General features: G+C 73.7%; 52 protein-coding genes and 3 pseudogenes (1 of these 55 cut by a window edge). 29 read left to right on the plus strand and 26 right to left on the minus strand.

Annotated elements, in window-relative coordinates:
* Positions 1–34: 34 nt before the first annotated feature.
* Positions 35–256: pseudogene (locus tag AC5L34_RS26680) on the plus strand (hypothetical protein); the annotation flags it as partial.
* 49 nt (positions 257–305) lie between these two features.
* Entirely contained in the window at positions 306–1,214 is a 909-nt protein-coding gene (locus AC5L34_RS26685) for a hypothetical protein (RefSeq protein WP_494827598.1), read from the plus strand.
* A gap of 71 nt (positions 1,215–1,285) precedes the next feature.
* Here the strand turns inward: AC5L34_RS26685 and AC5L34_RS26690 are convergent, their stop codons facing one another.
* The 3 genes from AC5L34_RS26690 to AC5L34_RS26700 all read right to left on the minus strand — a co-directional run bounded on the left by AC5L34_RS26690 (position 1,286) and on the right by AC5L34_RS26700 (position 4,651).
* Entirely contained in the window at positions 1,286–1,609 is a 324-nt protein-coding gene (locus AC5L34_RS26690; RefSeq protein ID WP_494827501.1) for a hypothetical protein, read from the minus strand.
* Positions 1,606–3,855 (minus strand): EAL domain-containing protein, encoded by a 2,250-nt coding sequence (locus tag AC5L34_RS26695; protein WP_494827502.1) that lies wholly within the window; start codon positions 3,853–3,855, stop codon positions 1,606–1,608. Before AC5L34_RS26695 ends, AC5L34_RS26690 begins: the two co-directional genes overlap by 4 nt.
* 217 nt (positions 3,856–4,072) lie before the next feature.
* Positions 4,073–4,651: a DUF6642 family protein gene (locus AC5L34_RS26700; protein ID WP_494827504.1), complete on the minus strand. Its 579-nt coding sequence runs from the start codon at positions 4,649–4,651 to the stop codon at positions 4,073–4,075.
* A 201-nt stretch (positions 4,652–4,852) separates the two neighbouring features.
* Between AC5L34_RS26700 and AC5L34_RS26705 the strand changes: the two genes are divergently transcribed.
* From AC5L34_RS26705 to AC5L34_RS26720, 4 genes are all read left to right on the plus strand, one after another.
* The gene (locus AC5L34_RS26705) at positions 4,853–5,104 is read left to right on the plus strand and encodes a DUF7662 domain-containing protein (RefSeq protein WP_441176694.1); all 252 of its coding nucleotides are present in this window, start codon (positions 4,853–4,855) and stop codon (positions 5,102–5,104) included.
* 45 nt (positions 5,105–5,149) lie between these two features.
* Positions 5,150–5,794, plus strand: a complete 645-nt coding sequence (locus tag AC5L34_RS26710; RefSeq protein ID WP_494827506.1) for an 8-oxoguanine DNA glycosylase OGG fold protein — start codon at positions 5,150–5,152, stop codon at positions 5,792–5,794.
* A 174-nt stretch (positions 5,795–5,968) separates the two neighbouring features.
* Positions 5,969–6,643, plus strand: a complete 675-nt coding sequence (locus AC5L34_RS26715) for a hypothetical protein (RefSeq protein ID WP_357720539.1) — start codon at positions 5,969–5,971, stop codon at positions 6,641–6,643.
* A 157-nt stretch (positions 6,644–6,800) separates the two neighbouring features.
* On the plus strand, positions 6,801–7,655 hold the full coding sequence (locus AC5L34_RS26720; protein ID WP_494827508.1) for a hypothetical protein: 855 nt from the start codon (positions 6,801–6,803) through the stop codon (positions 7,653–7,655).
* Positions 7,656–7,661: 6 nt separating this feature from the next.
* On the opposite strand, the gene AC5L34_RS26725 is transcribed toward AC5L34_RS26720, so the two are convergent.
* Positions 7,662–8,669: a hypothetical protein gene (locus AC5L34_RS26725; RefSeq protein ID WP_441177922.1), complete on the minus strand. Its 1,008-nt coding sequence runs from the start codon at positions 8,667–8,669 to the stop codon at positions 7,662–7,664.
* A 339-nt stretch (positions 8,670–9,008) separates the two neighbouring features.
* Positions 9,009–9,248, minus strand: coding sequence for a winged helix-turn-helix domain-containing protein (locus tag AC5L34_RS26730; RefSeq protein WP_357565614.1), 240 nt, complete (start codon positions 9,246–9,248; stop codon positions 9,009–9,011).
* A gap of 315 nt (positions 9,249–9,563) precedes the next feature.
* Here AC5L34_RS26730 and AC5L34_RS26735 point away from each other — a divergent pair, with 315 nt between their 5' ends.
* Positions 9,564–9,857 (plus strand): DivIVA domain-containing protein, encoded by a 294-nt coding sequence (locus tag AC5L34_RS26735; RefSeq protein ID WP_494827510.1) that lies wholly within the window; start codon positions 9,564–9,566, stop codon positions 9,855–9,857.
* A gap of 247 nt (positions 9,858–10,104) precedes the next feature.
* On the opposite strand, the gene AC5L34_RS26740 is transcribed toward AC5L34_RS26735, so the two are convergent.
* Positions 10,105–10,686, minus strand: coding sequence for a hypothetical protein (locus tag AC5L34_RS26740; protein WP_494827512.1), 582 nt, complete (start codon positions 10,684–10,686; stop codon positions 10,105–10,107).
* A 171-nt stretch (positions 10,687–10,857) separates the two neighbouring features.
* Here AC5L34_RS26740 and AC5L34_RS26745 point away from each other — a divergent pair, with 171 nt between their 5' ends.
* Complete coding sequence (locus AC5L34_RS26745) at positions 10,858–11,319, plus strand: hypothetical protein (RefSeq protein ID WP_441177931.1); 462 nt, start codon at positions 10,858–10,860, stop codon at positions 11,317–11,319.
* A 12-nt stretch (positions 11,320–11,331) separates the two neighbouring features.
* On the opposite strand, the gene AC5L34_RS26750 is transcribed toward AC5L34_RS26745, so the two are convergent.
* Complete coding sequence (locus tag AC5L34_RS26750; RefSeq protein WP_494827513.1) at positions 11,332–12,957, minus strand: ABC transporter permease; 1,626 nt, start codon at positions 12,955–12,957, stop codon at positions 11,332–11,334.
* A complete protein-coding gene (locus tag AC5L34_RS26755; protein WP_494827514.1) occupies positions 12,954–13,922 on the minus strand; it encodes an ABC transporter ATP-binding protein in 969 nt (322 codons plus the stop codon). Before AC5L34_RS26755 ends, AC5L34_RS26750 begins: the two co-directional genes overlap by 4 nt.
* A gap of 107 nt (positions 13,923–14,029) precedes the next feature.
* On the opposite strand from AC5L34_RS26755, the gene AC5L34_RS26760 reads away from it, so the two are divergent.
* A complete protein-coding gene (locus AC5L34_RS26760) occupies positions 14,030–14,863 on the plus strand; it encodes a TetR family transcriptional regulator (protein WP_441177916.1) in 834 nt (277 codons plus the stop codon).
* A 45-nt stretch (positions 14,864–14,908) separates the two neighbouring features.
* Here the strand turns inward: AC5L34_RS26760 and AC5L34_RS26765 are convergent, their stop codons facing one another.
* Positions 14,909–16,627, minus strand: coding sequence for an ABC transporter ATP-binding protein (locus tag AC5L34_RS26765; protein ID WP_494827589.1), 1,719 nt, complete (start codon positions 16,625–16,627; stop codon positions 14,909–14,911).
* 153 nt (positions 16,628–16,780) lie between these two features.
* Between AC5L34_RS26765 and AC5L34_RS26770 the strand changes: the two genes are divergently transcribed.
* Together AC5L34_RS26770 and AC5L34_RS26775 are read left to right on the plus strand one after the other, a co-directional pair.
* Entirely contained in the window at positions 16,781–17,218 is a 438-nt protein-coding gene (locus tag AC5L34_RS26770; RefSeq protein ID WP_441177915.1) for a MarR family winged helix-turn-helix transcriptional regulator, read from the plus strand.
* A 198-nt stretch (positions 17,219–17,416) separates the two neighbouring features.
* Entirely contained in the window at positions 17,417–19,201 is a 1,785-nt protein-coding gene (locus AC5L34_RS26775) for an N-acetylglutaminylglutamine amidotransferase (RefSeq protein ID WP_441177914.1), read from the plus strand.
* Positions 19,202–19,238: 37 nt separating this feature from the next.
* On the opposite strand, the gene AC5L34_RS26780 is transcribed toward AC5L34_RS26775, so the two are convergent.
* The 7 genes and pseudogenes from AC5L34_RS26780 to AC5L34_RS26810 all read right to left on the minus strand — a co-directional run bounded on the left by AC5L34_RS26780 (position 19,239) and on the right by AC5L34_RS26810 (position 28,057).
* Positions 19,239–20,372 carry a carboxylate-amine ligase gene (locus tag AC5L34_RS26780; protein WP_441177913.1) on the minus strand — a complete coding sequence of 378 codons (1,134 nt, stop codon included), beginning with the start codon at positions 20,370–20,372 and terminating at the stop codon, positions 19,239–19,241.
* Positions 20,373–20,639: 267 nt separating this feature from the next.
* Positions 20,640–23,492, minus strand: coding sequence for a DUF5682 family protein (locus AC5L34_RS26785; RefSeq protein ID WP_494827516.1), 2,853 nt, complete (start codon positions 23,490–23,492; stop codon positions 20,640–20,642).
* Positions 23,489–24,601, minus strand: a complete 1,113-nt coding sequence (locus AC5L34_RS26790; RefSeq protein WP_101410573.1) for an ATP-binding protein — start codon at positions 24,599–24,601, stop codon at positions 23,489–23,491. Before AC5L34_RS26790 ends, AC5L34_RS26785 begins: the two co-directional genes overlap by 4 nt.
* A 14-nt stretch (positions 24,602–24,615) precedes the next feature.
* Positions 24,616–25,854, minus strand: a complete 1,239-nt coding sequence (locus AC5L34_RS26795; RefSeq protein WP_494827591.1) for a VWA domain-containing protein — start codon at positions 25,852–25,854, stop codon at positions 24,616–24,618.
* Between the two features lie 24 nt (positions 25,855–25,878).
* A pseudogene (locus tag AC5L34_RS26800) lies at positions 25,879–26,148 on the minus strand (VWA containing CoxE family protein); the annotation flags it as partial.
* Complete coding sequence (locus AC5L34_RS26805) at positions 26,145–27,551, minus strand: hypothetical protein (protein ID WP_441177910.1); 1,407 nt, start codon at positions 27,549–27,551, stop codon at positions 26,145–26,147. The pseudogene AC5L34_RS26800 and the gene AC5L34_RS26805, both read right to left, overlap by 4 nt.
* On the minus strand, positions 27,551–28,057 hold the full coding sequence (locus AC5L34_RS26810) for a hypothetical protein (protein WP_441177909.1): 507 nt from the start codon (positions 28,055–28,057) through the stop codon (positions 27,551–27,553). Before AC5L34_RS26810 ends, AC5L34_RS26805 begins: the two co-directional genes overlap by 1 nt.
* A 449-nt stretch (positions 28,058–28,506) precedes the next feature.
* Between AC5L34_RS26810 and fxsA the strand changes: the two genes are divergently transcribed.
* The 3 genes from fxsA to AC5L34_RS26825 are packed head-to-tail and all read left to right on the plus strand — an operon-like array spanning position 28,507 to position 31,727.
* Positions 28,507–28,698 (plus strand): FxSxx-COOH cyclophane-containing RiPP peptide, encoded by a 192-nt coding sequence (fxsA, locus tag AC5L34_RS26815; protein ID WP_158241992.1) that lies wholly within the window; start codon positions 28,507–28,509, stop codon positions 28,696–28,698.
* 1 nt (position 28,699) lies between these two features.
* Positions 28,700–29,953: an FxsB family cyclophane-forming radical SAM/SPASM peptide maturase gene (locus AC5L34_RS26820; RefSeq protein WP_441177908.1), complete on the plus strand. Its 1,254-nt coding sequence runs from the start codon at positions 28,700–28,702 to the stop codon at positions 29,951–29,953.
* Positions 29,954–29,957: 4 nt separating this feature from the next.
* Complete coding sequence (locus AC5L34_RS26825) at positions 29,958–31,727, plus strand: aKG-HExxH-type peptide beta-hydroxylase (protein WP_494827519.1); 1,770 nt, start codon at positions 29,958–29,960, stop codon at positions 31,725–31,727.
* A gap of 138 nt (positions 31,728–31,865) precedes the next feature.
* On the opposite strand, the gene fxsT is transcribed toward AC5L34_RS26825, so the two are convergent.
* Positions 31,866–35,777, minus strand: coding sequence for an FxSxx-COOH system tetratricopeptide repeat protein (fxsT, locus tag AC5L34_RS26830; protein ID WP_494827520.1), 3,912 nt, complete (start codon positions 35,775–35,777; stop codon positions 31,866–31,868).
* A gap of 16 nt (positions 35,778–35,793) precedes the next feature.
* The gene (locus AC5L34_RS26835; protein ID WP_441177905.1) at positions 35,794–37,026 is read right to left on the minus strand and encodes a TIR-like protein FxsC; all 1,233 of its coding nucleotides are present in this window, start codon (positions 37,024–37,026) and stop codon (positions 35,794–35,796) included.
* A gap of 188 nt (positions 37,027–37,214) precedes the next feature.
* Here AC5L34_RS26835 and AC5L34_RS26840 point away from each other — a divergent pair, with 188 nt between their 5' ends.
* The 4 genes from AC5L34_RS26840 to AC5L34_RS26855 all read left to right on the plus strand — a co-directional run bounded on the left by AC5L34_RS26840 (position 37,215) and on the right by AC5L34_RS26855 (position 39,508).
* Positions 37,215–37,595, plus strand: coding sequence for an ArsR/SmtB family transcription factor (locus AC5L34_RS26840; protein WP_088999901.1), 381 nt, complete (start codon positions 37,215–37,217; stop codon positions 37,593–37,595).
* Entirely contained in the window at positions 37,592–38,233 is a 642-nt protein-coding gene (locus AC5L34_RS26845) for an SRPBCC family protein (RefSeq protein WP_494827522.1), read from the plus strand. The genes AC5L34_RS26840 and AC5L34_RS26845 overlap by 4 nt, the downstream gene beginning before the upstream one ends.
* 67 nt (positions 38,234–38,300) lie before the next feature.
* Positions 38,301–38,861: a riboflavin biosynthesis intermediates N-glycosidase gene (gene ybiA, locus AC5L34_RS26850; RefSeq protein ID WP_441177903.1), complete on the plus strand. Its 561-nt coding sequence runs from the start codon at positions 38,301–38,303 to the stop codon at positions 38,859–38,861.
* Between the two features lie 134 nt (positions 38,862–38,995).
* Positions 38,996–39,508, plus strand: a complete 513-nt coding sequence (locus tag AC5L34_RS26855) for an NUDIX domain-containing protein (protein WP_441177902.1) — start codon at positions 38,996–38,998, stop codon at positions 39,506–39,508.
* Positions 39,509–39,517: 9 nt separating this feature from the next.
* Here the strand turns inward: AC5L34_RS26855 and AC5L34_RS26860 are convergent, their stop codons facing one another.
* A complete protein-coding gene (locus tag AC5L34_RS26860; protein ID WP_441177901.1) occupies positions 39,518–40,057 on the minus strand; it encodes an RNA 2'-phosphotransferase in 540 nt (179 codons plus the stop codon).
* A 161-nt stretch (positions 40,058–40,218) separates the two neighbouring features.
* Between AC5L34_RS26860 and smpB the strand changes: the two genes are divergently transcribed.
* Together smpB and AC5L34_RS26870 are read left to right on the plus strand one after the other, a co-directional pair.
* Positions 40,219–40,713 (plus strand): SsrA-binding protein SmpB, encoded by a 495-nt coding sequence (gene smpB / locus AC5L34_RS26865; RefSeq protein WP_088999896.1) that lies wholly within the window; start codon positions 40,219–40,221, stop codon positions 40,711–40,713.
* A gap of 99 nt (positions 40,714–40,812) precedes the next feature.
* A pseudogene (locus AC5L34_RS26870) lies at positions 40,813–40,998 on the plus strand (SCO5389 family protein); the annotation flags it as partial.
* A gap of 16 nt (positions 40,999–41,014) precedes the next feature.
* On the opposite strand, the gene AC5L34_RS26875 reads toward AC5L34_RS26870, so the two are convergent.
* Positions 41,015–42,151, minus strand: a complete 1,137-nt coding sequence (locus AC5L34_RS26875; RefSeq protein WP_441177900.1) for a hypothetical protein — start codon at positions 42,149–42,151, stop codon at positions 41,015–41,017.
* Positions 42,043–43,164, minus strand: a complete 1,122-nt coding sequence (locus AC5L34_RS26880) for a transporter substrate-binding domain-containing protein (protein WP_441177899.1) — start codon at positions 43,162–43,164, stop codon at positions 42,043–42,045. Before AC5L34_RS26880 ends, AC5L34_RS26875 begins: the two co-directional genes overlap by 109 nt.
* A gap of 201 nt (positions 43,165–43,365) precedes the next feature.
* Between AC5L34_RS26880 and AC5L34_RS26885 the strand changes: the two genes are divergently transcribed.
* The 4 genes from AC5L34_RS26885 to AC5L34_RS26900 are packed head-to-tail and all read left to right on the plus strand — an operon-like array spanning position 43,366 to position 46,437.
* Positions 43,366–43,791 carry a TOBE domain-containing protein gene (locus AC5L34_RS26885; protein WP_441177898.1) on the plus strand — a complete coding sequence of 142 codons (426 nt, stop codon included), beginning with the start codon at positions 43,366–43,368 and terminating at the stop codon, positions 43,789–43,791.
* Positions 43,788–44,564, plus strand: a complete 777-nt coding sequence (gene modA / locus AC5L34_RS26890) for a molybdate ABC transporter substrate-binding protein (protein WP_494827525.1) — start codon at positions 43,788–43,790, stop codon at positions 44,562–44,564. Before AC5L34_RS26885 ends, modA begins: the two co-directional genes overlap by 4 nt.
* Positions 44,561–45,376: an ABC transporter permease gene (locus AC5L34_RS26895; protein ID WP_441177896.1), complete on the plus strand. Its 816-nt coding sequence runs from the start codon at positions 44,561–44,563 to the stop codon at positions 45,374–45,376. Before modA ends, AC5L34_RS26895 begins: the two co-directional genes overlap by 4 nt.
* Complete coding sequence (locus tag AC5L34_RS26900) at positions 45,373–46,437, plus strand: ABC transporter ATP-binding protein (RefSeq protein ID WP_494827527.1); 1,065 nt, start codon at positions 45,373–45,375, stop codon at positions 46,435–46,437. Before AC5L34_RS26895 ends, AC5L34_RS26900 begins: the two co-directional genes overlap by 4 nt.
* Before the next feature lie 110 nt (positions 46,438–46,547).
* Here the strand turns inward: AC5L34_RS26900 and AC5L34_RS26905 are convergent, their stop codons facing one another.
* Positions 46,548–46,973, minus strand: coding sequence for a type II toxin-antitoxin system Phd/YefM family antitoxin (locus tag AC5L34_RS26905; protein WP_357879109.1), 426 nt, complete (start codon positions 46,971–46,973; stop codon positions 46,548–46,550).
* A 166-nt stretch (positions 46,974–47,139) separates the two neighbouring features.
* On the opposite strand from AC5L34_RS26905, the gene AC5L34_RS26910 reads away from it, so the two are divergent.
* Both AC5L34_RS26910 and AC5L34_RS26915 read left to right on the plus strand, forming a co-directional pair.
* Positions 47,140–47,925: an RNA ligase family protein gene (locus tag AC5L34_RS26910; protein ID WP_494827529.1), complete on the plus strand. Its 786-nt coding sequence runs from the start codon at positions 47,140–47,142 to the stop codon at positions 47,923–47,925.
* A 214-nt stretch (positions 47,926–48,139) separates the two neighbouring features.
* A complete protein-coding gene (locus tag AC5L34_RS26915) occupies positions 48,140–49,678 on the plus strand; it encodes a chitinase (protein WP_494827593.1) in 1,539 nt (512 codons plus the stop codon).
* A gap of 84 nt (positions 49,679–49,762) precedes the next feature.
* Here the strand turns inward: AC5L34_RS26915 and AC5L34_RS26920 are convergent, their stop codons facing one another.
* On the minus strand, positions 49,763–50,338 hold the full coding sequence (locus AC5L34_RS26920) for a GNAT family N-acetyltransferase (protein WP_494827531.1): 576 nt from the start codon (positions 50,336–50,338) through the stop codon (positions 49,763–49,765).
* Between the two features lie 81 nt (positions 50,339–50,419).
* Here AC5L34_RS26920 and AC5L34_RS26925 point away from each other — a divergent pair, with 81 nt between their 5' ends.
* From AC5L34_RS26925 to AC5L34_RS26935, 3 genes are read left to right on the plus strand one after another with little or no spacing between them, the layout of a single operon-like run.
* The gene (locus AC5L34_RS26925; RefSeq protein ID WP_088999887.1) at positions 50,420–50,944 is read left to right on the plus strand and encodes a PadR family transcriptional regulator; all 525 of its coding nucleotides are present in this window, start codon (positions 50,420–50,422) and stop codon (positions 50,942–50,944) included.
* Positions 50,941–51,621 carry an ABC transporter ATP-binding protein gene (locus tag AC5L34_RS26930; protein ID WP_441177892.1) on the plus strand — a complete coding sequence of 227 codons (681 nt, stop codon included), beginning with the start codon at positions 50,941–50,943 and terminating at the stop codon, positions 51,619–51,621. The genes AC5L34_RS26925 and AC5L34_RS26930 overlap by 4 nt, the downstream gene beginning before the upstream one ends.
* Positions 51,618–53,891 (plus strand): FtsX-like permease family protein, encoded by a 2,274-nt coding sequence (locus tag AC5L34_RS26935; RefSeq protein WP_494827533.1) that lies wholly within the window; start codon positions 51,618–51,620, stop codon positions 53,889–53,891. Before AC5L34_RS26930 ends, AC5L34_RS26935 begins: the two co-directional genes overlap by 4 nt.
* Before the next feature lie 27 nt (positions 53,892–53,918).
* Here AC5L34_RS26935 and AC5L34_RS26940 read toward each other — a convergent pair whose 3' ends face one another.
* The 3 genes from AC5L34_RS26940 to AC5L34_RS26950 form a co-directional block, all read right to left on the minus strand.
* Positions 53,919–55,100 (minus strand): (Fe-S)-binding protein, encoded by a 1,182-nt coding sequence (locus AC5L34_RS26940; RefSeq protein WP_494827535.1) that lies wholly within the window; start codon positions 55,098–55,100, stop codon positions 53,919–53,921.
* Positions 55,097–56,482, minus strand: coding sequence for an FAD-binding oxidoreductase (locus tag AC5L34_RS26945; RefSeq protein ID WP_441177889.1), 1,386 nt, complete (start codon positions 56,480–56,482; stop codon positions 55,097–55,099). The genes AC5L34_RS26940 and AC5L34_RS26945 overlap by 4 nt, the downstream gene beginning before the upstream one ends.
* Positions 56,483–56,609: 127 nt before the next feature.
* A protein-coding gene (locus AC5L34_RS26950) for a hypothetical protein (RefSeq protein ID WP_441177888.1) crosses the window boundary here: on the minus strand, positions 56,610–56,959 show its 3' portion. 94 nt of this gene lie beyond the right edge of the window; 350 of the gene's 444 nt are visible here — the last part of the coding sequence; its start codon lies off the right edge, out of view; it ends in the stop codon at positions 56,610–56,612.

Here is a 56,959-nt window from a genome sequence, read left to right on the forward strand (position 1 = left end):
GGAGACCTCTTCAGTTATCGATCACCGCCACGCCGTGACCCCACCCGACCAACACCCACTTACGAAACGCGCCCTAGCCCTCGACAAGAGTCTCATCGCGGTCGGCTGGTCGGCTGCGGGAGATCTAAACGAAACCGCGTCCGCCACGGAGATCCGCGAGCGCGTCCGGGCCGCCTACCCGGATGTCGAGCGGCGCACGGTGGAGAACTACGCCATCCAACTGGTCGCGTTTCGAACGAAGATGTCCGAGGGTGACATCGTGCTCTTCCCTCCGACGGGCCAGCCCCGACGTCGCTGTCGGCCGGGTGACCGGGCCCTACGAGTACCGGACCGACCTTCCCTCGGGAATCCGCCACGCGCGGGCCGTGCGGTGGTCCCGCACCGACATTCCTCGGGCGTCGGTGGAACGGGAAGTGCTCGCTCTACCGTCGCTGACCACCGTCTACCGGATCAACCAGGCCGACAGCGTCGCCCGACTCGAGCGGCTTCTGGGGTTCGACGCACCGGCGACGGTGCTCGCCGACGAGCCTGTCACCACCGCCCCACTCGGCCACGACGACGACTCCGCACCGTTCAAGAACCTGCGGCGGAACCTGGACTACGCACGTAGCCTCGCCACCGCAGGCCAACACCTGGACCAGCTCAAGGTGGGGGCGTTCGAGGTCTCGGACGTGTTCCGGGCAGCCTGGGTGCAGAGCGTCGCCGCACTGGACCACTGGGTCCGACAGGAGATCAGGGCACGGATGCTGGAGTTGGTCGCGCAGCCCACGGCCCAGAAGCCCAGAGCGTTCTTGGCCTTCCAGATCTCGCTCGGCCTGGTCGAGCAGGTCCAGCTCGGCACGAAGACGCTCGTGGAGGCCCTCGACCAGCAGTTGCGCGATCAGGGCCACCTCGTCTACCAGAACCCGGACAAGATCCGCGAAGGCTTCGGTCTCGTCCACGACGTCAAGGGCTTCTGGGACCGGGTGGCGCGGGTGCTCACCGAACAGAGCGGTGACGGCGTCACCTGCACCGGCAAGGACGTGCAGGAGCAGCTCCGGCAGATCGTGCAGCGCCGCCACAAGATCGCCCACGAGTACGACGAGGATCCTGAGGGTCCCAATCAGAAGCGCCCGATCGACGGGGCCGGCGCCACGCAGACGATCGACTACATCGAGCAGGTCGCCGCTGCGATACTGGAGGTCCTCAACACGCCCGAGCCTGCCGCTGGGTGAGGCGCACCATTGTCAAGCGCTGCCGGGTCTGCCGGCCTTCGCCACGCCGCTCCGAACGCCTCGGGCTGTGGTCAGTCCTCGCCGTCGAGAAGCGGGCGAAGCTGATCGAGCAGGTTTGCCCGGCTGACATTGCGTGGCAGGTCGATCTTCAGGTCGATGTCCGGTCCCTTGACTGTCAGGACGACCGAGGGCCGAGAATCCCGCAATCGCCAGTTGCGGATCGCGGCGGCCAGGGCTCCCAAATGCGGCTGAAGCGCCGCGAGGGTAGCGAGGTTCGCCAGTACGGCGACGCCCTCGATGGCGAGGGTCACCGCCGACACGTCCCGGACGCCCTCGTAGGGCAGGTCGAGTTCGTCGAAGACCTCGGCCGGCAACAACATTCTGATGCTCGTCACTTCTCACCTCTCACCAGACTGGCGATCTGCTCACGGATTGGCTCCTCCAAGTCGTGCAGCGACGTTGACGCCGAGTTCCCGCAGAAGAAACCCTGCACATGGTGGATTCCCAGGTCGTAGATCTGCTTGAGGCTGATCGGCGCCGCGTCGTCGTAGCCCTCGACGATGACGGGCCGTGGGGTGTGCGCGTGCCCGAGGTCGGTAGCGTGCCGGGCCACCCGCGCCACCAGCGCGAGTTCCTCCATGGCCAAGGGATGGTGGAGCACCGCGCGGTCGACTTTGATCTGGGTCAGCGGCAGCTCCGCCATCCGGGCCAGCGAGGCGTACCCGACGCCGAAGTCGTCGACGGCGAAGGTGATCCGGAGGTCCCGCGCCAGGGTGGTCAGCCGACGGTGGAAGTAGGCAAGCGGTTCCTGCAGCCACCGCTCACCCGGCCCGGGCTCGATGGCATCCTGTTCGGAAATCTCCAGCGTGAGGGTCCGCGGGTTCATGTCGGCCTCGATGAGGGCCTTGCTCACCTGGGCCAGGTATGCGTCGCTGAGCAGCGAGCGGACGGCGACGTTGACCGATAACGGCTTCGTGCCCTGGTACGAGGCGGCGGCGTCCGCGGCGTCGTAGGAGTGGATCGCCTTGGTGAGCAGAAGGGCGTCCCGTTCGATGATGAAGCGGTCGCCCCAGGCGTACGCCATCTGCAGGGCGCTGAGCGGAGCGCGGGTCTCGTGGTCCCCGCGGCGCGCAAGTGCCTCGAAGCTCTGGATGCTCACGCCCGTCCGCCGCAGGGCCAGCTCGACGACGGGCTGGAACACCATGAACATGGAGCCGACCAGCTTCTGATAGAGGCTGAAGGCGTACTCGTAGAGGTTCAGCGGCAGCCGGCCGAAGGCGGTCCGTAGCGCGGTCATCACCCGCATCTCGGCGTGGATCGGGTCGCCGAGGAAGTTGGCGTCGCACATCGCCCGCAGCATCACGGCGAGCGGCTCCCCCATGTCGAGCAGCGCAGGAGCTGGATCGACCACGGTCAACGCCAGGACCTTGTCGTCCTCGTGGAGGAGCGGGACGCAGAGAATCCGACGACCCGCGTCGTTCGAGACGATGTGGCCGGGCATCCCAGTCCGATACTTGATGGCATCGGCGGAGCTGAGCTCCAACAACGGCCGCAGCTCCTCCTTGTCAAAGCGCGGAGTCGCGTTGACCACACGAATGGCGGTGCCGGAGAACTCCACCACCGCTACCGACTCGGCCCCCAGGGCGTACCGCATGATCTCCACCCGGTCGGCGTATCCGGTCTGCTGCGGCGACTGCACCGGGCGGGTCTCCGACCGGAACACCCGGCCGAGAAGCTGCAGGATGGAGCTGGACTGGTCTTCGAGCGGGCTCTTGCAGGGCCGCGTGGTGCCCGGGTTGGCCGGTGAACTGAGCGACTGGCGGTCGTGTCGGGATACCGGCGGCTGCGCCAGCACGGTGGTCGGACCCCACATTTGCACGAGCTGGACCGGCGGCGGTTCGATCCCCTGCTCGGCCACGAATGTCGCCATCTGCCCGAACGACACGCGCCCGCCGTCGTCAGCGGCCTCACCGCGCAGCGCGCGCAGCAGATGGTGGGTCAGGACCCCGTGGCCGTACTCCTCGCTCTCCCTGGCGGCGGAGCCGCTCCGGCAGGCGAGCAGGGCGCTGTGCCGGTCGATCTGGGTGCGGTAGGTCTGCATCGCCTCCGCGTGGCGAAGGTCTGCGTCGAGGTAGACCCCCGCCTGGCAGCAGTCGAGAATGAGGAAGGACGCGCCGGCGAAGGTCTCGAAGACGTCCCGTTTGAGGTAGGTCATCCGCAGGCCGTTGTCCGGCTCGCGTCGGAGGCCGTCCGGGTCGAGGTCCGCCGTGACGAGGTATGCGTCGAGCTGGTTGCTCCACTCGGGCACCAGTGCGTGACCGGCGAAGTACACCAGCAGCACGTCGGAGGGACCCGAGTCCAGCGCCAGTTCGCGAAGCTTGGTCTTGATGCCGTGCCAGTCGGCGTCTGCGCCGATGTACATGGTGACGTCGCCGTCGTCGAAGGTCCCGATCGTCTCGTCGAGCAGCATGCCCCGGATCGCCTGGGCGTCGGCCTCCGCGTAGCGCAGCGCCGGCAGGTGTACGTCGCGCCCGCCCTGGTTCACCCCGATCAGGACCGCCCGCCGTCTGCTCGGTGCCATCCGTAACCCCCATACGATGATCCGTCCGCGCTTACGTCGCGAAATCAGAGCAGCGCTCACAGTGACACTATCGACTCTCCCAGGGATGTTGATCTGACCGCCGAGTCAGATACCCGTCGTTGTCGATCAGCCGTCGTCGTGCCTCGACACGGCAGGATGAGTCAATGCGAGCTTGGGGGGCCGGAGTTCGGACCCAGTGCAGCGCTCGACCGGCGATCAGCCGTTCAGGTGCTCTCCCTGTCGGAGGTGCCGGCACGGGCCCGCGCCGTAGGCGTGACTACGTCGACCGGCCGTTCGGGTAGACGATGCGGAACCCGAGGTGCTGCGCCAACGGCGCCCATCGCGGTGACTTTACGAGCCGTTCGACGCTGTCAATCCTGACGCCGTTGACCATGTTGTTCAGGACGACCGTTTCGAACGCCGCAGACTCGATCCAGTCGATGTCCTTCGTAAACCCGCACAGCATCGCCGCTTTGGTCTCTCGCAGGAACTCGCCGAGGGTCGTAGCGGAGGCCCGCAGTGCCGAGCAGCTTCCGAAGTGGAGGCGCTTGCCATCACACTGGCCCGACACCCAGCTGGCGATCTCCGACAGCCCGACGGTGTGTGAGTCGGAGAGCTGCAAACGGGTTGGCGCCCCGTGCAGCGCGAAGAAACCTACCCGGTAGGCGGAGTACTTGCGAGACAGCCACCGCTCCAGGTAGTAGCGGAGCTCCTGGGGGGTGGCGGTGTCGCGGTGAATAAACCGGATGCTGCCCAGCCGGTCGAGCAATTCGAGGGTCGGCAGCACCGAGCCTCGCTCCGCGAGGTCGTCGGCCCATTGGCCCTCAAAGCAGAAGACACCACCCGGCTTCGCCACGTCTTCTCCCCTCGTTGGTACCAGGTGCTGACCTTAGCGAAGCCGATCAGCTTTCGTGTACCGCTGACGGTCACGGTTCGGACGCCGGCGGCGGCACTGGTCGAACCAATCGGACGAAGCCTGCAGGCGCTGCTTTCAATACGCTCCATCTTCATCCGCGCGTGCAGAGCAGCGATCTCGACACAGTTTGATGGAGACCACGTGTCCAAGTACGACGCTCTGCGAGATCACCTTCGGCGGCGGACAAGCGAGGTACGGTACCCGCTCGACGAAGTTTCAGAACTGGTGCCGGGTGGGCTACCCCAATCGGCCTACCGGTACGAGGCGTGGTGGGCCAACGGCGACCAGACACATCCGCACAGCCGGGCCTGGGGAGACGCCGGCTTCACCGCTCATCCCGACCTCACCCGCCGAGCAGTGAGATTCGTGCCGAAGCCGAGGGCGTCGCGGTGACAAGCGAGCCAGCGTGTGCGCCGTTTGCGGGAGAACCTCCCTCGCGTGAGACGTACATCCTCAACCACGGGTTCCAGTTCAATCCTGAGGCCTGGCGGCGACGGTTGCCGGACTCGACTCGACCTGCCGGCCTGGTTAGAGGACCGCCCTCGGCTCGGCCGCTGGCCACGCATCACACGCGGGGACCTGCTGCAGGCGGGCACCGCCGCACACACCGGCCGCGCGGCCATCGACATTCTGATCGGGGCGTACGTATGGGGTAGCGGGCTGCCCGGCGGGCGAGGGCCGGCCCGCCTGCGCAAAGTGTTCGATCTCAACAACGGTGACACGGAGCGGCACCTCGGTAAGGCACTCCAGGTCTTGCGGAGTAAGGGACCTGAGGCGGCATACGCGGCCCTCCATCACGGCGGTGACTACAGGCTGAAGCGGCTGGGTCCATCCTTCTTCACCAAGCTGCTCTACTTCCTCGGCTGGGACTCGACGGCGGGCGACCACCGTCCCCTGATCCTGGACCAGTACGTGGTGATCGGCATGAACCGCTGCCGGGGCACGAGTTGGCGACCGCTTGGTCCCTGGAGCGCGGCCGAATACGGCGAGTACCTAACCTGGACTCACGAAAGAGCGAGTGGCTGGGGCGGCGGGACCGAGCCGGATGTCGTGGAGCGGACGGTTTGGGAGCACGGTCGATGAGGCCTGCTGCGAACACCGGCGGTACGGACCGCTCCCGCTCCTTTCCCACGCGCGTGTACTGACCCGAGTTGCCTATCAAGCAGTCATCATCATACAGACGCAACAACCTCGTCAGATTGGCCGACAAACGTAGGCTGTGCCGGCCACTCGCCACAAGCAAGGACTCCAATGCACTTGAGCCGTACCGTCACGATCCTCGCGACCGCCGTCACCGCGGCAATCACCCTGGCTGCCTGCGGCGGTGATGGTGGCGGAGCCGAGCCGCCTCCAACTCCCAGTGCTTCCGCGCCGGCCACCGGTCCCACGGCTTCACCGGCCGCGGCTACCTACAAGCGGCTCGACAAGGCGGCCCTCACCCAGGCACTGCTGCCGCTGAAGTCGATGCCGGCGGGCTACAGCGAGGCGCCGGACGAGGAGGACGACGGTAGCGACAAGACGTTCTGCAACTACCGGCAGCCCCACACCGCCAAGGTCGAGGTATCCCGGTCGTACCAGAAGGGCGGTGGCCTGAACACCGAGGTCGCCGTGGTGACGCTACGGCAATACGGCAGTGCCGATCAGGCCAAGGCGTCGTTCGACAAGCTGGCGGAGGTGCTGCAGACCTGCCGCAAGGACACTCTGAACGGTCAGAAGGTGACGTACGCGCTGATGAACCTACCGGAGACGGGCGAAGCCAGTCTGGGCGTCCGCATCGAGATGGACAACGGCACGGTGCTGCAAGGCTTCGCTCTCGTCGGCCCGGTCATGATCTCGACGGGTGCTGGCGGCTTGATGAGCGCGGACGCGGACGTAGTGGCCAGCCTGCTCGGCAAGCAGGTGGATCGGTACTCGGCCGCAGCCCTCGCGTAGCACCGCGAGAGCCCACACGTCGGTCCGGGCAAGTGAGTCCCCGACGTGCGAGTGTCGAACTGGCGACAGATTCACCACCGCCCATGACCCACAATCGAGCACCAGCCGCTGCCATCACGGAGGAACCGAAGTCTCCCCGCAGAGAGGTCGTAGCAGCATGACCGGTGAGGTCTCCCCCCGGCGGCAGAACCTCAACACCCTCGCGATCACGTTGCTCGGCGTCCTTGTCGCAGGCGCATTGACGTACGCCTGCGCGCCGATCAACAAGCAGCAGGAGGACAAGGCGACCGACCCGCTGCATCTCGGGGAACCGCCGTTCCACGTCAGCGTCCGCGAGGCGTTCCACGAGGCTGACGACGGTGTCGCGTGGGTGTTCCCGACGGTGCTGCCACTGAAGGCGTTCTCCTTCATCGACGCCTCGCCGGCCCCAGGCCAGAGCCTCGAAGAGCGCCTGGCGGAGAAAGACCGGCGCCTCACCGCACTCGGCGGCACGCGGGTCGGCTGGATCTGCGCCGCGGATTGCGTCTCCGTCTCGCGCTACCGGCTGACCCTCACCGGCAATCGGAAGCAGCCGGTGCACATCGAATCCATGCGGGCCCGGATTCGGTCGGAACAGCCGGCACCGTCCGGGACGCGGCTGGTGAACCCGCCGGACGGCGGCGGACCCGTCGACGTCGTCTACTTCGACCTGGACTCCCCGCGCAAGGACGCCCTCACGGCCGACAGGGACGGCAAGCCGACCGGTCGGGTGTTCACCGATGTGGAGAACCGGTTCGCGGCGGAGGGAGAACCGCTGGTCTTCGAGCTGGTCGGCGCGACCCGCCGCCCGGTCCGCTACGAATGGGAGCTCGTGCTGGAGGTCACCCAGGACGGCCGCCGGGAGACGGTGGTCGTGGACCTGGGGTCGGGAAAACCGTTCCAGACCGTCGGCTGGCGCGCGGTGTCCAAGTACGGCGTGACCTACGGCCGCGACCCGAAGTCCGGGAACTCCCTCGTCGAGCTTGATTGGTGAGCCGCGCTACGGCCGCCCCGCGTAGTGCACGAACGCGACCTCGTAGGGTTGAAGTGCGGGATCGCCGCCGACGTCGAGGGGATCGACGAGACGCACCGTCCAGTATGGGTCTGTGCGGGAGATCAGGGGTTCATCGGCCACCTGCACCATAATCCCGCGGCCGCTGCAGTAGTACCAGGCGGTGAGCGGGCCTGGCCACGACGGGGCCGGGCCGCCCCACCGCCTGGTGCACTTGGTGCCATCTCGCAGCTCGATCAGTAGCGGACCACGCCGTTCTTCTGCCGGCGGATCAGCGCTGGCGACGGGTTGCCGCATCTCGTACCGGATCAACTGGTTGGTGCCCGGTCTTCCGCAGAGCACCTTGGTGCGGTCCGGCTCGACCCAGCAGGCGTGCGCGCCGAGCACGAACGGCAGGCACGAGACGATGTCCGGTGCGGTCGCCGAATAGGCCGGGAAGCACTCGTCCGGCTGCTGACTTCCGACTTCGGTGACCTGGTAGCCCGGCGCCGGTCGGCCGTCCCGGGTGACCGGCACGAACTGGACCACTTCGGTGCGGGCGGCCGGAGCGGGGGTGCGGGTGGTGCCGCTCAGCTCCGTGCACGCCGCGCTCGCCTGGAGGTCATGCTCGCTGGACGTGGTGACACAGACCACGGCATCCGCGGGCTGGGGAGCCGCCGTACAGACCGGAACACCGGCGCCCTCACGGCAGCCCCAGTAGAGCAGGGAGATTCCCGGCGAGACCACCCCGGTCAGCGCGAGCGCCCGCAGGGGTTCGCCTGGCTCCTGCATCACCCGCACGACCGGCAGGCACTCGCCGAGCACCGCCGCCTCGACGCACCCCCCGTCCCGCTCCCCCGCGACGGAGATCTCGGCGGCGGAGGAGGTGAAGACCACCCGTACGGGCAGCAGTTCGGGCTGCGGCCTCTCGCGCAGCAGCCGGGCACCGACACCACCGGCAACGCCGACGAGAACGACAGCCAGGAGCAGCACCAGCGAACGCGGCCGACGTGCCATGGTCATCCCCCTACGCGTCAGTCAGGCGTGCACCCCGTCGCACCGCGCTGACCGCGACAGTCGTGCGGCCCGACAGCTCCATCCACCTGTGCGATCCGGCAACCCCGCGTACCGCTACGAACCTCGCCCGGCGGCACCGACTTTCCGCCATCACGAAGTCAGTCGCGCCGGCCAGCCGGGGCGATCGCCGTGACGTCCGCTCCCCCAATTCCGAGAGCCGGCATCGAGTTTCCCGCCCCAGGGTGAGACTGACAGTCGCAATGCCATCGGCACTGTCGGCTACCCGTCACCACGAAGACGACTGGTCCGGTCGAGCGCCGAGCCGGCCAGCCCCGCTGCCTACGGCTCCCGCATCCAGGTCTTCGGGTCCGTGACGAAGACACCCTTGCCCTGCTGCCGGCGGATCACCCGCAACGCCTCCAGCCGGGCGTAGGCCATCTGCACGGTCCCGTGACTGACGCCGTAGTTCTGACGCAGCTCGGCAATCGAGGGCAGCCTGTCCCCTGGCTTCAACTTCTTGGATCTGACGTCGGCGATCACATCGTCGGCGATGCGCCAATAGTCCGGCACTTCTCGCATGGCACTCCTCGCGTGGCAATCCGATTCGATCACACCGCGACGCGCCTAACAAGCAACGTTGACTCATCTGACATGTCTAGCTATGTTGGTTCCAGGCCGGTCCTCGCGTGGCATCGAGTTCGGCTCATCCCCTGGTCTGGGCGGGTGTCCATGCCCGTCCCGGCCCTGTCCGGCTGCTCTGCTGTCGTACCGCTGGATCGGGCTGCGGCGGCCGAGCGGGCGGGTCGTCCGCGACCCCCGCGCGGGCGACCCGCCCTTCCAGACCCCACCGCGCGGAGCCTGCGCGCTCCCGCCTGCCCTGGAGAGAGGGTCGTCGTGGCTCAGGTGTATCGAGGCGGCCAGCCCTACCCGGCCGGCTACCCGGGCCGGTTGACGCCGCACGAGGTGCGGACCCGCGAGTTCGTTGCACGCCGGCGCGGCGTCGACCCCGTGGAGGTACGCGAGTTCCAGGCCCGGGTCTCCGACGAACTGGCCATGCTCAACGAGACGGTACGGCTGCTCAGCCAGGAGAACGACCGCATCAAGCGGGCGCTGCGCGACTGGCAGACCATGCACGCGCGGCAGTGCCGGCCGCCGGAGGAGCACCACCGCAACGCCGGCCACTGGTGACCGCGCGCCCCTCCCCCGGCGACCTGCTCGTCGTCGACGGCCGGGCCTCGGTGCAGTTCGCCGGCGACCGCGCCCTGACCTTCCGCGTCGTCTCGGTCTGCGACCAACCGACGTACGCCGGCTGGATCTGGCTGACCGGCTACGTCCTGAACCGGCGCGGCGCGGCGACCGACAAGCGCGAGATCTACGTCCAACTCGCCGGCCTAAGTAAAGAACCTCCGGTCGCGTTCAACGGTCAGCCTGAGGCCTATGAGGACGTCTCCGGCGTACGCACCGACGCCCGGCTTGCCCGGATCTCGTCAAGCCTCGGTTCGAGCGCCCTGGCCTGGGCGACGGAACCGCCACGGACGCCGAGGCCGCCACGGGCCGCAAGGTAGAAGAGGTCGCGCGCCTCATTGGCCCTTTGCAGCAGGTCGGCCGGGTCGTCGTCCTGGCGGAGCCCACGGGCAACCATCTCGATCCCCCACACGGCGTCCCGCCAGTCGCGTGCCGCCGACACCGTCGCCGCGTCCCCGAGCAGCAGGAGGCTCTCCCAGGCCAGCGTGCGCCGGACGTCCGCGTCGGCCAGTTGAGCGAGGCCCTCCTCCCGGTCCATCCGGTGCCCGCGCGAGTGGGGCCGCTCGTCGGCGAGCATCCGTACCGCCACAGCGTGGATCTCCTTGATCACCCGCGCGAACTCGACATACGCGTCCAGCCGTCGATCGTCCCAGCGGACGCCCTGGTTCCGCTTCCATCTGGCGCGATCGGCCACGGAGGTGGCGACGATCGTGCCGACAGTGCCGATCAGCACGCCGATGAGAGCGGGCAACTGCGCGACGATGCTTGCCATAGCTGGAGCCTGCCAGCCGGCGGCAACCGGACCGGCACCACCACGCCGGAGGTCGTACGCAGCTTGACCCTCGAGTGGGTCGAGGCCGCAGCCTGTGCGACGAGAACCGACGGCCGACTGCCGGCCCCGACCGCGAGGAGCACGGTGGACACGAACGACGCCGACGACGTCATGGCGCACATCGGCCGTGCCCTGGAGCTGGGTGCGGCGGGCGACCGTACCGCCGCACGGGAGGCCCTCACGGCGCTCTGGGACCGGATCGGCGAGGACGGGGACGCACTGCACCGGTGCACCGTCGCGCACCACCTGGCCGACCTTCAGGATGCGGTTGCGGACGAGGTGACGTGGGACCGTCGCGCGCTGGCCGCCGTAGCCGACCTCAGCGACGAGCGCGTCCAGCGGCACCACGCTTCGTTGCGGGTCCGCGCCCTGCTGCCGTCCCTGCACCTCAACCTCGCCGACGCGTACCGTCGCGCCGGTGACGTCGCCGGCGCCCGGGAGCACCTGGCGCTCGCGGCGCCCCTGGCCGCGGAGTTGCCGGACGACGGGTACGGCACGATGATCCGCGACGCGGTCACCCGGGTGGCCGCACGGCTCGACGCCGGTTCCCGGGAACCCCTCGCCGCCTCCTGACACGCGCCCCCGTCAGCTCGGGACGTCGCGGCGGCGGAAGCCGGCCATGCCGGCCGCCAGCAGCGCCGCCGCCACCGCCGTCAGCACGGCCAGCGGTAGCACCGCCGGGTCGACCGCCGGGGCCGACGGCACATGGGTGTACGGCGACAGGTTCAGCGCCGCCTGCGGCAGGTCGAGCACCGCGCCGAGCTGCCCGAGCAGCAGGAACGCGATCAGCGCCGCCCAGGAGAGCGCCACCGACCAGCGGGGCAGCAGTCCGAACAGCGCGGTCACCACTCCGACGACCACCAGCAGTGCCGGCAGCCGCACGAGTGCCGCCCCGCCCAGCTCGACGGCCCGGCCGAGCGGGTCGCCGGCGACGAGGCCGTAGCCGAGCCCGGTGGTGAGCCCGCCCAACAGCACCAGGGCGAGTGCGCCGAACGTCGCCGCGAGCACCTGGGTGACGAGCCAGCGGGTACGCCCGACCGCCGTGGCGAGCACCGCCTCCAGCAGCCCGTCCGCCTCGTCGGTGCGCGTGCGCAGCAGCGCCTGCACGACGTACGCCCCGATGGTCAGCGCGAACAGCCCCAGCATCGCCGCCAGGTACGCGTCGATCAGCCGCGCGCCGCCGCCCATGGCGCTGATGGCCTCGGCGGCGGCCGGGTTCTCCTCGATCATGGCGTTGAACTCGTCGCCGGCGATGCCCATCGAGAACCCGAGCACCGCCACCCCGATCGCCCAGCCGAGCAGCGCGCCGCGCTGCAACCGCCAGGCCAGCCCGGCGGGACTGAGCAGGCCGGGCGTGGCCGTGGCCGGCCCGCGCCGGGGCGCGACGAGCCCGGCGCCGATGTCGCGCCGCTCGGCGAGGGCGTACGCGAGCGCCACCCCGGCGACCAGCAGCGCCACGGGCAGCGCCAGCGTCCACCAACGTTCGCCGCCGAAGGCGCGCACCTGGTTGCCCCAGCCGAGCGGGGAGAGCCAGGACGGCCAGGCGCTGACCACGCGCAGGCCGCCGTCGGTCTGCTCGCCCAGCACGTCACCGGCCGCGCGGAGCAGGAAGGAGATCCCGACCGCGGCGGCGGCGAGCGCGTTGGCGCCCCGGGAGGTGACCGACAGTTGGGCGGTGACGGCGGCGACGCCGGTGAACGCCACCCCGACGCCACCGATGGCGGCGGCCGCGGCGACGGACCCGGCGAGCGGCAGCCCGGCGCCGGCCAGGGCGGCGGCGAGCAGGACGGTGGCGGCAACGTTCGCCGCGACGATCACCAGCAGGGCGGCGGTGAGCAGCGCGTACCGGCCGACGACGGAGGCGCCGAGCAGCTCCGCCCGGCCGGTCTCCTCGTTCTGCCGGGTGTGCCGGACGACCGCGAAGGTGCTCAGCAGCGCGGCGAGCAGGGCCAGCGTCACGTACGTCTCGGCGACCACCACCGCGCCCAGGTCGGTGCCGGCGATCGGCCCGTTGAACGCGCGGGCGACCAGGCTGGACGCCGACGTGCCGGCGTAGCCGACCCGGGCCGCCTCGTCCGGGTAGAACTCCTTGACGCTGCCGGCGAGGGCGTAGCCGAGCAGGGGGGTGCCGAGCACCCAGATCGCCAGCCGGACCCGGTCGCGGCGCAGCACGAGGCGGGCGAGCCGCCCGGTGCCGGTGAACGCGCTCACCGGGCACCCGCCGGCCGGTCGGCGTCGGGGCGGTGGCCGTCGGTCGGGCCGGCCGGCGCGGAGGTGCCGGCGGCGACGGCGGGGCGTTCGTCGCCGTAGTGGCGCAGGAACAGCTCCTCCAGGGTGGGCGGGGCGCTGGTCAGCGCGCGTACGCCGAAGCGGACGAGGTGCCCGAGCAACTCGTCGAGGTGGGCGGGCTCGACCTCCAGGTGGGTGCGACCGTCGACCTCGCGCACGTCGTGCAGGCCGGGCAGGGCGTCCAGGCCCGTCGCCGGCCGCGCGGTCTCGACCGTGACGGCCGTACGCGTGAGGTGGCGCAGCTCGGTGAGGGTGCCGGACTCGACGGTGCGGCCCTCGCGGATGATGCTGACCCGGTCGCAGAGCGCCTCGACCTCGGCCAGCACGTGGCTGGAGAGCAGGACGGTGGCGCCGTCGCGCTTGAGCTGGCGGACCTCGTCCTGGAACACGGCCTCCATGAGCGGGTCGAGCCCGGAGGTGGGCTCGTCGAGCACGTAGAGCTCGACGTCCGAGGCGAAGGCGGCGACGATGGCGACCTTCTGCCGGTTGCCCTTGGAGTAGGTGCGGCACTTGCGCGTCGGGTCGAGGTCGAAGCGCTCCAGCAGGTCGTCTCGGCGGCGCCGGTCGAGGCCGCCGCGCAGTTGGCCGAACAGGTCGATCGCCTCTCCGCCGGAGAGGTTGGGCCACAGGTTCACGTCGCCGGGCACGTACGCCAGGCGGCGGTGCAGGGCCACCGCGTCGCGCCACGGGTCGGCGTCGAAGACCCGCACGTCGCCCGCGTCGCGGCGCAGCAGGCCGAGCAGGACGCGGATGGTGGTGGACTTGCCGGAGCCGTTGGGGCCGAGGAAGCCGTGCACCTCCCCCGCCTCGGCCGTCAGGTCGAGCCCGTCGAGCGCGCGGACGCTGCCGAACGTCTTGACCAGGTCGTCGATGGAGATGACGGGCATGACCCCTCCTGCCGCTGGTGGTGCCAATGACCACACTGTACTGACCGATGGTCAGTCGAATCAACAGTGATGCCTCCCACCGGTCAGCGGCGGCTACGCTTGCCGCCATGACGGCGGACGCCCCCGACGACACGCGTACCCGGATCCTGCGCGCCGCGTTGGACCTGTTCGCGGAGCACGGCTACCAGCGCACCTCACTGCGCCAGATCGCGGAACGGCTGCGGCTGACCAAGGCGGCGATCCTCTACCACTTCCCCGCCAAGGAGCACCTGCTCACCGCCCTGGTCGAGCCGCTGGTGGCCGACCTGGAGGCGCTGCTCGACGCGGCCGAGGCGGGGCCGGCGGAGCGGGCCCGCTGGACGGTGCTGGAGGGCTGGGTGGACACCATGCTGACCCACCGCCGCCCGCTCGGCATGCTCTTCCACGACATCGCGCTCATCACCCGGGGCGACACCTTCCACCGTCTGATGCGCATCGCGATGCGCGCGAACGACCTGATCGCCGGGCCGGACGCCGGGCGCCGGGAGCGGGTGCGGGCGGTGCAGGCGGTCGCCGCGTGCAGCGACCCGATCGTCTTCTTCGCCGACGTGCCGGACGCGGCGCTGCGGGCGGACATGCTGGACGGCGTGCGCCGACTGCTCGGCGACCCGGTCGGCTCCGGCCCGCCCGACGGCACGGGCACGTCGGGCGGCGCGGGCACGCCGACAGCCGGTGCTGGCGCGGGCACGGCGGCCGACGGTGGCGCGGGTGCGCCGGCTTCCGGCGGTGCGGCGAGGGGCCGGCGCCGCCCCGGACGGCCCCGGGCGATGGGTCCGGAGCAGGTCGAGACGGCCCGGCGGATGTACGCCGAGGGCGGCCACTCAGCCGACGAGATCGCCGCCGCGCTCGGCGTCTCGCGGGCCACCGTCTACCGCCACCTCGACCCGGCCGTCGCAGAATAATGAGACGGTTTTCGCGACTGTTTTGAGAAGCGCGCGTCGGCCCGATCAGGCGGCGAGGGTGGCGTAGCGGCCGGCCCGCTCCAGCAGGCTGTCGTGGCTGCCGGACTCGACGATCCGGCCGTGGTCGAGCACGGCGATCTGGTCCGCGTCGCGCACGGTGGAGAGCCGGTGGGCGATCGTGATGGTGGTGCGGCCCCGGGCCACCTCGTCGAACGCCCGCTGCACGGCGCGCTCGGTCTCGGTGTCCAGCGCGCTCGTGGCCTCGTCGAGGATCAGGACGCGCGGGTCGCGCAGCAGCGTACGGGCGATCGCGAGGCGCTGCTTCTCGCCGCCGGAGAAGCGGTGCCCGCGGGAGCCGACGACGGTGTCGTAGCCGTCGGGCAGCCCGGCGATCAGGTCGTGGATCTGGGCGGCGCGGGCGGCGTCCTCGATCTGGGCGTCGGTGGCGTCCGGGCGGGCGTAGCGCAGGTTCTCCCGCACCGTGGTGTGCAGCAGGTACGTCTCCTGGCTGACCACACCGACGATCGCGGCCAGGTCGGCCAGGCGCAGGTCGCGCAGGTCGACGCCGTCGATGCTGATCCGGCCGCTCGTCGGGTCGTGCAGGCGGCTGACGAGCGCGGCCAGGGTGCTCTTGCCGGAACCCGTCTCGCCGACCAGGGCCAGGCCGGTGCCGGCCGGCACGTCGAGGGTGATCCCCGCGACGGCGGCGGTGTCGCTGCCCGGGTAGCTGAAGGTGACGTCCGTCAGGCGCAGGTCGCCCCGGACCCGGCGGGGGTCCACGTCGACCGGCTCGGCGGGATCGGCCACCTCGACGGGCAGGTCCAGGTACTCGAAGATCCGGGCGAACAGCGCCAGCGAGGCGGTGACGGAGACGCCCACGTTGAGCAGGCCCATCAGGGGGCGGAACAGCCCGCCCTGCAACGCGGTGAAGGCGACCAGGGTGCCGATGCTGAGCGTGCCGGCGGCGCCGGGCAGGCCGGCGCTGAGGTAGATGACCGCCGGGATGGCGGCGAAGACGACGCTCATGGTGGCCATCCGCCAGCGGCCGGCGAGTTCGGAGCGCAGTTCCAGGTCGACCAGGCGCTCCGACGAGGCGGCGAAGCGGGCGGCCAGGGCGGGGCCGGTGCCCAGCGTCTTGGCCAGGTGCACGCCGCTGACCGACAACCCCTCCTCGACGGTGACGTTGAGGTCGGCGAGTTCGCGCTGGCGCTGCGCGGTGATCTCACGGCGCAGGTGGGCGACGCGGCGGGTCAGCCAGATGGCCGGCGGCAGCACGACGAGGGAGACCAGGGAGAGCCGCCAGGAGAGCGCGACCATGGCCGCCGCGGTGGCGACCACCGTGGTCAGGTTGGCCGCGATCGAGGTGGCCGTCGAGGTGACCACGCTCTGCATGCCGCCGATGTCGTTGGTGATGCGCGACTGCACCTCGCCGGTGCGGGTGCGGGTGAAGAACGCCAGCGACTGCCGTTGCAGGTGGGTGAAGACGTCGGTGCGCAGCCGGTGCATGACCTGCTGGCCGACCCGGGTGGAGATCCAGGTCTGCGCCACGCCGAGCACCGAGGTCACGGCGGCGACGGCGACCATGCCGGCCACCAGCGCGACCAGCAGCGTCAGGTCGCGCTCCGGCAGGGCCCGGTCGATCACGGCGCGCAGCAGGAAGGGCGAGGCCATGGCGAGCACCGAGGAGACCACGATGATCGCGGTGACGGCGGCGAGCGCCGCCCGGTGCCGGGCGAATAGGGCGCCGATGCGCCGCAGGGACACCTGGCGGGCCTGGGCCTTCTCGGCGGCGCTGACCTTGTGTGGGCCGCGGTCGCGGCCGGCGGGGACGGGTTCCAAGGCGTACTTCCTCACGTCGGAGATGCTGAGGTTGCCTCAACATGAGGGAGCAACAGCTTTCGCTGCTACCGTATTCCCGTGACGGCAGACACGCACCGCAGCGACGACGGCGGCGAGGACGGGCTCGCCGAGACGTTCTGGGCGGTGAGCCGTCGACTGCGCCACCGCACCCGCGAGGCACTCGCGCCCTGGGACGTCACGCCCGCCCAGTCCCGGGCGCTCGGCGTACTCAACCGGCACGGCGCGCTGCGGCTCAGCGCGCTCGCCGAGCACCTGCGCATCGCCCCGCGCTCGGCCACCGAGGTCGTCGACGACCTCGAGACGCGCGGGCTCGTGCGGCGCCGGCCCGATCCGGCGGACCGGCGCGCCACCCTGGTCGCGCCGACCGAGGAGGGTACGCGCACCGGCGCCGCCATCCGCGCCGCCCGCCGGGCCGCCGCCGAGGAGCTGTTCGGGGGCCTCGCGCCCGCCGACCGGGAACAGCTCGCCCGCATCCTGCGTACGCTGCGCGACTGACGCAGCCCACCGAGCCCGCGCCCACCGGGGAGCGCAGCCGGGTCCCCACCCGGGTTTGTCGCCCCCGGCGGCGGGTACCCAGCCGCCCGTCCTGCGGACGGGACCGGGCCCCCGCGAGCGGCGGTCCGGCGCAACCACGACGCCGACGGGAGTGATCACGGTGGGTCCGACGCCCCGCAAGCCCGGTGACCACTGACCATGTGCGGCATCAGCGGCGAGGCGAGGTTCGACGGATCGACGCCGGACGCCGACGCGGTGACCCGGATGACCGAGGCGATGCGCTCCCGGGGCCCCGACGGTGAGGGCCTGTTCGACGACGGCTGGGTGATCCTCGGGCACCGCCGCCTCACCGTCATCGACCTCACCGAGGCCGGCTCCCAGCCGATGGTCCGCGACGACCTGGGGCTGGCGCTGGTCTTCAACGGCTGCGTCTACAACTACCCGCAGCTGCGCGAGGAGTTGCGCGGCGCCGGGCACACCTTCCACTCCACCAGCGACACCGAGGTCGTCCTGGTGGCGTACGCGCAGTGGGGCGAGCGCTTCGTCGACCACCTGGTCGGCATGTTCGCCGTCGTGCTCGTGGACCGGCGGCGGCGCCGGCTCGTGCTGGCCCGCGACCGGCTCGGCATCAAGCCGCTCTACCTCGCCGAGTCACCCGGGCGGCTGCGCTTCGCCTCCACCCTGCCGGCGCTGCTGCGCGCCGGCGACGTGGACACCTCGATCGACCCCGTGGCGCTGCACCACTACCTCTCCTGGCACTCCATCGTGCCGGCGCCCCGCACCGTCCTGCGCGGCATCCGCAAGCTGCCCCCGGCCACCGTGCGCGTCGTCGAGGCCGACGGGCGCAGCCGCCAACACGTGTACTGGCGGCCCGACTACGCCCGGGACCCCGCCCACGCCGGCATGGACGCCGAGGACTGGCGGGCGGCCGTCGGGGACGCGCTGCGCGAGGCGGTACGGCGACGGCTCGTCGCCGACGTCCCCGTCGGTGTGCTGCTCTCGGGCGGCCTGGACTCCAGCATGATCGTGGCCCTGCTCGCCGAGGCCGGGCAGCAGCACCTGCGGACCTTCAGCATCGGCTTCGACAGCCGCGGCGGCGAGGCCGGCGACGAGTTCCACTACTCCGACCTGGTCGCCCGCGCCTTCGACACCGACCACCACCGCATCCGGCTCGCCGACGACGACCTGGTCCCGGCCGTACGACGGACCGTCCACGCCATGACCGAGCCGATGGGCAGCCACGACGTGGTCGCCTTCCATCTGCTCTCCGAGCAGGTGGCCCGGCACGTGAAGGTGGCCCAGTCCGGCCAGGGCGCCGACGAGGTCTTCGCCGGCTACGGCTACCACCAGCCCCTGACGCGGGTGCCCCTCGACGGCGCGGCGGCGGCCTTCGCCGAGGCGTTCTTCGACCGCGACCACGCCGAGCTGAACCGGGTGGTCGACCCCGCGTACGCCTGCGACCGCGACGCCAGCCGCGAGCTGCTCGCCGCGGACCTGGCCGCGCCCGGCGCCCAGACGGCGCTGGACGCGGTGCTGCGCCTGGACACCCACCTGATGCTGCCCGACGACCCGGTGAAGCGGGTGGACAGCATGAGCATGGCGTGGGGGCTGGAGGTGCGCACCCCGTTCCTGGACCAGGACCTGGTCGCCCTGGCGGCGGCCTGCCCGCCCGAGCACAAGGTGGCCGACGGCGGCAAGGGCGTACTCAAGGCGGTGGCCCGTCAGGTGCTGCCCGCCGAGGTGATCGACCGGCCGAAGGGCTACTTCCCGGTGCCGGCGCTGCGCAACGTCGACGGCCCCGTACGGCAGCTCGTCGCCGAGGCCCTCGCCGCGCCCGCCGCCCGCGAGCGCGGCCTGTTCCGCCGCGAATACGTCGCCGAGCTGCTGGCGGAGCCGGATCGGGCGCAGGCCGCCGCCGGCAGCAACAAGCTCTGGCAGCTCGGCCTGCTGGAACTCTGGCTACAGTCCCACGACGTCCGCTGACCGCGCCGCCCCGGGGGCGTCATGGCAACGGGACGGCTCAGCCGGCGCGGGTCTCGGTGGCGAGATGGTCCAGGACGGCGCGCACGTCGTCGCCCGTGCGGGCCATGACGCGGCGTTGCCTGGTGGCGCCGTTGCCGTCGCGGCGCAGCCGGAGCAGTTGGTCGCGTACGTAGTCGAGGTCGCCGTGGCGGGCCAGGGCCGGCGTGACCGTGTCGACGAGCTCCCCGACCATGTCCCAGGCGGGACGGGCGATGCCGGCGCGCAGGTCGATGAGGTCGCCCTCCAACCCGTCGTGGGCGGCCCGCCAGTGCGCGGCGGAGACGAGGCAGTCGCGGATCCGCCGGGCGGGGACCCCGGCACGGGCGTCGTCGGCCAGCGTCGCGACGAGCGCCCGGACCAGCCCGGCGACCAGCACGGCGTCGTCCACGGCGGGGCAGACGTCGCCCACCCGCACCTCCACCGTGGGGTACGCGGCCGACGGGCGGGCGTACCAGTAGACCATCGCCGCGTCGAGCATGATCCCGGCGTTGATCAGCTCCGCCACCGTCGCGTCGTAGTCGGCGACGGACTCGAAGTGCGGGGTCGGCCCGATGCTGGGCCAGCGTTCCAGCTGCATGGAACGCCAACTCGCGTGCCCGGTGTCGCGGCCGTCGTGCAGCGGCGAGTTGGCGGTGATCGCCTGCACCACCGGCAGCCACGGTCGCAGGTGGTTGCAGACCTGGATGGCCAGTTCGCGGTCGGCCATCCCCACGTGCACGTGGCAGCCGCACACGGCCGGATCGTGCGCCACCGGCCCGAACCGCCGGGACATCGCGTGGTAGCGCGGTTTGTCCGGCACCGTCCGGTGCGGCTCGTGCACGGGCGTGGCGCCGACCGCGACGAGCCGGGCCCCGGCGGCCTCGGCCGCGTCGCCGACCGAGCGACGCAGCGCCACCAGGTGGGCGCGCAGCTCGGCCAGGTCGGCGGTGACGGGCGTGACCATCTCCACCATGCTGTGCCGGAACTCCTGCCGGCTCTGGTCCCGGGCGCTGCCGGACAGCGCGGCGAGCACCCGGTCGGCGACCGGCAGGCTTTCCCCCGTGTCCGGGTCGAGCAGGAGGTACTCCTCCTCGACCCCCAGCGTCAGCGTCGCAGTGTCGGAGGCGGTGGCAAGTGTCGGACGGTACGTCATGGGCGCGGCGTCCGTTCGTCGGGCGGCGCGCCGGGCGCCGCGCTGCCGGACGACCCGGATTCCCGGCCCGCCGACCGGGAAACGCGCAGGCCAGGACGCGGTCCGCCGGCCGGGCCACAGGCCGTCCCGACGCGCCGGACCGCCGGGCCGCAGGCCGCCGAGCCGCAGGCCGCCGGGCCGCCGAGCGGCCGAGCCGCAGGCCGCCGAGCCGCAGGCCGGCCCGACGCGCCGGGCGGCCAGGCCGGCACCCGCTCTCGCGGCCGGCGGTCAGCGCGGGGTCGCCGCCAACAGGCCGGCCACCGCGTCGGTGGTCTCCGGATGCGCGGCCAGCAGGGCGGTCAGGCCGGCGGACGCGGCGGCGTCGCCGTCCGGCTCGCGCCAGCCGCCGTCGCAGCCGAGCAACGCGGCGACGGCGTCGACGCTCTGCGGGTTGGCCGCCAGCAGGGCGGCCACCGGACCGGACACCACGGCGGCGAGCGGCGACGTCGGCGGGGTCGGGGCCGACCATGGCGGCACCCAGGCGTCCAGCGCGGCCAGCGAGCCGGGGAACGTACGCCCCGCCTCCCGCACCAGCAGCGGCACCAGCTCCGCACCGTGCTCGCGCAGGGTGGTGATCAACGTGGGGAGCCACGGCAGCAGGACCGGGTCGGGCAACCGGGCGAACGCGGACGACATCACCTCCACGACGAACGGGGCGAGCCCCGGCACCGGCTCCAGGGCCTGCACGAAGCCGCTGAGGTACTGCGGGAAGGCGGGCACCACCAGCGGATTGCCGAGCAGCTCGGCACACCGTTCGCGCAACTCGGCCAGCGGCAGCAGGCCCAGTTGGTGACGGGCGGCCCAGAGCAGCGCCACCTTGGCCGGCGCCTCCGGGTGCGACTGCGCGACGGCGAGTTCGAGCTGGGAGCGGTCGCAGCCCAGGGAGAGCGCCAGGCTCTCCATGCCGAACAGGAAGCCGAGCATGGCGCCGACCTGACGTACGCCGCTGTCCTCGTCGAGGAACGCGGTGGGCAGCAGCGTGCAGTAGTGCGCGTACCCCGTGGTCACGAACGCCTCGCACCAGGCCGGCAGCGGCCCGGTGGCGCGGTGGTGGGCCAGCAGCCGCCGGATCCGGCGCAGCACCTCGGGGGCGTCGTCGACGGTGCGTTCGGCGGCCAGCAGCTCCACCGCGCGGGTGCCGAGCTCGTCGACCAGGCGCGGGCTGTCGAGCAGCCGGATGGCGTCCTCGACGGCCCCCAACGCCACCGAGGCCGTCGCGTCCGGGCCCCGTACGGCGCGGCGCAGGCGCTGCTCCAGGACCTGCTCGACGGTCACCCCCTCGTAGCCCAGCTCGATGAGCGAGCGCTGGTTGCGGCCGAGCGCCAGGTCCCAGCTCTCCTGGATCGAGCGCTGCCCCAGCCGGCGCTCGCCCATGATGGGCCGGACCGCGTCGGACGGCAGCAGGTGCCGCAGCCGCCACAGCAGATCCGAGCACGGCACCAGCTCGGGGCTGGCCCGCAGGTCCACCAGGGCCCGCTGAATGGTGCGCTTCTCCAGGTCGAGCCCGAGGGGGGCGAGCCGGTCGTGGACGTCGCGGGCGAGCGGCGGAAGGGCCTCGTAGCCCACCTGGCCGACCCGGTCGCCGCCGAACAGGATCTCGCACAGCCGGCGGACGTCGCGGCGGCCCGGGACGACGTCCTTCTCGATGCAGGTGACCGCCGCGTCGGCGAAGTCGTACGGCGTGGGGCGGGCGCGGTTGCGCAGGCCGGCGAGGAGGATCGAGGTCTCGAAGACGGCGATCGCGTCGGCGGTGCTGGCCAGGTAGCCGTTGCGCCGGGCAAGCCGGACGATGTCGACGCACCAGCCCCGCAGCTCCGCCTCGTCCAGGCCCTGCGCCACCGGCGGCCGGGCGAGGTAGCCCGAGAGCCGGTCGGCGAGGCCGGCGGCGGGCGCGGGGGCCGCGGTGGCCCGGCGGCGGCCGGCGGTGCGGGTGCGGCCGCCGCGCTGCCCTTCCAGGCGGAACGGGGCCAGCCCGGTGCGGGCGACCGCCTTGGTCCAGGTGGCGGCGGCGATCGACACCGAGCCGGGGGCGAGGCCGAACTGCGCCTCAATGGCGGAGTGGCTCGACGGAATCAGGCCGTAGTGCCACCGGGTGTCGGTGCGGGGACCGATGTCGAACGGGGCGTCGGCCCGCAGCCCGAACTGCTCCACCCGGCTGGCGGCGTGGAACGCGCCGCAGACGTAAAGGCAGTCGGCGGGGTCGGCGCCGGAGGCCGCGAGGTGCTGCCGCATCCGGGTCCACATGTAGCGCTCGCGGTCCTCGTCCCGGTCCCGGGCGTCCGACCCGGCCGGACGCAGCCGCCGGAACAGGCTGCCGATCAGCACCATCACCTGCCGGTAGGTGTCGTGGTCGGCGTCGGCCAGCGGCTGCTCGACGTACTGGTCCCACCACTCCGACCAGTGCCGGACCTTGCCGTGGTGCAGCAGGTACGCCTCCAGCTCCGCGAAGCGGGGCCGCAGGTCGCCGATCTCGACGCCGATCGCGTCGCCGTGCAGGGCCGCCTCCTCCCCCGCCGGCGTGGCGGTCTCGACGTCCCCGCCGGACGGGGCCTCTCCGGCGGTGCCGGGCGGGACCTTGTCGGCGGTGCCGGGCGGGCGGGGCAGCCACTGGAAGACGTGGTCCGTGGAGCGGTCCACCAGCACCAGCTCGACGCCCGGCGTCTCCAGCGCGTACGCGATGGCCTGGTATTCGGCGCTGGCCTCGGTGATCGGCGCGACCACGCTGAGCGGCCCCCAGTCGGCCGGAAAGCCGTCCAGCTCCGAGGCGAACGCCTGCACGGCGACCGGGAGGCGGCAGTTGCGCAGCTCGCCCAGCAGCGGCTGGAGGTCCTCGCAGAGCTCCAGGTAGATCACCTTCGGCTGCTTCGCCCGCAGCCTGCGCACCATGGCCAGCGCCGACGACGGGGAGTGGTGGCAGACCGGGAAGATCTCCAGCTCCTCGCCGAGGGCACGGTCGACGTCGTCGACGATGCCGGCGAGGATCTCCGCGACGGCGTCCGAGCTGCCGGCGAAGGTGCTGGCGGCGGCGGTGAGCTGCTCGCGCAGCGCGCCGAACGGCCCGGGGGTGGTGGGGGCGGTCACGACAGGGCGGCGATCGCCTGGCGGCCACCGTCGAGGAAGCCCTCCCAGCCGCCGCCGTCCTGCTTGGCGCGCGGCTCGACCACCCCGTGCAGGTACTTGTTGAGGATCGCCAGGTCCTCCGGGCTGCGGCGGGCCAGCGAACCCACCAGCGATCCGGCCAGCGTCGCGGCGCGCAGGGTGCGGTCGCCGAAGAACTGACTGTGCAGGATGGCGTCCTCCAGGACACCGATCTGCTCGGCGGTGGACAGCGCCGACTCCAGCTTCTCGTCGTCGCTGGTCGCCGAGGAGGCGGCGGCGCGCAGGTCGGCGAAGCTCTGGAGCAGGATGTCCAGCAGGGTCGGCGGCACGTCCAGGGTGATCTGGTGACGGCGCAGCAGCTCCTCGGTGCGGAAGCGGACGATCTCGGCCTCGCTACGCTTGTTGGTCACCACCGGGATCCGGACGAAGTTGAACCGCCGCTTGAGCGCCGAGGAGAGGTCGTTCACGCCCCGGTCCCGGCTGTTCGCGGTGGCGATGATCGAGAAACCGGGCTTGGCGAAGACGATGTTGTCGTGGTCCAGCTCCGGGATGGAGACGTACTTCTCCGACAGGATCGAGATCAACGCGTCCTGCACGTCGCTCGTGGAACGGGTCAGCTCCTCGAACCGGCCGACGGTGCCCTGCTCCATCGCCGTCATGATCGGCGAGGGGATCATCGACTCCCGGGACTGGCCCCGGGCGATGACCATGGAGACGTTCCACGAGTACTTGATGTGGTCCTCGGTGGTGCCGGCGGTGCCCTGGACCACCAGCGTCGAGTTGCGGCAGACGGCGGCGGCCAGCAGCTCGGCCAGCCAGCTCTTGCCGGTGCCCGGGTCGCCGATCAGCAGCAGGCCCCGGTCCGACGCCAGGGTCACGATGCTGCGTTCGACGAACGTGCGGTCGCCGAACCACTTCTGCGGGATCTCCCGGTCGAGCCCGTCGGCCCGTTCCGAGCCGAGGATGAACAGTCGGACCATCCGTGGGCTCAGCCGCCACGAGAACGGCTTCGGGTCGGTGTCGACCGACTCCAGGAAGTCGAGTTCCTCGGCGTACTTGACCTCGGCGGGGGCACGCAACATCTCGGACATGAGGGGTTGTTCTCCTAGGTGAGGAAGCTCTTGAGCTCGAAGACGAGTTTGCGGATGTGGCCGGAGATCACCGGCGTGCCCAGGTCCTTGAAGCGTTGCCGGAACCAGGGGTTGACGCTCTGCTGGCCCGAGCTGTTGACCGAGCCGACCGGGATGAAGCGCACGCCGGAGCGGTGCACGGCCTCGATGCCGTCGAACAGCGGCTGGGAGCGGTCGAACTCGTAGAAGTCCGAGATCCACACCATGACCGTGTTCCGCGGCTCGACGATCTTCGGGCGGGCCAGCGCCATGGCGACCGGCCCGTCGTTGCCGCCGCCCAGCTTCGTACGCAGCAGCACCTCGAACGGGTCGTGCACCCACGGCGTGAGGTCCAGCGCCCGCGTGTCGTACGCGATCAGGTGCACGTCCACCTTGGGCAGGCCGGCGAAGATCGACGCGAGGATGGTGCAGTTGACCATCGAGTCGACCATGGAGCCCGACTGGTCGACCACCACGATGAGCCGGGCCGGGGTGACCCGGCGGGCGGTCTGCCGGTAGTAGAGCCGGTCGACGTAGAGGCGCTCGTCCTCCGGGCTCCAGTTGGTCAGGTTCTGCCAGATCGTGCGGTCCAGGTCGAGGTTGCGGTAGACCCGCTTGGGCGGCACGGACCGGTCGACGACGCCGACGCTGGTCTGTGCGACCTGCGTACGCAGCACCTCGGCGACCTCGTCGACGAAGCGCCGGATGAGTGCCTTGGCGTTGGCCAGGGCCACCCCGGAGAGGTTGGCCTTGTCCCGCAGCAGCTGCTCGATCAGCGACATGCTCGGCGTCAGCCGGCTCGCCAGCACCGGGTCGGCGAGCACCTCCCGCAGGTGCATCCGGCGGACCAGGTCACCCTCGAGGCCGGCCAGCACCCCGCCCAGGCCGTCGCCGCCGCCCTGCCGGCGCAGCCCGCCCGGTTCCAGTCCGAGCGCCTGCTCGAACCAGCCGGCGTCGGACTGCCACCGGGCCAGTTGGCCGGCGTCGACCGGCCCATGGCCGGTGGCGAAGACGTTGAGCAGCAGCTTCGACACCAGGGCGGCGCGGCGTACCTCGGCGGCGCCGGGCGCACCGGATGCGCCCGGCGGCCCGTCGCCTTCTTCCTCGGCAGCCGGCGCGTCAGGCAGGTCAGCGGCCGCAGGGACGTCGGGCAGGTCAGCGGCCGCAGGGACGTCGGGCAGGTCAGCGGCCGCAGGGACGTCGGGCAGGTCAGCGGCCGCAGGGACGTCGGGCAGGTCAGCGGCCGCAGGGACGTCGGGCAGGTCAGCGGCCGCAGGGACGTCGGGCGTCGGGCTGAGCAGGCCGCGCAGCTCGTCGGCGACGGCCGGGAAGCGCTGGACGACGGTGTCCACCGAGACCGCCGGGTCCAGCAGGGCGGCCGGCAGGCCGAGGTCGTCGACGACCGCCATGCTGGCCGATTCCAGGGTGGGCTGCTCCTCGGGATCGAAGAGCCGGGCCAGCAGCCGCCAGTAGAGCACCTGACGCCGGTTGGCGTCGGTGAGGTCCGCGGGGTTCGGGGTGTCGGTCATCGGCGCAGCAACCGTCCCGCGCGCTCGCGCAGCACCGCCACGGCATCGCCCGCCTTGGCCTCGGCCTTGGCGATCTTCGGATCGGTGACGCCGCCCGCCCAGTCGCCGGTGTGCACGTCGACCGGCCGGCGCTTGACGGTGGCCCGCACGGCCAGGGGTTGCAGCAGCCACCGACCGTCGTCCCACCGCAGCAGGCCGAGGCAGGCGGAGGAGGTGGCCACCAGCTCGGGGGTGAGCGGGCCGCAGGAGGGCAGCCGGTCGACCGCGACGTCGATCGCCTGCCCGTCGAGCGCGAAGGTCGTCGTGCCGTCGTCGTCGCGCACGGTGTAGCCCTCCACCAGCACGGGCTCGGCGATCCCCACGGGGTGCCGCTCCAGCGGCGCCGACGCCGTCGCGACCGCCGCCGGCAACAGCACGCGGGCGGTGGCGAACGGGTCGGCGGGCTCGCCGGGTCGCACCCGCTCGTCGTGCCAGATCAGGTCCGCGCCGCGCAGCGGCAGGCCGGTGACCGTCACACTGCGCCGCTCGGCCAGCGCGGCCAGCAGCACGGGATGGGCGTCCAGCAGGCGCCACAGCGCCGGGCCGACGATCGTCTCGACCTTGACCGCGCCGACCGCGCTGCGGACGAGCCGGGGCGGCCCGCCGTCGGCCGGTTCGAGGATCGCGTGCAGTTGCGCCTGCACGGCGGTGTCGTGCTCGTGCACGTCGACGCCGAGCACGAGCAGCCGCCCGGAGACCTCCTCGACGGCCGTCGGGACGGCGGCGGCCGCCGCGTCCTGGGCGAGCAGCACACCCCGGGCCCAGAGATCGGCCCAGCGCCGGACCGGCGGCTGCGCCATCGTGGCCACCGGCACGCAGGCCCGCAGCTCGGCGGCGAGGCCGTCGAGCAGCACGGCCAGCCTGCGGAGGTGGGGCTCGGCGAGGGCCGCCTCGACCGGCGCCCCGGCCGCGGCCACGAGTTCGTGGTCGAGGCCGGCCCACCCGGTCACCGCAACCTCGTGCAGCCAGGCGCGCGCGCCGGCGCGGGCCGGGGACCCGTCACCCGCGGCCTCGACCGGGCCGGGGGTCCAGGGGGTGCGGGTCCTGCCCAGCGCGGCGTCGAGCTGCCCGAGCAGCGCGTCGTGGGCGGCGCCGAGCAGCGCGCACCGGGCGCCGGCGAGGGCGAGCAGGTGTTCCTCGGCGACCGAGCCGGCGGTGACCTTGGCGGCCGCCTCGGCGAGCCGGTCGCCGAGCGGGGTGGCGGCCAGCGCGCCCGCCAGGGCGGCCAGCGCGGCGGCGTCGTCCGCACCCACCCGGGCGAGGCCGCGGACCAGGGCGTCGTCGAGGCCGGTGACCAGGTCGAGGGCGTCGGCCAGGCCGGTCGGCGTGTCGTCGCGCAGGACGGTGAGCTGTGTGCCGAGCATCAGCGAACCGTCCCGGTGGCCGGGAACCAGTGCAGCTCGGGCAGGGGGACCGTGCTGCCGGGCAGTTCCAGGTAGGACAGGTGGCGCAGGAAGCGGCTGAACACGACGGCGGCGGGGGTCGGCTCGTGCCGCCCGTCCAGGGCGGCGAGCAGCTCCCGGGCGCTGTCCGCCCCCGCGCCGACGTCGACGCGCAGGTAGCGGGCCACCCGGTCGCCGCCGTACTGGAGCAGTGCCTCGTCGGCCAGGGCGTGCAGGTGCTTGCAGGGCGCGCCGCGCAGCCCGCCGCAGGGCCGGTTGTTGTTGGTGCTGCAGTGGTAGGCGTGGGTGCCGGAGGCGATCGACGACACGTAGACCCGGTCGACGTCCGACCCGCTGGAGACCACTCCCTGCAACCGCCCGTCGGCCAACTCGACGAAGGGCACCTTGGCCAGCTTGCGGGGCCGCGAGGGCGGCACCACCCGCACCGTGCTGCGCCGTCGCCACGCGGTCCGTTCCGCGTCAGCCACTGTCCGACCTCCCGTCCGCCGCTCCGCGCAGCCCGTGACGACCCGGACGCCGGAAGGGTCGCCGGCGTCGCTGTGACGACAAGGATCATGGACCACGGGTACGACACGACCCTGAGTCGGGTTTACGGACGGTGGTCGCTGCGGAGGCCGCCGCGCCCCTATGCTTCGGACACCGACGCCGACGGGAGGCGGAATGTCACCGGTCATCGCGGTCGTGGGCAGTGCCGGTGCCACCCGGGTCCACCGCCTGTCACCGCGCGCCGCCGGACGCGTCCCCGTGGCCGGACACACCGGCGGCGGTTCGGTCGGCCGGGGCCGTCGGGGTGCCGCCGACGCCCACCCCGGGGTGCGGTGTCGGGCCGTCGGGACAGGCACCCGATGGTGTAGAAAAGGCGGGGTGAGCGCAGCGATGACGCGCGGCAGGACACATGGTCGCCGGACGGTCCACCGTGGCTGAGACCGAGCTGCCGCCACCGTCGGTCGACACGGGGGCCGCCCTGGTGCGGCTGGGGGACGTACCGCTGGCCGACCTGCTCGCCGGTGCCGGCGACGGCGTGCTGGCCCACGTGCTCGGCACGCTCGTGGCCGGCGACGAGCCGGGCCGGCAGCTCGACGTGTCGGCGTTCGAGTCGAGCTTCTGACGTGTCCGCCGACGCCCCGACGTCGGCCGCCCCACCCCACCCTGACCACGCCGATCCGCCGACCCGGGTCCGGCAGCTCGTACTCAAGGTGCACAGCCGCTGCAACCTGGCGTGCGACCACTGTTACGTCTACCGCAGCGCCGACCAGCGGTGGCGGGAGCGGCCACGGATGATCGCGCCGGGCACCGTGGCCCAGGTCGCGCGGCGCCTCGGCGAGCACCTGGCACGGCACGGCCCCGACCGGGTACGCGTCGTGCTGCACGGCGGCGAGCCGCTGCTGGCCGGCCCGGCGACCCTCGACCGGACCGTACGCACCCTGCGGGCGGCACTGCCCCCGGGAGCGTCGCTCGACGTCGGCGTGCAGACCAACGGCGTACTGCTGGACGAGGAGTTCCTGGCGCTGTGCCACCGCCACGACATCGACGTCGGGGTGAGCCTCGACGGCGACCGGGCCGCCAACGACCGGCATCGCCGCTACCCCGACGGACGGGGCAGTTTCGCCGACGTGGCCGCCGCGCTGCGGCTGCTCGACCACCCGCGGCACCGGTCGCGCTGGGCGGGGCTGCTCTGCACGGTCGACCTGGCCAACGATCCGGTGGACGTCTACGAGTCGCTGCTCGCGTTCGACCCGCCCCGCCTGGACCTGCTGCTGCCGCACGGCAACTGGACCGCTCCCCCGCCCGGGCGCCGGCCGGGCGGCACCGACACCCCGTACGGCGACTGGCTGGTGGCCGTCTTCGACCGCTGGTACGCCACGACGCCCCGCCGCACCGGGATCCGGTTGTTCGAGTCGCTGATCGCGCTGCTGCTCGGCGGCCGCAGCGGCACCCGGGCGGTGGGGTTCGCCGAGCCCGACGTCATGACGATCGAGACCGACGGCACCATCGAGGGCACCGACACCCTGAAGACGACCGACGACGCGTCGATGCGTACCGGCCTCGACGTCTTCCGCCACTCCTTCGACGAGGCGCTGCGGCACCCGTCGCTGGCGGGCCGGCCGACCGGTCCGGCCGCCCTGGCCGCCGCGTGCCGGGCCTGCCCCGTGCTCAGCGCCTGCGGTGGCGGCCTGTACGCGCACCGCTTCCGCGCCGGCGCCGGGTTCGCGCACCCCTCGGTCTACTGCCCCGACCTCTACCGGCTGATCCGACACGTACGACGGGTGGTGGCCGCGGACGTCGACGCCCTGCGCCGCCGCGCCCTGGCCGCTTCGCCCGACGCCGCCCCAGCCCGGCGGCCTGCCTCGCGACGGCGGTGAGCCGGTGGTGCTCTCCCCCGCCCAGCTCGCCGGCCTCGCCGCGGGGCACGGTGACGACGCCACGCTCGAGGTGCTGCGCGTCGGTCAGCTCGGCCGGCGGCGGCTGCTGACCGTCGCCGCCGCGCGCGCGGGCGGGACCGGTTCGCCGGCCGCGCAGTGCCTCGCCCTGCTCACCCTCGCCGAGCGGGCGGATCCGGCGGCCGTCGCCCACGTCCTGGCACACCCGCCGGTCACCGGCTGGGCCACCGACGCCCTGCACGGCCGCCCCGACACGGCCTACCTGGGCGGGCTGGCGGCAGCCGCCGCCCTGCGCGCGGGCCTTCCCTTCACGCTCGCCGTGCCCTGCCCGCGGGGTGCGCTGCTGCTGCCCACGGTGGGCGGCGCGGTCGGGCTCGGCGCCGGCACCGCAGTCGTCCGCGGCAGGGGACGGCGCTACGACCCCGGGTCGGCCGGCGACGGTCGACCGCCGCCGGGGTTGTCGGTGTACGGGCCGGCCGGCGCCGTGCACGCCACCGACGGGTCGGGCGACGGTCACGCCCCGGCACGCGGGTGGCTGCCGAGCCGCCGGCTCACCCCGGGCCGCGACGCGCCCCCGGCCCAGGTGCTCGTCGACGACCAGGATCCGCACCGGAGCCGCTACCACCGACCGCCGACGAGCCGCCTGGACGACGCCACGGCGGACCGGCTCGACCGGCTGACCGGGCAGGCGTGGCACTGGCTGACCGACCGGCTGCCGGCGCACGCCCGGGGCCTGGCCACGCTGCTGCGTACGCTGGTGCCGCTCACGCCGGCGCCGTCCGGGCACCCGGTGAGCGCCACCAGCCGTGCCGCACTGGGTGCCATCGCGCTCTCCGTGCCGGCCGACCCGCAGACACTCGCGCTGCTGCTGGTGCACGAGTTGCAGCACACCAAGCTGGGCGCGCTGCTGGACCTGCTGCCGCTGCACGCGCCGGGCGGTCCGGCCCGCTACCGGGCGCCGTGGCGGTGGGACCCCCGCCCCGTCGGCGCGCTGTTGCAGGGCGCGTACGCCCACCTCGGGGTGGCCGAGGTGTGGCGCTGCCGGCGGCACGAGGACGTCCGCTGCGCGTTCGAGTACGCGTACTGGCGGGTGCAGACCGCGCGGGCCGTCGCGCAGCTCGCCGGCAGCGCGGAGCTGACGGACGACGGGCGGGCCTTCGTGGCGGGCATGGCCGGCACCCTGCGCGGCTGGGAGCCCGCCGGCGACGCGCGGGTCGAGGCCGCGGCGCGCGACGTCGCGGACGGCGGGGCGGTGCGCTGGGCGCTGGCCAACCTGGCCCCCGAAGACGACGCCGTGGCGGAGGTGGCGTACGCGTGGCGGAGGGGTCGGCGCCCGCCCCCGATCGCCGCACCCGCCGTCGTGCCCGGCCCGGCCCGGCCCGCGTCGACCGGCGACACCGGCCCGGAGGCGGCGGTGCGGCGGCGGCTGCTGGCGACGGACCACGGCGGTACGGGCACCAGCCCCAGCGAGGCGGAACGGGTGGACCACGCCGACCGGTCGTACGCGGCGGGTGACACCGGGGGCGCCCTGGCCGGCTACCGCCGCCGGCTCGCCGTGGATCCCGGGGACGCCGACGCGCTGGTCGGCGTCGCGCTGGTCGCCGGACGGCTGGGGCGTACCGCCGCCGCGCGGGTGCTGACCGCCCGCGCCGACCTGGTCCGGACGCTGTGCCACCGGCTGCCCGGCGCCGACCCCCTGGCGGTCGCGACCTGGCTGGCCGGCGACCCCGACGAACCACTGCCACCGGAACGCTGATACCTGTCCGGTATCGGACGAACGGACTACACCGCCGTCGCGAGATCCGGCGCAGCCAGTCACGGTCTGTGAAGCAGACCGCAGCGCTCGTCCAGGCCGGGCACGGACCGGCCCGGGCGCTCAGAGCAGGGCGGGCGCTCAGAGCAGGGCGGGCTCGATGTAGCCGTTGAACCGGTCGCGCTGGCGGGCCTGGACCACCCGCGGGTTGTCGCCACCGAACAGCTGCACCAGTTGGCCGAACGCGTCGTCGTAGAGGGCGCGGCCGGCGTCGGCCTCGCTCTCGGTGGCGATCCTGCTGACCGCGAGGTTGAGCGCCGCCGAGACGCTGTCCGGGTGCTCGGCGCCGAGGGCCCGGATCAGCTCGACGTACGCGGTGGTGTCCAGCAGCAGGGCGGCGTCTCGCTCGCCGAGCGCGAACAGGTCGTTGGCGAGGTTGAGGGTGGCGAGCAGGGTGTGCGGGTGCCGCTCGCCGAGGCTGGCGAGCAGCTGGTCGCGGACCCGCTGGGCAAGGTCGAGCGCCTGCGGGTGTTCGCCGCCCTTGCGCAGGAACACGCCGAGGTTGTTGAGGCAGGCCAGGGTGATGGCGTGGTCGGCGCCGAGGACCTCGGTGTACGCGTCGCGCAGCCGCCGCGCCATCCGCAGCGCGGTCGGGTTGTCGCCCACCGCCGACCAGGTGGTCGCGAGCGCCATCTCGCAGGAGAGGGTGTCGGCGTGCTCGCCGCCGAGGGTGCGCTGGTAACGCACCACCGTGCGTTCCAGCACCCGGTGCGCGTCGGCGAAGCGGCCGAGCTGGCGCAGGGTCAGTGCCAGCTCCTTGGCGGTACGCAGGGTCTCCGGATGGTCGGGGCCGATGATCTTCTGCTGGTTGGCGGAGGTGCGTTGCAGGACGCTGTGCGAGCGCCACAGCTCCCCGGTGTCGCGCAGCCCCCGGCCGTAGTTGCTGGCGGAGGCGAGAGTGGACGGGTCCTCGTCGCCGAAGCGTTCCCGGCGCCGCTCGTAGATGTGCTGGTCGAGCTGGGCCGCCTCCCGGAAGTGGCCGACGAGCCGCAGCGAGACGGCGAGGTTGTTCTCGGCGGTCAGCGTACGGCCGCTGTCCTCGCCGAAGCTGCGGACGCTCAGCTCCAGGGTTCGTCGGTCGCGCTGCTCGGCGTCGTGGTAGCGGCCCTGGGCACGCAGGTCGGCCCCGAGGCTGCGAGCCGTCATCAGGGTGTAGAGGTGGTGCTCGCCGAAGATCCGCCGCTGCCGGTCGTAGACGTCCTGGTCGATGTCGAAGGCCAGGTCGAACAGGCTCTGCGCGCGCAGGACGTTGGCCAGGTGGAACCGCATCCGCAGCTTGGTGGGGTCGTCCTCGTCGGTGTCGCGCCAGCGTTCCAACGCGTCCTCGGCCAGCGAGCGCGCGGCCTCGTAGTCCCCGCGCCGGTAGAGGTAGCGCACCGTGTCGGCGACGAGCTGGCGGGCCTCCTCGGCCGTCGACTCGTGCAGCGCCGAGGGACGTACGTGCGGCCACAGCTCGGCGTAGCGCGGCCAGTTGGCCGGCTTGTCCGGGTCGCGGGGGCTGGCGGCGGCGAGCAGCGACTGGGCCTGGCGACGGGTCTCGGCGGGGTCGTCGAGCTGGTCCTTGATGACCAGCTGCACCAGCCGGTGGATGCGGACGGTGTTGTTCTCCGCGTCGACCTGGGCGAGGCCGTAGCGGCCCAGCTCGGCGGTGACCAGCCCCTGCAGGATCGGGTCGGTGAGGGTGGGGTCGAACGGGGCCATGAAGACGGCGAACCGCTCGCCGGTGAGCATCGCGACCGGGATCGGCTCCGGCGCGTAGTACGAGCACAGCTCCAGCAGGCGCGCGGCGGCGGGCTTCTCCTGCCGCAGCTGGCGCAGGGTGACCAGCCAGGTCGCGGCGAGCGTCTTGGAGTACCCGGCCGACTGCCGGCCCTCCAGGATGCGCAGCAGGCCGGGGGTGTCCAGCGAGGCGAGGTACTGCTGCACGGGCAGCGCCGTGGCCCGCAGGTAGGCCGCGCCCTGCTCCACCGCCAGCGGCAGGTCGCCGAGCTTCTCCGCGACCTGGGTCGCCTCCTCCTCGGTGAGGCCGCGGACACGGTCGCGCAGCAGCTGGACGCTCTCCACCCGGTCGAAGACGGTCAGCTCCGTGGCGCCCGCGTACTCGCTCCAGGTCTGGTCGCGCGTGGTGAGCAGGACGTGCCCGGGGCCCTGCGGCAGCAGCGCCCGGGTGGCCCGCGACGGCTCGTCGGCGTTGTCCATGACGATCAGCCAGCGCCGGCCGGGGCCGCCCCGGCGTAGCGCGTCGAGCACCCGCCGGACCGCCTCGCCACCGCCGCCGGCGCCGAGCCCCATCGCCTCGGCGAGGTCGGCCAGCCCGCCCCGGATCCGTTCCTCGCTGTCGGCAGGGATCCACCAGACGATGTCGTAGTCGCGGGCGAAGCGGAGCGCGTACTCGGCGGCGAGCTGGGTCTTGCCGACCCCGCCGAGGCCGTGGATCACCTGCACGCCGGAGGCGGGCGAGGCGATCAGCCGGTCGCGCAGCGCCTCCAGCTGCGCCGCGCGGCCGACGAAGGTGGTGCCGTGCTGGCGCACGTTCCACACCGCCGGGAACGATCCGGGGAACCGGCCGACCGCCCGGGCGGTCACCGCGTGCGCGGGTGCGCCCGCCTCCTCGAGCAGCAGGGTCCGGGCGGTGCCGGCGTCGACGTCGCTGAGGTCGACCGGGGTGCGGTCGGTGTACGGCAGGGCTAGCCGGGACTCGTCGACCCGCAGCGGCACCAGCACGCCGGTGCCGGCGACCTGGTCCCGGCTGGCGGCGGCCTTCCACGCCTCCCCCGCCAGCGGCGTGGCCGCGAAGTGCCGGGTCAGCACGACCAGCACCCGGCTGGCGGCGGCGAGCGCCCGGTCGAACTCGGTGCGGCCACCCGCGCGGACCGGCACGTCGACCGCGCGCCGGTCCACCCGCAGCCCGGCCTCCTCGAGCTGGTCGCTGATCCACTCCGCCCAGAGCCGGTCCATCGAGGCGTAGCCGACCAGCACGGTCTGCTCGGCGGTGAGCCGGGACCGCTCGAACGCGGTCAGCGAGCGGCGCCGCTCCTCCTCCGGCATCGGCTCCAGCCGCGTGACCCGGCCACCGGTCACCACCGACGCGAGCTGCTCGTACGCCGCCAGCAGGGTGCCCGCCTGCTCCGGACGGTCGCCGAACGCGGCGAGGATCTCCTCGTAGGCGTAGAACGCGCGGTAGGGCACCTCGATGGTGTTCCAGTAGCGGGCCCGCGCGGCGTCGGAGAGGTGGTCGAGGAACGACGCGAACTCGGCCCGGACCAGGTCCCGGCCGGTCTCCAGCTTGCGCAGCTCGGCGTCCTCCACCCGGGTCGGCACCGGCACCAGCAGCGGTGGGTCGTCCGGGCGCTGGGCGCGGATCGAGCGGGCCACGGCCGACGCGCCCCGGATGCTCTGCGTCGACATGGTGAAGCAGTTGACGACGGTGTCGGGCAGCTGCACGGTGCAGATGCCGGCGACGTCGCTCAGGCCCGTACGGCTGTCGATCAGCACGATGTCGTACTCGGCGCGCATCTGCGCGCGGACCGCGTCGAAGAAGGCCGCCCCGCCCTGGCGTTCGTAGAAGTTCGACCAGTCGAAGGTGCTCACCAACCGCGAGTACGCCGAATCCTGCTGGCCGGCTGCCACGAAGTCGATGACGCCGCCGTGCGGGAACTCCCAGTTCAGCGAGACCGCCCGCCGCTGGATCTTGGCGTGCCCGGCGAGCAGTTCCTGCGGGTCGTCGCCGGGGTTGCGCTGCATCGTGGCCATCGAGTAATCCCAGATCATCTCGATGACCCCGGGGGTGGCGCGCAGCTCCGAGTCGCGCAGGAACGGGTGGAAGTAGCGGTGCAGGCCGGGCGACTCCAGGTCCCAGTCCACCACGAGCACCTGAAGGCCCTGGCTGGCCAGGATCCAGGCGACGTTGGCCAGCGCCATCGTGCGTCCCGTGCCGCCCTTGTACGAATAGAACGTGACGATCTGCCCGCGTGCCGCGTCGTTCACCGTCATCGGCTGCCCGCCTCCATCAGGGACCTTCGAGGATCGGGCGGTGCACCGGGCCGTCCGACGGCGGCTCCTGGTAGACCGTGCCCGTACGGTAGATGCGGCTCTGGGCCACGACCAGCGCGTCCTCCAGCTCGGCGTGGAACCGGCCGGCGGTGGCGATCTCCGGTCGCCACATCGCGGGATCGTTGCGCACGACGTGGTGCGACAGGACGCGCGCGAGGGTCTCCCACAACCGCTGGTTGCCGTCGGCCGCCGCGTCGTCGGCGGCCGTCCAGGGCACCAGCACCGGGGTGGTGGTGTCGGGGTCGCGGTCGTAGCCGACGAGGGTCAGCTCGTAGCGCGGCAGGCCGGCCGACCAGACGTCCACCACGAGCACGACGATCTGGTTGTGCGCCCGGGCCCACTCCCGCACCTCGGCGAGGTCGACGGCGTCCTCGACCGTCCAGCCGTAGCTCTTGGTGGTGGCGACCGCCCCGGCGTAGCTGCCGATCGGCGCCTCCAGCTCGGGGCGGTACGGCCGCCAGTCCCGGGCCAGCGCGCCGTAGCGTTCCTCCGCCCCGCTCCGGGTGCCGGCCAGCTCCGCCGCGCTGCCGGCGGCCAGAACGAACCAGACGTGCCGGGCGCTGGTCGATCGGGGCGACCGGGCTGCGGACGACCCGGGAGCCGGTCGCCGGCGCGTGGTCTCGAAGGCGCTGGTGACCTCGGCGAGTACCGGCCGTCGGGCGGGCCGGAGCAGGCGGTGGTCGCGGTCGGTCTGCACGATGTGCTTGGCCAGCGCGTCGACGAAGTCCTGGTATTCGTCGTGGTGCCGGCGGCGCTGCTTCAGGGTGAGCAGCCCGTCCTGGGCGTACACGGCGCCGGCCGGGAAGTTCTTGTGCTGGAAGCCGGTCAACGCCCCGGGCACGCGGTCGCAGGGGATCCAGCGGATCGGCAGCACGGCGGGGGGACGGCGGCGGAACTCCCGCTCGTGCGCGTCGACCCGGTCGGCGAAGACCCGGAACTCGCGTCCGCAGTAGTCACTGACCACGTAGCGGGGGGAGGTCAGCGCCACCAGGCAGGAACTGGTGGCGAGGGCGTCGGCCAACTCCTGCGACCAGGTTGCGCCGAGCGGCATCTGCCCGTCGACGAATCCCGCCTGGTCCCAGCCCACGCCGGCCAGCCGGGCCACCGCCTCGCTGAGATCGCCGAAGAACTCCTGCACCTGGCCGTTGCGGTTGTCCTCATGGGCGTAGCTCAGGAAGAAGAGTGGCACGCCCGCCTCCGCTCACGGGTTCCACGATCGTACGGAAAGTATATGTCCGTCGATGCCAGGGTAGCGTCGTGCGGATCTTCGCACCGACCCGTGGAGAGTCGTATCCCCGACGCTTCCGCGCAGGCGTCGGCGACACACCGCCACATCATGAGTCGCTTAAATAAGGCGCGGCTGATATAAAGGTTTCCGTGCACGCCTTCGACGTACTCGGTGACCCGGTGCGGCGTCGCATCCTCGAACTGCTCACCGACGGCGAGATGACCGCCGGCGGACTGTGCGACGTGATCCGGCGGGAGTTCGGCATCTCCCAGCCCGCGGTCTCCCAGCACCTGAAGGTGCTGCGGGACAACGGCTTCGCCACCGTCCGGGCGGAGGGGACCCGACGCCTCTACGCCGTCGACACCCGCCCGCTGCGGGAGGTCGACCGCTGGCTCGAGAACTTCCGGCGGTTCTGGACGCCGCCCCTGCACGCCCTCGCCACCGAGCTGGCCCGAGGCAAGCGCGAACGGCGGCTGCGCGAGCAGCCGCCCCCGACCGACGACACGACCGACCACGGGAGAGACCGATGATCGACGCGACCGAGCAGATCAACGCCGTACGCCGCCAGCTCGGCCGGCGGGTGCTGGAGGCCGGCGAGGCCCGGGTGATGACCATCAGCCAGACGTACGACGCGCCGCTGGAGGACGTCTGGGACGCCTGCAGCAACGCCGAACGCATCCCCCGCTGGTTCCTGCCCGTCTCGGGCGACCTGCGGCTGCACGGCCGCTACCAGCTCGAGGGCAACGCCGGCGGCACGGTCGAACGCTGCGACCCGCCGAAGAGCTTCGCCGCCACCTGGGAGTTCGGCGGCGAGGTGAGCTGGATCGAGGTGCGCCTGACGCCGGTGGAGGACGGTCGGACCCGGTTCGAGCTGGAGCACGTCGCGCACGTCGACCAGGAGCGCTGGGACCAGTTCGGTCCGGGCGCGCTCGGGGTCGGCTGGGACCTGGGACTGCTCGGGCTGGCCTCGCACCTCGCCGCCGACGGCAGCGGGGTCACCCCGCAGGAGAGCGAGGCCTGGATGGTCTCCGAGCAGGGCCGGCAGTTCGTCACGGCCAGCAGCGAGCGGTGGGGCGAGGCGAGCGTCGCCCACGGCACCGACGCCGGACAGGCACGGGCCGCCATGGAACGCACCACGGCGTTCTACACCGGCGCGCCGACGGCCTGACCGCGCGGAGCCGACGGGCCCGGAAATCGCGCGCGTTCCGTCGGACCCCTGCGGCAGACTCGCCGCCATGTCGCCTCGATCCGTCGACGAGCTCGTCGCCGCCGTCCGCGCCGGTGGGAAGATCCGCTACCTGTGCTTCTGGGGTCACCGACCGCAGCGCGACGGCAGCGTCGGGCCCGGCTGCCTGAGCCAGTGGTGGCCCGCCCCGTTCAGTGACGGCGAGCGGACCTACGCCACCGCCGAGCACTGGATGATGTGGCACAAGGCGATGCTGTTCGGCGACACCGCGGTCGCCGGGCGGATCCTGGCGGCCGGGCATCCCCACCGCGCCAAGTCGCTCGGCCGCCAGGTGCGCGGCTTCGACCAGGCGACCTGGGAGGCCCGGCGCCACGACATCGTGGTGGCGGGCAGCGTCGCCAAGTTCGGCCAGCACGACGACCTGCGGGAGTTCCTGCTCGGCACCGGCGAGCGGGTGCTCGTGGAGGCGAGCCCGGTCGACCGCGTCTGGGGCATCGGCCTGGCCGCCGACGACCCGCGCGCGGAGGATCCGGCGCGCTGGCAGGGCGCCAACCTGCTCGGGTTCGCCCTCATGGCGGCCCGCGACGCCCTGGGCGCGGGCCGCCCGTGAGCGCCGGGATCCGGCCCGGAGGAAGGCGGAGCCGCTCACCGCTCGTGCCCGTCCCCCGCCGTGGGGATGCGCCGTGGGGCGCGACGGGCGGCAGGTCGCGGGGGCGCCGGGCGCGCGGGGTAACGTGCTGCGGCATGACCGCCGCGGCGTACTCCCACTGCTCCTTCTGCGGCGCCGCCTACCCGGCGGCGACCGGGTGGCCGCGGATCTGCGCGGTCTGCGGCGAGACGGTCTGGCGTAACCCGCTGCCCGTCGCGGTGGCGGTGCTGCCGGTCCGCACGGCCCGGGGCCTCGGCGTGGTCGTCGTACGCCGCGACATCGAGCCGGCGCGCGGCCAGCTCGCGCTGCCGGGCGGCTTCGTCGAGTACGGCGAGGAGTGGCAGGAGGCGCTGGTGCGGGAGCTGTGGGAGGAGACGGGCCTGCGCGCCGACGCCGCCGACGCCCGGCTGCTCTCGGTGTACGGCGCTCCGGCCGGCGGCACGATGATGGTCTTCGGCGAGTTGCCCGAGCGGCCGGCCGAGGCGCTGCCCCCGTCGGCGCCGACCGAGGAGGCCACCGAGTGGCTGGTGCTCACCGAGCCGACGGAGCTGGCCTTCTCCACCCACACGAGGGTGCTCGCCGAGTTCCTCGCCCGACGCGCGGGCTGAGCCGGGCGCTCAGTCCGCCAGGTAGCGGGCGGGCACCGCGTCGGTGAGCCAGACGCCGTTGGCGCTGCGGTAGAAGGCGTGCCCGTCGCGGGCCATCGCCGCCGCGTCCACGGTCAACACCACCAGCTCGCCCGCCCGGCGCGCACCCACCCGCCGGGCCGTCGCCACGTCCGGCGACAGGTGGACGTGGTGCCGGCCGGCCCGGTGCAGGCCGCTGGCGCGGATCGAGTCGAGCGCGACGCGGCTGGTGCCGTGGTAGAGCCGCGCCGGCGGGTCGCTGGGCGTGAGGCCCAGGTCGACCGGGATCGAGTGCCCCTGGTTGGCGCGGATCCGCTCGGCGCCGTCGGCACCGCGTTCGACGGCGAAGCGCTGCTTGTCGTTGCCGGCCACCACGGCGTCCAGGTCGACGCGGTCGATCCGCAGCGCGGCGAGCAGGTCGTCGACGGGCACCCAGCCTGCCCGGTCGGGCGCGAGGCCGAAGCGGGCGGGCTCGTGCCGCAACGCCAGGGACATCCGCTTGCTCAGCCGCACCATCGTCCGATGATCCATTGGCGGAGTCTCCCCCGCCGGGCCCGGCCGGCGCCATCGGATTCGGCCACGGCGCCCCTCCTGCTGCGGCGACGCGGGAGGGCCGGGCCGAGCACCGCACGCCCGCCGCGAGCGGCGGTGGCGCGGGGAGGAACCGGCCGCGAGGCGATATCCTCGACCGGGTGAACGCGGCCCGGCAGACCGAGCGCAGGCTGATCGCCTCCAACAAGAAGGCGCGGCACGACTACACCGTCCTCAAGACCTACGAGGCGGGCATCGTGCTGGCCGGCACGGAGGTCAAGTCGCTGCGCGAGGGCCGGGCGTCGCTGGTCGACGCGTTCGCTCAGGAACGCGACGGCGAGCTGATGCTCTACGGTCTGCACATCGCCGAGTACGGCTTCGGCAGCTGGACGAACCACGCGCCCCGGCGCACCCGCAAGCTGCTGCTGCGCCGGGTGGAGATCGCCCGCATCCTGGAGCGGACCCGCGAGGGTGGCCTGACCCTGGTGCCCCTGTCGATGTACTTCTCGGGCGGCTGGGCGAAGGTCGAGCTGGCCCTGGCCAAGGGCCGCAAGTCGTACGACAAACGGCAGGCGCTGGCCGAGCGGGACGCCGAGCGGGAGATCGCCCGGGAGCTGGGCCGCCACCTCAAGGGCCGCACCGCGCGCCGGGGCTGACCGCCCCCTCGCCGCCACTCGCCGCTCGCACCGACGCCGTCGTCACGGTGGGTCGGCACGGCACGCCGGACGGTCATTGACGCGACGCCTCCCTCGTGGCGTGCTCAATCCAGCGACGCCATCCGGGCCGGCCTGGAGCGGCACTTCCGGGTCGAGCTCGCCTTCCAGAACTGCCACCGGGTCGCCGCGTTCCGCCCGGGGGCCGTCGACTCGGACGCGTACCGGCGGTTCGTCTCCGCCCGGGGACAGTTGCTCAACCAGTCCCCCGAGCTGCGCAACCGCTGACCCCGCCCGCCGGACGTCAGCGGGCGCGCGGCGGCGGCGAGGACGGCAGGGCGGGCCCGGGGGACGGCGGCGCGGACGACCCGGTGGGATCGGCAGCCGGCAGCCGGCCCAGGCAGCGCGGGTCCGGCCGGCCCACCGCCTGCCGGGGGATCATCCAGTCCAGCGCCGTCTCCTCCACGTGCCAGCCGTAGACGTCCACCCGGCTAACCGGGATCCGCCCCGGGTCGGGGCAGAGCAGTTGCCCGCGTACGTGGTCGTTGGGCAGGAAGCGCACCTCGCCCCGCCCGTCGAGCACGATCGTCATCCGGTCGGTCACCGTGACCGCCTCGCCGCGTACCACCTCCCGGACCGGCCCGGCCTCCGGGCCGACCTCCACGGCGACGGCGGGCAGCAGCGGCACCCGCAGGAAGACCACGCCCGTCACCAGTGGCACCACCGCCGCCACCGCGTAGGCGAGGACGCGGGTCAGCGCCGGGGCGACCGGGCGCGGCACCGGGCCGGTGAGCACCACGGCCCCCAGCGGCGGCACGACCAGCAGCAGGGCCGTGGCCAGCTCGCCCTCGCCGACCGCCCTCGGCACGGCGGGCGCCAGCCAGGCGTAGCTCGCGGCCGCCGCCACGACCGGCAGCACCAGGGCGGTGGCGAGGATCCGGCGGGGGCGGTCCGGGTGACGCAGCCGGGTCCGCAGCGCCAGCAGCCAGAGGGCCAGCATCAGCAGCAACGGCAGGAACCGCAGCTGCCAGGTGAGTGCCGCCAGCGCGATCGCCGCCACCAGCACCCAACCGGGCGTACGCACGGTGCCGTAGGCCAGCAGCGAGCGCTCCGGGTCGAACCGGTCAGGCGCGCTGACCTGGAGCAGCCGGCCGAGGACGGCCAACACCAGTACGACGAGCGGGAACGCCCACACCAGCGCGATCAGCAGGGCGCTGAGCAGCCCGAGCGGGCTGACGTACTGCACCAGCAGCAGCATCGTCGGCATGTCCTGCCGGCTGAGCCGCCAGAGCCGCAGCACCAGCAGCAGCACCGGGAACGCGGGCAGCAGCGTCAGCAGCCACTGCTGCGCCTGTTGCGCCTGCTTGGTGCCCGGGCGGCGCTCGGCACCCCCGATCGCGGCCGACCCGGAGACGGCAGGGCCCATCTCTCCCACGGCCACTGCCGCACCTCCACCGTCTCCTCGGGCTCCGGCTGCCGGCCGACCGCCACCTGCTGCGGGTTGCTGTACTGCTGCTCCGAGGCCAGGTACCGGTCGAACGCCGCCTTCCACCGGTCGCCGTCGGGGCCCTTCGCCGACTGTTGGAGGGACAGGTTGACCAGGTCGCGCATCTCGGGGACGGGGCCGGTGTTCACGCCCCACTTCTCCGCCGACTCCGCGCCGATGTCCCAGTGCCGCAGCTCCTTGGGCCGCAGCAGCTTCGTCGCCGGCGGCAGCTCGCCCGGCGGGCGCGGGCCCACGAAGCCGGCCAGGATGGCGGCGTCGGTGGTCACCGCGTCGACCTCGCCGTCGTAGAGCGCCTGGATGCACTGGCTGATCCGGTTGCGGCCGATCGGGTTCGCGCCCGCCTCGCGCAGGCGCTGTTCGGAGGTGGAGGTGCCCAGCGTGCAGACCTTCGCCCGTTCGAGGTCGCGCAGGCTGGCGACCTGTCGGGGATCCGACGCGAGCGTCAGCACCGACTGCTCGGTCTCCAGGTAGGGGAAGGAGAAGGTCACACCCTGGTCGCGGCGCTGCTCGGTGATGCTGTAGGAGGCGACCACCAGGTCGACCGTGACGAAGCTACCGTCGGCGTCGCGCGCCTGCCGGCGGGCCCGGTCCTCGCTCTCGATCGACAGCAGCGTCACCTCCGGGGCGTCGAAGCCCAGGTCCTCGGCGATCATGTAAGCGATGTCGATGTCGAAGCCCTCGAACGCGCCGTTCTCCAGCTTCTGCGCCACGCCCGGCTGGTCGTCCTTGACCCCGATGATCAGCCGGTCCCGGTTGGTCAGCCCGGCCCGCTCGCGCAGCTCGTCCCAGGTGGGCGGCCCGGTGGCCACGATGACCCGTACCGTCGCCGCCACGACCACCACGAGCAGGAACAGCAGGGCCGCCAGGCGCAGCTGCCGGGACCGGGAGGCGCGGGCGGGCGCCGCCGGGGGCGGTGGGGTGCTGCTGGTCTCGTCGTCCCGATCCAACTCGGCCCTCCCCGTCGCCGTCCCCCGGTGCGAGCCCTTCATTGTGGTCTATCCCGTCCCGTGGGGACAGCATGCGCACGGGCGGTCGTGTCGCCGGGCCGGTTGCTACGCGTCTGCCAGGGCCGCTGGCAGATGATGGCAGCAGCCACGAGGCGGAACCGCCGTCGCACCTCGTATCTGCCGCCCCGGTAGGGTGGCCCGGTGACGTCGTTCCGCATCGGGGAGGCCGCCGAGCTGCTCGGGGTCAGCGCCGACACCGTACGCCGCTGGGTCGACGCGGGGCGGCTCGCCGCCGGGCGCGACGCGCAGGGCCACCGGGTGATCGACGGGGTCGACCTCGCCGCGTTCGCGCGCGGCCAGGCCACCGACCCGGACGACCGGTCGGACGCCTCCTCGGCCCGCAACCGGCTGCGCGGCATCGTGGTCAACGTCGTCAAGGACACCGTGATGGCGCAGGTCGACATCCAGGCCGGGCCGTTCCGGATCGTGTCGCTGATGAGCCGGGAGGCGGTCGACGAACTGGATCTGCGGGTCGGATCGCTGGCCGTCGCCGTGATCAAGTCGACCACCGTGGTGGTCGAACGACTCTCACCGCCCGGCGGCTCCCGGGGGAGGCACGCGTCGTGAGGGCGAAGCGGGTGGCGGCGGTGGCGCTGGTCCTCGCCGGCGTGGCCGGGTGCGGCGGCGGGAACGCCTCCGGCGGCGGATCGGCGGGTGGCCCGCGCGCCGGCGGCACGGTGACCGTGTTCGCCGCGGCCTCGCTGACGGAGTCGTTCACCCGGCTCGGCCGGGACTTCGAGGCGTCCGGCGGCGCCACCGTCGCGTTCAACTTCGCCGGCAGCGCGGCGCTGGCCGCGCAGCTCAACCAGGGCGCGCCGGCCGACGTGTTCGCCTCGGCGGCGCCGCGCAACATGGCCACGGTCACCGGGGCGGGCAACGCCGACGGCGACCCGGCGGTCTTCGCCCGCAACCAGCTCGTCGTCGCCGTGCCGAGAGGCAATCCCCGGGGCGTCGCCGGGCTGGCCGACCTGGCTCGGCCGGGCGTGAAGGTCGCGCTCTGCGCGGAGCAGGTGCCCTGCGGCGCGGCGGCGCGCACGGCGCTCGACGCCGCCTCCGTCGCCGTCACCCCGGTCACCCTGGAGCAGGACGTACGGGGCGCGTTGGCCAAGCTGCGGCTCGGCGAGGTCGACGCGGCGCTCGTCTACCGTACGGACGCGCTGGCCGCCGCGGCCGAGGTGACGGCCGTCGAGTTTCCCGAGTCCGCCCGCGCCGTCAACGACTACCCGATCGTCGTGCTGCGCGACGCGCCGAACCCCGACGGCGCGCGGGCCTTCGTCGCGTACGTCCGTTCGGAGCGGGGTCGCGCGGTGCTCGCCGAGGCGGGGTTCCAGGCGCCGTGACGCGTACCCACGGCGGGCGGGTCCGGCGGCGGGGTGCCGGGGTGCCCGTCGCGCTGCTGCTGCCGGCCGCGCTGGGCCTGGTCTTCCTCGTCCTGCCGCTGGTCGGGCTGCTGGCCCGTACGCCGTGGGCCGAGCTGCCGCAGCGGCTCGCCGCGCCGGGCGTGCTGACCGCGCTGCGGCTGTCCCTGCTGACCGCCACCCTGGCCACGCTGCTCTGCCTGCTGCTCGGGGTGCCGTTGGCCTGGCTGCTGGCCCGCGTGGAGTTCCCCGGCCGACGCCTGGTACGCGCCCTCGTCACCGTGCCGCTGGTGCTCCCGCCCGTCGTCGGCGGGGTGGCGCTGCTGCTCGTCTTCGGGCGGCGGGGCCTGCTCGGCGGCTGGCTGGACGCGACCTTCGGGATCAGCCTGCCGTTCACCACCGCAGGCGTGGTGCTGGCGGAGGCGTTCGTGGCGATGCCGTTCCTCGTGATCGCCGTGGAGGGCGCGCTGCGCGCCACCGACGGCCGGTACGAGGAGGCGGCGGCCACCCTCGGCGCCGGCCGCTGGACGACGTTCACGCACGTCACCCTGCCCCTGGTGGCTCCCGGCCTGGCGGCCGGCGCGGTGCTGTGCTGGGCCCGGGCGCTGGGCGAGTTCGGCGCCACCATCACCTTCGCCGGCAACTATCCGGGGCGTACGCAGACCATGCCGCTGGCCGTCTACCTGGCGTTGGAGACGGACGTACAGGCCGCCGTGGTGCTCAGCCTCGTCCTGCTCACCGTCTCGGTGGTCATCCTCGCCGGGCTGCGCGACCGCTGGATCACCAGCCCGTGAGCACGCCGCTGCTGGACGCGCACCTCGTGGTGCAGCGGGACGCCTTCCGCCTCGACGTGCCGCTGCGCGTCGCCGCCGGCGAGGTGGTCGCGCTGCTCGGCCCCAACGGGGCGGGCAAGACCACCGCGCTGCGGGCGCTCGCCGGCCTGCTCCCGCTGACCGCCGGGCACCTCACCCTCGGCGGCGTCGACCTGGACCGGCCGCGGGGGCGCGTCTGGACGCCGACCGAGCGCCGCCCGATCGGCGTGGTCTTCCAGGACTACCTGCTCTTCCCGCACCTCAGCGCGCTGGAGAACGTGGCCTTCGGGCCCCGGCGCCACGGTGCGGACCGGCGCGCCGCCCGCCGGACGGCCCACGACTGGCTGGCGCGGGTCGGCCTGGCCGGGCAGGCCGACCGCCGGCCCCGGCAGCTCTCCGGCGGGCAGGCGCAGCGGGTCGCGCTGGCCCGCGCCCTCGCCGTCGAGCCGGCGTTGCTGCTGCTGGACGAGCCGCTCGCCGCGCTCGACGCGCGTACCCGACTGGACACCCGCGCGGAGCTGCACCGGCACCTCGCCGCGCACCCGGGGGCCACGTTACTGGTCACCCACGATCCGCTGGACGCGCTGGTGCTGGCCGACCGGCTCGTCGTCGTCGAGGAGGGGCGGGTGGTGCAGGAGGGGGACGCCGCGAGCGTCACGGCGCGGCCGCGCACCGACTACGTTGCCCGGCTCGTCGGGCTGAACCTGCACCGGGGCCACGCCGACGGGCACCGGGTCCGGGTCGCCGACGGGTTGGTCCTCACCGTCGCCGACCGGCTCGACGGGGAGGCCTTCGTCGCCTTCCGGCCCTCGGCGGTGGCCCTGCACCCCACCCGCCCCGAAGGCAGCCCGCGCAACACCTGGGCGGCGACGGTGGCGGGCGTGCAGCGGCACGGCGACAACCTGCGGGTGCGCCTCGACGGGCCGATCGGGGTGGCCGCGGACGTCACGCCGGCCGCCGCCGCCCAGCTCCGTCTCGCGCCCGGGCAGCCGGTCTGGGCCGCCGTGAAGGCGGCGGAGACCCACGCCTATCCCGCCGGCTGACACCGCCGCCCCGTGCTGTCGGCACCGCCGCACGGCCCGGGGTGGAACGCGGAACACCGGACGGCACGGCCGCTCGGACGGCGCGGCCGCTCGGACGGCGCGGGCCCCGGTCAGGCGGCGGGGTCGGCGGCCAGGAGGTCGGCGTGCGCGGCGCGGAGCCGGGCGAGGCCGGGGTCGCTGCCCGGCGTGACGCGGCGGTCGAGCTCCGCCCACACCTCGGCGAGGGCGGCGGTGACCGCGCGCAGCTCGGCGGAGTGGCGGCGGCTGCTGCGCCGGTGCGCCTCGTCGAGGCGCCGGGCCCAGCCGGCCGTGACGGCGGCGAGGCGGTCCGCGTCGGCGCGGGCCTGGGCGGCGCTGCGGGCGGCCGCCGCGGGGACGATCGCGGCGACGGGTCGGGGGTCGCCGTCGCGGGTGACGACGGTGACGGTGTCGGTCAGCTCGGCCAGCGCGACGAGTTGGGTGAGCCGGGTGCGCGCCTCGCGCAGCGGCACCGAGCGCGGCTGGTCGGTGTGCGGGGTGAGAGCGGGGACAGCCATGGATGGATGGTCGCCCCCGGGTACGACATTTCCGCACGCCGACGGTCCAGGGTGGACAACGGACTCGAATTAATCGCGCGGGCCGGGGCCCTCGCGGCGGATACGCTGCCCGCCCGACGCCGCGCCGCGAACCGGCGCGGCGAACCCGCCACGTGAAGGAGATGCCGTGTCCCGCCTCGACGTCCGGACGGTCGACCTGCGGACGATCAACTCGCTGACCAAGTACCCGTCGATTCCCACGTACCACGCCCTGGACCCCCGTGACGGCGGGCTGCTGGCGGAGTGCGTGGCGTTCACCGGGTCGGTCACGCTCACCGAGAAGGTCGACGGGACGAACGTCCGGATCGTCGTGCTGCCCGGCGGCGCGTACCTCATCGGCAGCCGCGAGGAGCTGCTGTACGCGCGGGGCGACCTGATCGGCAACCCCGCGCTCGGCATCGTCGACGCCCTGCGCGACGTGGCCGAGCGGCTGAGCGTCGCGGCGGCGGACGACCGGATCACGGTCTTCTACCTGGAGGTGTACGGCGGCAAGGTCACCGCCGCCTCCCGGCAGTACACCGCCGAGCGCCAGGTCGGGCACCGGCTCTTCGACGTGGCCGTGCTGGACGACCCCGCCCCGATGCTCGACTGGCCGACGCAGCGGATCTCGGCCTGGCGCGACGGCGGCGGTCAGCGGTTCCTCGGCGAGGCGGACCTCGTCGGGCGGGCCGACGCGCTGGGCCTGCCGACCGTGCCCCGGCTGGCCGCCGTCCCCGCCGAGGACCTGCCCCGCGACATCGACGGGACGCACGCGTTCCTGACCGGGCACCTGCCCCGGACCCTGGTGGCCCTGGACGGCCCGGCCGGCCGGTCCGAAGGGCTGGTGCTCCGCGCGGCGGACCGCTCGGTCATCGCCAAGGCGCGGTTCCAGGACTACGAGCGCGCCCTGCGGCGCCGCGAGGGCCGGCGCTGACCCGGCTCGGCGGACGCGCCCCGGGGGTGCGTCCGCCGAGCGGGCCGACGAGCGGGTGGACCGCCGCGTCGGCCGCCGGACCGGAGTCGCAAAGGCGAGCGCCGTCCCGCAATCCGATCTGGACAACTACAGTTAACAATCCTAATAATTGTGCATCCGTCGATCCGACGGCCCTCGTAACCGGGAGGTCCGGATGCGTCGCCCTGCCCGACACCTGCTGCTGGCCGCCGTCGCGGCCCTCGCCACCGTCACGGCCACCACGCTGACCCTGGCCGCGCCGGCCCGCGCCGCCGGCCCGACCGCCACCTTCGTCAAGACCGCCGACTGGGGCACCGGATGGGAGGGCCGCTACACCGTCACCAACGGCGGCCCGAGCACCATCACCGGCTGGCAGGTCGCCTTCACCCTGCCGACGGGCACCACGCTCGGCTCCTACTGGGACGCCACCGTGAGCAGCTCCGGCCAGCGGCACACCTTCACCAACCGCTCGTGGAACGGCACCGTGGCCCCCGGCGCCTCGGTGTCGTTCGGCTTCCTGGCCACCGGAGCCGGCACCCCGACCGACTGCACGCTCAACGGCGCGCCGTGCTCCGGCGGGACGCCCACCAGCCCGCCGACCACCGCGCCGCCGACCAGCGCCCCACCCACCACGGCACCGCCGACGACCGCACCGCCCACGACGCCGCCGCCGACCACCCCGCCGCCCACCACTCCCCCGCCCGGCGGGCTGCCCCGGCACGCGCTGATCGGTTACCTGCACGCCAGCTTCGCCAACGGCTCGGGCTACCTGCGGATGGCCGACGTGCCCGCCGACTGGGACATCGTCAACCTCGCCTTCGGCGAGCCCACCACGGTCACCTCCGGCGACATCCGCTTCCAGCTCTGCCCGCCCAGCGAGTGCCCGGGCGTCGAGACCGAGGCCGAGTTCGTCGCGGCGATCCGCGCCAAGCAGGCGCAGGGCAAGAAGGTGCTGCTCTCCATCGGCGGGCAGAACGGCCAAGTCCAGCTCACCACGACCGCCGCCCGGGACACCTTCGTCCGGTCGGTGTCGGCCATCATCGACCGGTACGGCCTCAACGGGCTCGACATCGACTTCGAGGGGCACTCGCTCTACCTCGACGCCGGCGACACCGACTTCCGCAACCCGACCACGCCGGTGATCGTCAACCTGATCTCCGCGATCCGCACCCTCAAGCAGCGGTACGGGGCGGGCTTCGTGCTCACCATGGCGCCGGAGACGTTCTTCGTCCAGCTCGGCTACCAGTTCTACGGCTCGGGCCCGTGGGGCGGGCAGGACCCGCGCGCGGGGTCGTACCTGCCCGTGATCCACGCGCTGCGCAACGACCTCACCGTGCTGCACGTGCAGGACTACAACTCCGGGCCGATCATGGGGCTCGACAACCAGTACCACACCATGGGCAGCGCCGACTTCCACGTCGCCATGACCGACATGCTGCTCGCCGGCTTCCCCGTCGCCGGCAACCCGGACCGTTTCTTCCCGGCACTGCGCGAGGACCAGGTGGCCTTCGGCGCGCCCTCCTCCCCCAGCGCCGGCAACGGCTACCTCGCCCCCGCCGGGGTGCAGGCCGCGGTGACCTGCCTGGTGAAGGGGCAGGGCTGCGGCCCGTACGTCCCGCGCAGCGGCACCAACCCGGCCTTCCGGGGCCTGATGACCTGGTCGATCAACTGGGACCGGTTCTACGCCTGGGAGTTCCGCCTCAGCCACGGCCCGTTCCTGCGGTCGCTGTCCTGATCGGACGCCGCCTCGCCGGGCACCCGGTCCGGCCGCACGAGCGCGTACGCGCTGCTCGTGGCGGCGCCGGACCGGGTGCCCCGCTCACCCGGCGCGGTCTTCGCCGGCGTCCGACCGGACGCCGCGCCACTCGGGGGCCAGCACCGACCACACCTCGATGTCGATGCGCCCGGCCGGCCCCGGGTAGACCTCGCGCAGCGTCCCGTCGAGGCGCATGCCCAGCCGCCGCGCGGTGGCGATGCTGCGGGCGTTGTCCGCCTTGGTGCGCCACTCGACCCGGTGGATGCCGCGCTCGCGTACCGCCCAGTCGACGATCCGGCCGGCCGCCCGGGCGACCAGCCCGTGGCCCTGTCCGGCGGGCTCCAGCCAGCACCCGGCCTCGCAGACGCCCGACGCGGTGTCGAACGCGACGAACATGACCCCGCCGACCAGCTCGCCCCGATGCCAGATGCCCCAGATGCCGCCGGCGTCGCGCGCCCACCGGTCCGCGTAGCTCTGGAGCACGGCCCGGGCGGAGTCGAGGTCGCCGACGACGAACGAGGGCGACACCCAGGGCGCGATGTGCGCGCGGGCCCGGTCGAGGTGGGCGAGGAACTCCCCGGCCCGCCAGGGCTCCAGGGGACGCAGCTCGGCGTCGTCGGTCAGGGGCAGGGCGAACACGGTGACCTCCCGTTGTAAAGGCGTGAGCAGGCAATGTACCGGTATACGCGCGAGGTATACGCGGTGTGTATAGTCCTCGCCATGTCGATCGGACAGACCTTCCTCGGCCTCCTGGAGGCCACCCCCCGCCATGGCTACGACATCAAACGCCTCTACGACGAGCGCTTCGGTCACGCCCGCCCGCTCGCGTACGGGCAGGTCTACGCCACCCTCTCCCGGCTGCTGCGCGGCGGCCTGGTCGAGGTGGACGCCGTCGAGCCGGGCGAGGGCCCGGAGCGCAAGCGGTACGCGATCACCGAGGCCGGCGTCACGGACGTGGCGCAGTGGCTGGCCCGGGCCGAGAAACCCGAGCCGTATCTGCAGAGCACCCTCTACACCAAGGTGGTGCTGGCCCTGCTGACCGGCCGCCCGGCCGCCGACGTGCTCGACGTGCAGCGCTCCGAGCACCTGCGGATGATGCGCGAGCTGACCCGCCGCAAGCGCGACGGCGACCTCGCCGAGCAACTGGTCTGCGACCACGCCCTGTTCCACCTCGAGGCGGACCTGCGTTGGCTGGAGCTGACCGCCGCCCGCCTCGACGAGCTGGCCGCGACGGTGCGGTCGTGAGCGCCCCGCTGCTGCTCGCCGAGGACCTGCACCGCTCGTTCGGGCCGACCCGGGCGCTCGCCGGCGCCAGCCTGCGCGTGCACCCCGGCGAGGTGCTGGCCCTCATGGGCTCGTCGGGCTCCGGCAAGTCCACCCTGCTGCACTGCCTCGCCGGCATCACCCGCCCCGACTCCGGCCGCGTGAGCTACGCCGGGCGCGACCTCGGCGCCCTCAGCGACGCCGACCGCAGCGCGTTGCGCCGGGAGGAGTTCGGCTTCGTCTTCCAGTTCGGTCAGCTCGTGCCGGAGCTGACCTGCCTGGAGAACGTCGCGCTGCCGCTGCGGCTGGCCCGGGTCGGCCGCCGCGAGGCGGAGCGGCGGGCCGCAGAGTGGCTGGAGCGCCTGGAGGTCGCCGAGGTGGCCGGCAAGCGGCCCGGCGAGGTCTCCGGCGGGCAGGGGCAGCGGGTGGCGGTCGCCCGGGCGCTGGTCACCCGGCCACGGGTCGTCTTCGCCGACGAGCCGACGGGGGCGCTCGACTCGCTCAACGGCGAGCGGGTCATGCGGCTGCTCACCGCCGCCGCCCGCGACACCGGGGCGGCCGTGGTGCTGGTGACCCATGAGGCGCGGGTCGCCGCGTACTCCGATCGGGAGGTCGTGGTCCGCGACGGGCGCACCCGGGACCTGGAGGTAGCGGCGTGACCCGGCTGCGCGACCGCGCGGCCGACCTGGTCATGGGCGCCCGGATGGCCTTCACCGGCGGCCGGGACGGCTGGCTGCGGGCGGTGCTCACCGCCGTCGGCGTCGGCGTGGGGGTGGCGATGCTGCTGCTCGCCGCCGCGGTGCCCGGCGCGCTGGACGCCCGGCAGGCACGCGGCGACGCCCGCGACGACCTGCGGATGGGCGAACGGATCCCGGCCGCCGCGAACACCCTGCTGATCCGCCAGACCGACACCGAGTTCCGGGGGCAGCCGGTGCGCGGCCGGGTCCTGCGGCCCGAGGGACCGGCCGCACCGGTCCCGCCGGGGGTGACGGCGCTGCCCCGCGCCGGCGAGGTGCTGGTCTCCCCCGCCCTGCGCGACCTGCTCGACTCCGCCGACGGCGCGCTGTTCGCCCCCCGCCTCGGCGGGGCCACGGTCACCGGCGTCATCGCCGACGAGGGGCTGGCGGGTCCGCGCGAGCTGGCCTACTACCTGGGTAGCGGCACCCTCACGGCCGACGATGCGATCCGGCTGGACGCCTTCGGCGGCGGACTGCCCGGCGAGGCCTTCGACCCGGTGCTGATGGTGCTGGTGGTCGTCATCTTCGTGGTCCTGCTGCTGCCCATCGCGGTCTTCCTCGCCGCCGCCGTGCGCTTCGGCGGCGAGCGGCGCGACCGGCGACTGGCCGCGCTGCGGCTCGTCGGCGCCGACGCCGCGATGGTCCGCCGGATCGCCGCCGGGGAGGCCGTCGCCGGCGCGCTGCTCGGGGTCGCGGCCGGCGGCCTGCTCTTCGCGCTCGGCCGGCAGGTGGTGCCGCTGGTCACCCTCATGGACCTGAGCGTGTACGCCGCCGACGTGCGCCCGCCGCTGCCGCTGGTCGCCGCCGTCGTGGTGGCGGTGCCGGCGCTCGCCGTCGTCGTGACGCTGGTGTCGATGCGCGCCGTGCTGATCGAGCCGCTCGGGGTGACCCGGCGCGCCACGCCGGTGCGCCGCCGGCTGGTGTGGCGGCTGCTGCTGCCGGTCGCCGGGATCGGGCTGCTGCTGGCCGGCGCCGCCGGCATCGCGCCGCTGGGCAGTGAGCGGCAGACGGCGGCCGGCGCCGTGCTGCTGCTGGTCGGCGTGGTCACCCTGCTGCCCTGGCTCACCGACCTGCTGGTACGCCGGCTGCGCGGCGGCCCCGTCGCGTGGCAGCTCGCGGTGCGTCGCCTCCAGCTCGACAGCGCCGCCTCGGCGCGGCTGGTCAACGGCATCGCCGTCGCCGTGGCGGGCACCATCGGGTTGCAGATGCTCTTCGCCGGCGTCGCCGGCCGATTCACCTTCGACACCGGGCAGGACACCTCCCGGGCCCAGGTGCAGGTGCAGTTCCCCGGGCGGCCGGACGCGCCGGTGGCCCTCGACCGGCTGGCCGACGTGCCCGGGGTGACCGCCAGCACCGCCACTCTCACCACCTCGATCACGGCCGACGACGCGTACGGCACGCTGCGCGTCGGCGACTGCGCGGCGCTGGCCGAGTTCGCCCGGCTCGACCGGTGCGCCGACGGCGACGTGTTCCTGGTGCGCGATCCCGAGGGTCAGCCGGCCGGCGTCGGGCCGGGCGCCACGGTGGCGGTCGCGGAGACCGAGGGAGTGACCTGGCGAATTCCCCGCACCGCGCGGGAGGCGCCGGTGCGCACCGATCCGTCCGGCTACCGGCAGGGCGGGGTGCTGGTCACCCCCGGCGCTGTCGACGCCACCCGGCTCGGTCCGCTGCGCGCGGAGACGTACCTGCGCCTCGCCGCCGACCAGCCGGACGCGGTGGAGCACGTCCGCAACGCCGCCCTCGGGGCCGACCCGTACGCCTCGGTGCTCACGCTGACCGAGAACCGGCAGGCCAACCAGTTCGTCAACGTCCAGCGCGGCCTGTACATCGGCGCGGTGGTCACCCTGCTGCTGATCGCGGCCAGCATGCTCGTCGGCGTGCTGGAGCAGCTGCGCGAGCGCCGCCGGCTGCTGGCGATGCTGGTGGCGGTCGGCACCCGCCGCTCCACGCTGAGCTGGTCGGTGCTCTGGCAGAGTGCCGTGCCGGTGGTGATCGGGCTCGCCCTGGCGGTCGCGTTCGGTCTCGGCCTCGGCGCGGTGCTGCTGCGGATGGTGCAGATGCCGGTCACCGTCGCCTGGCCGGCGCTGGGCATCTCCACCGGCCTCGGGGCGGCGGTGGTGCTGCTGGTCACCGGGCTCAGTCTGCCGGCGCTGTGGCGGCTGACCCGTCCGGACGGCATGCGCACCGAGTGAGGCGGTGCGCCCGGCCGGCGTGACCGCTCAGGCGGGTGGCGTCGGCGACTGGACGCGGGCGAGCAGCTCGGCGAGGTGCACGGCCCGTACGGCGGACCGACGTCGGCGCAGCCCGGTGCGCAACTGCCGCAGGCAGCCGGGGTTGACCGTCACCACGAGGTCAACCCCGGCGGCCTCGATCTCGTCGAGCTTCGCGTCCAGGATCCGCCGCGACTCCTTCGGCCGCAGCAGCGAGTACGTGCCGGCCGCCCCGCAGCAGGTGGCCGCCGAGGGCAGCTCCACGTAGTCGGCGACCTGGCGCAGCAGCGCCCGGGGTTCGGCGAAGACGCCGAGGCCGTTGCGCAGGTGGCAGGAGTCCTGGAGGGCCACCCGGGCGCGCCGGCCGTCGACGCGCAGTTCGGTGCCGGTGGGCCGGCCGGCGAGCCAGGTGGACAGCTCGCGTACCCGGTCGGCGCCGAGCACGGAGGCGAGGTGCGCGGCGCAGCCGCCGGAGGTGGTGACGATCGTGCCGGGCAGGTCCTCGCCGAGGCGCTCGGCCAGCCGCTCGCCGCCGGCCAGGTCGCCGTTGTGCGCGTGCAGCGCGCCGCAGCAGCCCTGCGCGGTGGGGACGGCCAGCTCGGGGGCGAGCGCGTGCGCGGCCCGGCTCACCGCCGGGTAGAGCCCCCGCTCCACGCAGCCCAGCATGAGCTGCGCCTCCCGGCCGCCCGGGGTGGCGGCACCGGGGACGGCAGTCGGCGCGGTCGGGGCTGGCGCGGGCGACGGGGTCGGGGTCGACGCGGGCGGGGCCGGCGCGGTCGACGCGGTTTGGGTCGGGGCGGCGGCCCGGCCGCGGGCGGCGCGGCGGAGGAGGCCCGAGAGCCGCAGCAGCCAGCGCTGCTCGACGAGCAGCATCAGCGCCCGGGCCACCGGCGGCCGCCGCCAGCCCCGCCACTGGTGCACCCGCCACTGCTCCAGCAGGCTGCCGTACTCGACACCCGCCGGGCAGACCGGCTCGCAGGCCCGGCAGCCCAGGCAGAACGAGGACTGCTCGGCCAGGGTGGCGTCGTCCGGGGGCAGGGAGCCGTCCTGCAGCGCGCGCATCAGGGTGATCCGGCCGCGCGGCGAGGACGCCTCGTCGCCGGTCATCGCGTACGTGGGGCAGGCCGGCAGGCAGAACCCGCAGGAGATGCAGCGCGACAGCTGCTCCGGGTCGAACACGTCGCCCGTCATGATCCCAGCTTTCCGGGGTTGAGGATGCCCGCCGGGTCGAAGGCCGTCTTGATCCGCCGCAGCAGGGCGAGCTGATCGTCGCCGAGGCGGGCGGCGAGGAACGGAAGCTTCGCCGCCCCCACCCCGTGCTCGCCGGTGATGGTGCCGCCGAGGTCGATGGCGGCGGCGAAGACGTCGGCGAAGGCCGCCTCGGCCCGGCGTACCGCCTCATGGTCCTCCGCCGAGTCGAGCACGCAGGTGGGGTGCAGGTTGCCGTCGCCGGCGTGGCCGAAGGTGGCGATGGCGACGCCGTGCCGGGCGGCGATGGCGTCGATGCGGTCGACCATCTCGGCGATCCGCGGCCGGGGCACGGTCGCGTCTTCCAGGATCGTCACCCCGCCCCGGCGCGACAGCGCCGGCAGCGCGCAGCGGCGGGCGGCCAGCAGCGCCTCGGCCTGGGCGACCTCGCGGGCCGTGGTGACCTCCACGGCGCCGGCCTCGACGCAGGCCGCGCCGATCCGGTCGAGGTGGGCGGCGACCAGGTCGGGCGGGCCGTCGTCGCCGAAGAGCAGCAGCGCGCCGGCGTCGGCGCGCAGCCCCAGGTGGGCGAAGTCCTCCACGGCCGCGATGCAGGCCCGGTCGAGGAACTCCAGCGTCGCCGGTACCACGCCGGCGCGGATCACCCGGGCGACGGCCTCCCCCGCGTCTGCCAGCGTCGGGAAGTACGCGACCCCGGTGTTCGCCGAGGCCGGGGCGGGCAGCAGCGCCACGGTGGCCTCGGTGATCACGGCGAGGGTGCCCTCGGAGCCGGTGAGCAGCCGGGTCAGGTCGTAGCCGGCGACGTCCTTCCACAGCCGCCCGCCGGTGCGGATCACCTCGCCGGTGGGCAGCACCGCCTCCAGGCCCAGCACGTAGTTGCGGGTCACGCCGTACTTCAGGCCGCGCAGGCCGCCCGCGCAGGTGGCGATGGTGCCGCCGACGGTGGCGACGGTGCGGCTGCCCGGGTCGGGCGCCCAGAGCAGCCCCCGCGCGGCGGCGGCGTCGGCCAGGGCGGCGCTGGTCACGCCCGGTTGCGTCCGGGCGAGCAGCTCGTCGGCGCTGACCTCCAGGATGGCGGTGAGCCGGGTCAGCACCAGCACGATCCCGCCGCGCAGCGGCACGGTGGCGGCGCACAGGTTGGAGCCGGCGCCGCGCGGCACCACGGGCACCCGGTGCCGGGTCGCGAGCGCCAGCACGGCGGAGACCTCGGCGGTGTCGGCCGGGAAGACCACCGCGTCCGGCCGGTGGGAGAACAGCGGCGTCGCGTCCCGCGCGTACGCCACGAGGTCACCGGCCGCGTCGTGCACGTGCGAGGGGCCGACGATGCCGCGCAGCTCGGCGAGGACGGTCGCGGACAGCGCCATGCCCACCCTTCCCGGCGCAACGGTCGCGCCTGTAGGTTTTTGCCGGCCCTCGACCGGCTGTCTGGCGACAGTTTTCACCGATCATAGAGAGCCGGACGGGTGGCGTGAAGACGGCGGCCCCGGGTCGTCAGCCCGGCGGCAGGTGTTCGCGCAGCGCGGCGAACTCGGCCACCGTGAGGAAGGACGGGTTGGCGCCCTGCGGCTGCCGCAGCACCTCCGCCCCGGCCAGCCGGGCGTCGGCCCGCAGCAGCTCCCGGGGCACCCGGTGCGCGGCGTCGAGGACCGTCAGGTCCAGCGGCACCGACCAAGGCTCGCCCGGCTCGCCCGGCACCGCGGCGGCGGCCACCAGCCCCACGCCCCAGACGCCGTACGCGAGCCGGCCGCGGCTACCGCTGGCCCAGAGCACCACCGGCTGACCGGCGCGCATCAGCCGGGTGCGGTAGCCGGGGCGTACGCACCAGCTCGTCACCCGCGGCT

It is taken from the genome of Micromonospora sp. ZG13, assembly GCF_059359355.1.

Bases quoted from the DNA above. Each gene is read 5' to 3' on its own strand.
- AC5L34_RS26720 (WP_494827508.1), top strand. From the start codon at position 6,801: ATGACCGGTGAGGTCTCCCCCCGGCGGCAGAACCTCAACACCCTCGCG.
- AC5L34_RS26905 (WP_357879109.1), bottom strand. From the start codon at position 46,973: ATGGCTGTCCCCGCTCTCACCCCGCACACCGACCAGCCGCGCTCGGTG.
- AC5L34_RS26725 (WP_441177922.1), bottom strand. From the start codon at position 8,669: ATGGCACGTCGGCCGCGTTCGCTGGTGCTGCTCCTGGCTGTCGTTCTC.
- AC5L34_RS26780 (WP_441177913.1), bottom strand. From the start codon at position 20,372: ATGACGTACCGTCCGACACTTGCCACCGCCTCCGACACTGCGACGCTG.
- AC5L34_RS26855 (WP_441177902.1), top strand. From the start codon at position 38,996: ATGACCGCCGCGGCGTACTCCCACTGCTCCTTCTGCGGCGCCGCCTAC.
- AC5L34_RS26760 (WP_441177916.1), top strand. From the start codon at position 14,030: ATGACGGCGGACGCCCCCGACGACACGCGTACCCGGATCCTGCGCGCC.
- AC5L34_RS26775 (WP_441177914.1), top strand. From the start codon at position 17,417: ATGTGCGGCATCAGCGGCGAGGCGAGGTTCGACGGATCGACGCCGGAC.
- fxsT (WP_494827520.1), bottom strand. From the start codon at position 35,777: ATGACGGTGAACGACGCGGCACGCGGGCAGATCGTCACGTTCTATTCG.
- AC5L34_RS26940 (WP_494827535.1), bottom strand. From the start codon at position 55,100: ATGACGGGCGACGTGTTCGACCCGGAGCAGCTGTCGCGCTGCATCTCC.
- AC5L34_RS26745 (WP_441177931.1), top strand. From the start codon at position 10,858: ATGGCGCACATCGGCCGTGCCCTGGAGCTGGGTGCGGCGGGCGACCGT.
- AC5L34_RS26925 (WP_088999887.1), top strand. From the start codon at position 50,420: ATGTCGATCGGACAGACCTTCCTCGGCCTCCTGGAGGCCACCCCCCGC.
- AC5L34_RS26790 (WP_101410573.1), bottom strand. From the start codon at position 24,601: ATGTCCGAGATGTTGCGTGCCCCCGCCGAGGTCAAGTACGCCGAGGAA.
- AC5L34_RS26730 (WP_357565614.1), bottom strand. From the start codon at position 9,248: ATGCGAGAAGTGCCGGACTATTGGCGCATCGCCGACGATGTGATCGCC.
- AC5L34_RS26945 (WP_441177889.1), bottom strand. From the start codon at position 56,482: ATGGCGCTGTCCGCGACCGTCCTCGCCGAGCTGCGCGGCATCGTCGGC.
- AC5L34_RS26805 (WP_441177910.1), bottom strand. From the start codon at position 27,551: ATGCTCGGCACACAGCTCACCGTCCTGCGCGACGACACGCCGACCGGC.
- AC5L34_RS26740 (WP_494827512.1), bottom strand. From the start codon at position 10,686: ATGGCAAGCATCGTCGCGCAGTTGCCCGCTCTCATCGGCGTGCTGATC.
- AC5L34_RS26755 (WP_494827514.1), bottom strand. From the start codon at position 13,922: ATGCCCGTCATCTCCATCGACGACCTGGTCAAGACGTTCGGCAGCGTC.
- AC5L34_RS26860 (WP_441177901.1), bottom strand. From the start codon at position 40,057: ATGGATCATCGGACGATGGTGCGGCTGAGCAAGCGGATGTCCCTGGCG.
- ybiA (WP_441177903.1), top strand. From the start codon at position 38,301: ATGTCGCCTCGATCCGTCGACGAGCTCGTCGCCGCCGTCCGCGCCGGT.
- AC5L34_RS26845 (WP_494827522.1), top strand. From the start codon at position 37,592: ATGATCGACGCGACCGAGCAGATCAACGCCGTACGCCGCCAGCTCGGC.